Origin of the sequence: Roseburia sp. AM16-25 (assembly GCF_003473825.1) — a bacterium.
Lineage (GTDB): Bacteria > Bacillota > Clostridia > Lachnospirales > Lachnospiraceae > Pararoseburia > Pararoseburia lenta.
This window is the reverse complement of record NZ_QUCW01000001.1, coordinates 194,200-251,870: the sequence shown is the minus strand read 5'-3', so window position 1 is coordinate 251,870 and position 57,671 is coordinate 194,200. Positions and strand designations below refer to the sequence as shown.

Genomic DNA, 57,671 nt, shown 5'->3' with positions numbered 1-57,671 from the left:
CTATTGACAGATAAATGGAATGGTTTTGCCGATTTACTTGCAAATTTAATAGAAAAATATGCGGCGGTTCTGGATATTGATAATCTTCCAGAGCCGCCGTCTTGTTTGGAGGAAGAAAACACATCTGAAGAACCCAGTGACACTATTGAATTGATGGAAAAGCAATGATATAATAGTCGTGGAATAAGTGTCCAAACTCTATGCGAGAGCTACTGTTCTCAACGCATAGAGCTACATAGAATAAAAGCGCAATACCCCGTTGCACAATTAGAAATGAGGTGTTCCGGTGAACAATTATGATGATATGAATCAAAAATCCAATATGATTATTTACACAACAGAAGATGGATTGACAAAAATTGAAACCACATTTGATGAGGATACCGTGTGGTTATCCATTGACCAGATGGCAGAGTTGTTCCAGAGAGATAAATCTACTATTTCAAGACATATAAAAAATGTATTTTCCGAAGGCGAGCTGCAGCGAGAGTCAGTTGTTGCAAATTTTGCAACAACTGCGGCAGATGGAAAAACCTATCAGGTTGACTACTATAATCTTGATGTTATCATTTCTGTCGGCTATCGTGTAAAATCCAAGCGTGGCACACAGTTCAGAATCTGGGCAACTAACATTCTCAAAGAATACATGAAAAAAGGTTTTGCTTTGGATGATGAACGATTGAAAAATCTGGGCGGCGGTGGATATTTCAAGGAACTGCTTGAAAGAATCAGAGACATCCGTGCATCGGAAAAGGTGTTTTATCGTCAGGTGCTTGAAATCTATGCCACCAGCATTGACTACGACCCGAAAGCGGAAATCTCTATCCGTTTTTTCAAAAAGGTTCAGAATAAAATTCATTATGCCATTCACGGACAGACTGCGGCAGAAGTGATTTATACAAGAGCGGATGCGGAAAAAGAGTTCATGGGACTTACCACCTTTGCCGGTAATCAGCCGACACTCAAAGAAGCGATTGTTGCGAAAAACTATCTGAATGAGAAAGAGCTTCGTGCTATGGGACAACTTGTATCCGGGTATCTGGATTTTGCGGAACGTCAGGCAGAGCGTGAACAGGCAATGACGATGCAGGACTGGGCAGAGCATCTGGATCGCATTCTTACCATGAGTGGAGAGCAGCTTTTAATTGGAAATGGAAGCATTACTCATAAGCAGGCTGTTGATAAAGCGACTGGAGAATATCGAAAATATAAGACAAGAACGCTCAGCGACGTGGAAAATGATTATTTAAATTCGATAAAGATGTTGGAACAGAAAACTGACGGCAAAAAATAACAGACGATGAAAGCTGAATTATGCCACAGGCTGTGGCACAAATGAGGATGGCGATATGAAAGAAAAAACAAAAGTATATATTTATACGAGAGTATCTACTGCCGTTCAGGTAGACGGTTACTCCTTGGATGCTCAGAAATCAAGAATGAAAGCCTATGCTGAGTTCAACGATTTTGAAATCGTCGGTGAATATGAGGATGCCGGTAAATCGGGAAAGTCCATTGAGGGCAGATTGGAATTTAACCGCATGATGGAGGATATCAAGTCCGGTAAAGATGGCGTGTCCTATGTGCTGGTGTTCAAGTTATCACGTTTTGGCAGAAATGCGGCAGATGTGCTGTCTACCTTACAGGTGATGCAAGATTTCGATGTCAATCTGATTTGTGTGGAGGATGGCATTGATTCTTCCAAAGATGCCGGTAAGCTGATGATTTCCGTGCTTTCTGCGGTTGCCGAGATTGAGCGTGAGAATATCCGTGTTCAGACGATGGAAGGCAGAATCCAGAAAGCTCGTGAGGGTAAATGGAACGGTGGTTTTGCTCCCTACGGATACAAATTGGAAAAAGGTATGCTGTATATCAACGAGGAAGAAGCCGAGGCAATCCGCATTATCTTTGACCAGTATGTGCATACCGATATAGGAGCTAACGGACTTGCGAAATACCTTGCCAATCACGGTATCAACAAAATTCAGCGGCAGAATGGAAAAAATCCTCTGTTTGATGCAGCCCTGATTCGCAGAATTTTGAAAAATCCCGTTTACTGTGGTAAAATTGCTTACGGCAGGAGAAGAACAGAAAAGGTACATGGAACTCGCAATGATTACCGACTTGTGGAGCAGGAAAATTATCTGTTAGTTGACGGTCTGCATGAAGCCATTGTATCAGAAGGACTCTGGCATGAAGCCCAAGTAAAACTTCTTGCTCAGGCGAAGAAGTATGAAAAGGTCAACAACGGTAAAGACAACAAGGTACACCTGCTGACCGGATTACTTAAATGTCCTATTTGCGGAGCCGGAATGTACGGCAACAAAAGCATCAAGCACAAGCCGGACGGCACGAAATATAAGGATTTCTTCTATTATGGCTGCAAACACCGCACTATGACCCGTGGTCATAAGTGTGAATACAAGAAGCAAATCAATGAGGAATTGCTGGACGGTGCTGTTGCAGAGGTTATTATCAAACTGGTCAGCAATCCGAAGTTTGCGGCGATGATGCAGCAAAAAATCAATATGAAGATAGATACATCCGCCATTGAACAGGAGATTGCCAATTATGAAAAACAGCTTCGTCAGAGCTATGCTACGAAGTCCCGTTTGATTGATGAGATTGATACCCTTGACCCAGATGATAAGCACTACATCAAGCGTAAAGCAGACCTTGATGATCGCCTTTATAAAATGTATGATAAGATAGAGGATACGGAGAATCTGTTGATTGAAGCCAGAGCAAAGAAAATGGCAATAGAAGCAGAAAAACTCACTGCTGACAATATCTACAAAGTGCTGATTTATTTTGAAAAGCTGTACGCTGTCATGGACGAGCAGGAGAAGCGACAGATTATGGAATCGCTGATTTCTGAAATCCATATCTATGAGGAACGACAGCCAAACGGTCAGTGGCTCAAATCCATCAAATTCAAGCTTCCGATTATTGAGGAAGATATGGAAATGAGTTTGGACAGTGATACACATGTCGAGACGGTAGTACTGCTTTCCCACAAAAAGCCAGACGGACATATCAACGTAAAAGTTGAGTTTGGCGAGGGTGAGGGAAAAGTTCCGCTTGATAATATCGCTAAAAGAGCCGAAGAATATAAGCCCAAAGAACGAGTGACCTACAAAATGATAAAGGAGTACATAGAAGCTAAATACGGCTTCAAGGTACATACCGCATATATCGCAGAGGTAAAGAGAGATTTAGGCTTGCCAATGTACGATGCTCCTAATGCGGTAGAGGAATTGAAACAGCCGAGGAAGCATCCGACAGCAGAGAAAGTGGAAGCCATAAAGGATGCGTTGAAGCATTTTGAAGTGATTTAATGAGGATAGGCGTATCATTAGAAATAGTGGTACGCTTATTTTTATCCCTTTTTGCAGATTTGTCCTTTCCCCTGCTTTCCAATATAATGAAGCTAAAGAAGTGGAGGTGTGCTTATGAGAGAGAAATTTAATCATCTGTATTTGGATAGCCACGAAAGAAAACTTTTAATACATAGCCTTGTAGAGTTAAAAAATCAGCTCATTCAGCAAGGCAGATATACGGATTGTGTTGACGAGCTTGTTTTTAAGGTCATAAATGCACCGACCAAGAGAATGAAAATTGAATATGTCTAAGGCAAATTTCAAAGCCGCTTATTCTTATTGATTTTAAGAGTAGGCGGCTTTTTTGCGTTCTCTGGTACTGTTTACATAGCCACCTTGACAAAGTGGCTAGAAATAATGACTTACCACCTTATCTGCGTGAAGGAAGCAAAAGTGAAATCTATGCACCGAAAAATGGAAACAGGTTCAATATCACTACTTCCTCTTTCATTAACGGCGAAGAAGGAGTGAATGAACACGGATTTGCTGTAGCAATGACTTTTGTAATGACCGACCTTGAAAAGATAAAAGCAGGTTTCAATTCTTGCTTTATTGTAAGATATTTGCTTGAAAAGGCAGATAATACCGAACAGGCGGTTTCCCTTCTTATGGGCTTGCCAGTATCTTCTAACTGCAATATTTTACTTGCAGATAAAAAAGGCAATATGGTAGTGGTTGAATGTACGCCAATTCTCAAAAAAGTTCGGGCGGCAGAAATTTTTGAAAATGGCAGTATTGTTTGTACTGTTAATAGTTTTACATCTGATGAGATGAAACCATATGACGATGCAAAAGGAAATGATTATGACTCGCACAGGCGTTACAGGACAGTATTAGACAGCTTTTCTTCGGAACGCATAAAAGATGAATACATTGAAACTACCGAACATCTCTTAAAAGGTGATTATGGGTTTATGTGCCAATATGATGATGAGCCAGATTTTGAAACAGTTTGGAGTTCAATATTTGATTTAGACAGCTTAGTAATCTATCGTGCAGAGGGTGACCCCAGAAAAAAGAAATTTGTTACAGATAATCGGTTACATGACCTTATAAGGCGAGGATAATATGCTGAGTATAAATTCCCAATGGATTTTATGTCCTCTTTGTGGGAACAAAACCCGAAACAAAATCAGAGAAGACACAGTTTTGAAAAACTATCCTCTTTACTGCCCGAAATGTAGACAGGAAACTTTAATTGAAGTCGAGAATTTACAAGTAACCGTCATCAAAGAGCCAGACGCACAGACGCAGAGCCGATGAACTTGAGAAAGCTTTCACAGTTCATCGGCTCTGTTACTACTTTTATGCTTGATTTTATTGCCTGTCACAGGGGATAGAAGCTGTTATCTTCATTTTCTGTTCGGCAACAGCTAAACTTCTATGCAAAGGGATTGCCATAAATACTGTAATAAGTGCAGAGAGAACATCGGCAATCGGCTGTGCATATAAAATACCGTTTAATCCCCATATAAATGGAAAAATTAAGATAACGGGAATGAAGCAGATACCTTGTCGGCAAGCTCCAAGAATAAACCCTTCTTTTCCTTTTCCAAGAGCAAGGAATAAAGAGGAATATACCGTGTAGTATCCAAACAGCATAAATGTAATACCGTTTACTCTTAAAGAGGAAGCTCCAATGTGAATCATTTCTGTGTTTCCAGTTGTAAACTGTGAAACAATAGTCGTAGAAAACAGACTGAATAATAAACCTACGATCACACAAAAAATAGTTGACCATAAGATGGAAATTTTGATTGCAGTACGCAGACGATCAAATTTTTTCGCCCCATAACTGTAACCTGCAATCGGTTGAAAACCTTTGATAAAACCAAATACTGTTAAGTTGCCCATAGATATAAGACGGGTAACAACGCCCATTCCCGCTATGGCTGAATCGCCGTAATTACCAGCGGCATTGTTTATTAGAGAGATAGAAATACTTGTTAATAATTGAAATACAAGTGTCGGAACGCCAATTTTGAAAATTTCAGATAGAATTTCTTTAGAAAAGGTACAGTCCTTTATTCTAAACTGAAAAGCACTTTTTTGTCTGAAAATATAAAACAGATACACAAGAGTAGATACTACCTGAGAAATTGCTGTGGCAATAGCAGCTCCTGCAACACCAAAATTAAAAGTGTATATAAATAATGGATCTAACCCGATATTGAGGACTGCACCTAACAACAAGGCACACATTGTAGTTTTTGCTGCTCCTTCACTTGTCACGATATTGTTCATTGTGACATTAAAAACATTGAAAATGCAAGAAACAATGTAAATACCGGCATAGGTAGCCGCATAAGGAAGGACACTTTCTGTTGCACCTAAAAGTCTTAGAATGGGGTTCAAAAAGAGGATTGATAAAACAATCATAATTGCACCGACAACAAGACTGCTATATAGTGCAGTGCTTGCCACTTTGTTTGCCTGATCCTTATTTCTTTGTCCTAACAGTCGAGAAATGTAGGATGCTGCCCCATTGCCAAAAAGTAATCCTAAGCCGACGACTACTTGACCGAGAGGATACACAACCGAGATGGCAGCCATTTGACTTTCGCCTAAGCCACCTACAAAATAGGCATCAACAAGATTGTACAAGGCGTTGATGAGCATACCAATCATTGTTGGAATACCCATAGCTAAAAGGGCTTTTGGAATTGGAGCATTGCCCAATAACTCCAATTTTCTGTTTTGATTGTCCATAGTGTTCTTTCTCCTTTCACTTGATAAATAGAATAAAATATACTACTATATATTATAGCAGTTGAAACGCAAGTGGTATTCTACTATAATTTATAGTAGTTGTCAAGAGAGTAAAGGAGGAAATTGATATGGCGACCATTGACTTAATTGTTTTGGGAATGTTAAAGAAAGAACCTCTGAGTGCGTATGACCTTCAAAAGTTGGTAGAGTACCGCAATATTTCAAAATGGGTAAAAATTAGTACCCCGTCTATTTATAAAAAGGTTATCCAGTTGGAGGAAAAAGGATATATTTCAAGTCATATAGAAAAAGAGGGTAAAATGCCAGAAAAATCAGTGTATTCTTTAACTGAAAAAGGGAAACAGCAGTTTGAAAAATTGATGCTTGAAATATCCTGTAAGCCGATAAACATTTTTTTGGATTTTAATGCTGTCATTGTAAATCTGGACAGTATGTCCAGAGAAAGACAGCAAGAATGTCTGGATAATATTGAGAGCAGTATGGAGGTATTGAAAAAATATCTGGAAGAAAATATTGCTTTGAAAAAGAGTAAAGAAGATATTCCTGTTACGGGTATGGCAGTTTTACGGCAACAATACACATTGGCAGAGGCAATAGAGGAGTGGATTGCTTCATTAAAAAAAGAAATCAATTCGTAAAAGTGCATGGTAGGAACAAAAGAAATGCTGTTATTTTTAGTTTGGATTGTAATGAGATTGTAAGAAGTGGTTGCTATACTGAACTTACAAAATAAAAACAGAAATTTGGAGGTTTTAATATGGCAATACTTGAAACAAAAGATTTACGAAAGATATACGGAAGCGGAGAAAACGAAGTCCATGCTTTGGATGGGGTATCCATTTCCGTAGAGGAAGGCGAATTTGTTGCTGTTATCGGTACATCGGGCAGCGGTAAATCTACACTACTCAACATGATTGGTGGGTTAGACCGTCCTACTTCTGGTAGTGTTACTATCCGAGGAAAAGAACTGTTGAAAATGAAAGACGAGGAACTGACGATTTTTAGGCGTCGAAACATTGGCTTTGTTTTTCAGAATTATAATCTGCTTCCTGTTCTTAATGTGTATGAGAACATTGTGTACCCTATTGAGATCGATGGTGGCAAGACCGATACAAGATTTGTAAAAGAGATTATCCATACTCTTGGCTTGGAACAAAAGCTTAAGAATATGCCGAATAATCTTTCAGGTGGTCAGCAGCAGAGGGTTGCGATTGCCCGTGCCCTTGCGACAAAGCCTGCCATTATCCTTGCCGATGAGCCGACTGGAAATTTGGACTCAAAAACAAGTATGGATGTTATTTTGCTGATGCAGTCGATTAGCCGTCAGTTCCACCAAACCACCATTATGATCACGCACAATGAGGAAATCGCTCAAATGGCAGACCGCACAATCCGCATTGAGGATGGCAAGGTTGTTTCGGGAGGTGTCAGATATGCACGCTAACCGAAATAAAAAAGCAGTTAAGCGAGTAGAAAAGGGAATGATGAAAGCAAACCGTATTCGTAACCTGTTTGCGGTGTTTGCGATCGTTCTCACTACATTTATGATTACTACCGTGTTTAGTTTGGGCATTAACTATATGGAAAATATGAAGTTAATGCAGGTGCGTACCGCAGGCACGACCGCTAATGCTTCCCTTGCGATGCCGACAGAAAAGCAGGAACAGCAGATTAAGAATTTGGAATATGTTAAAACCGTCGGTACGCAGTATATGGTCGGCTCGGTTGCCGAGAAGAACGATGAGGGGCGTGATCTTTCTATCGCACTTTCGTATTACGACACTACTGAATGGGATAAACACTATAAAGAAACAATCAAAGATATAGAAGGGAAATATCCCTCAAATGAAAATGAAATTATGCTGTCAAAGGATGCTCTTTCACAGCTTGGAATGAAAGAGCCGAAGCTGAATATGGAAATCCCTCTGTCCTATTATGATAAAAACGGTCAGCAGGAAAAAAATTTCACTTTAAGCGGATGGTTTCATTCCTATACAGGCACGGGAATGGGCTTTGTTTCCGAAGCGTATTGCAAAAATGCAGGCTATACAATGGCAGAGGACGGCGTTCTTTCTTTGTCGTTGAATAAAATGCCTGATGATTTTTATCGTATTCAAAAAGATGTGGAGCTTAACGAAAATCAATCTTTCGGCGGTGCGGTTTCCATGAAATCATCAAGCGGTTCAGTGATTGCAATGGTAATCCTATTGGTATTCTTTATTATTGGCAGCGGGTATCTCCTTATTTACAATGTTTTGTATATATCCATTTCAAATGATACCCGTTTTTACGGTTTGATGAAAACGCTTGGAACAACGCAAAAACAGATTAAATCACTGGTAAAAAATCAGGCAGTTAAGTTTGCTTGCATTGGTATCCCGATTGGTATTTTGTTAGCCACCGCTGTTTCCTTTGGAATTGTTCCATTTGTGTTGAACGAGGGTTTTGAACAGGGCAAGTCGATGATGGATGCCGAAGTGTTTTTCCATCCATCTATCTATATTTTGTCCGTAATCTTTTCAGCAGTAACCGTTTGGATTGCCTGCAATGCTCCTGCAAAAGCGGCTGCAAAAATTTCGCCAATAGAAGCATTGAAGTTTCAGAATTTTGCACCGAAGAAAACAAAAAGCAGAAATTCCACCAATGGTGGCAAGCTGCATGTGATGGCATTTCATAATGTATTCCGTGCCAAAAAGCGTGCTGCCCTTGTGTTTATGTCCTTGTTTATGGGAATTACTATGATTTTAGGCGTAAATGGGGTTATAAGCAGTATGTCGGCTGAGAACTTTATTAAGGAATATATGGACTATAACTTTGAATACACTGATATTCAGTTTGAGCAGTATGAACAGCTCAATAAAGAAGTACCGCAGTTTGACGAACACTTTGTAGAACAAATCAAGCAGCTTGACGGTATTAAAAATATAGATGTTCAAAAAACAGTCTGGGCAGGTATTGACTTTAATGAAAACGATTTAGAAGGCTTTATGAAAATCAAATATGAGGACAGCAAATATAAAGCAAAGGGGCAGTCCTATGAACAGACGATAGAAACACTGAAAGGGTACGCTGAATCTGGTGACTATGGCTGCTATATTACAACGCTTCCAGACGACAGGGTACTGGAAGAATACAATGTAGAGCATCCTGATACGCCTATTGACATGGAAGCATTTAAGCGTGGCGAAACAGCGATTGCAGGAAAAGATACCGAATATAACGCTCCTAATACCGCTTTAGTGGGTGAAACATTGACACTAACTGCCGACAGTACAGACGGCAAGGCAACTGATTTCAAAATTGGCGGAGCTTTTTACTATGACGATTATGATAATACTCTTTCAGAAGGTATTGGCAGACGCAAAGAAATAAATATGGTGCCAGATGTTATCTTTGTCAGCGAAGCGGGTATGGAACGCCTGACAAAAGAACCAATAATTTCCGCAATCGGCGTTGACATTAAGAATTTCAACGATTTAGAGCGAATTGACAGCGAATTACAGGCGATCAACAGTACCTTGACCACATCGGAGTGGCAGCTGAAATCTTCCGTGAATCAGAAAGAACTATATAACCAGATGAACTACTCTTTGAGTTTGCTGGGAAACGGTGCTGCAATTCTGCTCATTGTCATCGGCTTGATTAACTTTGTAAATGTTATGTTGACGGGTGTGGTGGCAAGGAAAAATGAATTTGCCATTATGGAAAGTATCGGAACAACGAAAAAGCAGATCAGGAAGATATTGACCTTAGAAGGCGGTATTTATGCTCTGATTTCTACTCTGCTGATTATGACTTTTGGTAATGCGTTCCTAATGTTGGTGGCAGATGCAGTTCCGCATATGGCAAACTATGCAGTATTTAAATACCCTGTTGCACTTGTCATCGGTTTGATCGCAGCAATCTTTGTAATTTGCTTAAGCGTTCCTGCCATTGTTTACAAGGCAACTTCTGATGAAACGGTCATTGAAAGACTGCACAATTTTGATAGTTAAATGAGGTTGTGGGACGGACGCAGCATTGCTGCGTCTGTTCCTGCAATTTTGTATATTGAGGAAGGTGGTGCGTTTTGCGGCTATGGCAAATATTTTTCTACTTGAAGATGACAAAATTCTGAGCAAGGGTATTTCTATCGCCCTAAAAAAAGACGAGCATATGGTCACAGCAGTCTATGGGTATTTGGAAGCATTGAAGCAATACCAAAAACAAAAGTATGATTTGTTTCTGCTTGATATTAACCTGCCTGACGGCAATGGTTTGGAATTTTGTGAAAAAATTCGTGAAACATCGGAAACACCCGTATTATTTCTAACTGCTAATGATACGGAAGAAGATATGTTGGAAGGGTTTGGCGTGGGTTGTGATGATTATATATCAAAGCCTTTTTCTATCGAAGTTTTACGGAAAAAAGTATTGGCAGTTCTAAAACGAAGTGGCGTAGGAAAATTTCGTATGAAATACAGAGATTTAGAGTTAGATAAAGAAAAGTGTCTTGTTTTGATGAAGGGACAGGAAATACATTTGACCTCAACAGAATACAAATTGCTCCTTTATCTAATGGAAAACAGGGGAAGGGTTGTTACAAAGGCAATGCTTTTGGAACAGCTTTGGGATATAGATGGAAACTTTGTTGATGATAATACCGTGCGTGTGAATATTAAGCGGCTAAGGCAGAAACTGAATGATGAAAAGCAGGAATACATTGTAACAGTTTTTGGCATGGGCTACTCTTTTGGAGAATGACGATGAAGCATTTTGTGATTTATAGAAAACTGATTTTAATTATAGGTACTGCTACGGCGGTGGTATCTGTTGGTGTGTTCTTTTTTATGGAGGACATCCTTTTCCGTACGCTTTTTATCTCTTTTGCATTTGTATTTTTTGGGGGTCTGTTGTTCCTGCTGGACTTTCTGCACAACCGCTATAATGATAATCTGTTAGAGGAGATTACGCTGCTCATTGAAGCATTGGTAGAACAGCAGGAACGGACGGTCTTTTCAGAAGCTGAGGATACCCTGACCGCACGGCTGCAGCATCAACTTCTAAAACTCCGCAATATTTTAAAGGCACAGAATCAAATGCTGACACAGGAGAAAGAACAGATTAAAACTTTAATCTCCGATATTTCGCATCAAATTAAAACGCCCGTAGCAGCGGCAAACACCTTTGCACAGTTATTAGGTGATACAGGGTTATCCGATGAGGAGAGAAGGGAATATATTGCCACCTTGCAGATGTCCCTTGAAAAGCTGACTTTTTTGACAAACAGTTTGATTAAAATGTCCCGTTTGGAAAGTGGCATTATCCGATTAAAACCTGAACAAAGCAGTTTAAATGATATTGTTATGCAAGCGGTAAAAACGGTTTATGCCAAAGCAAGGGATAAAAATATTACGATTACCTTTGATTGTGGGCAGACCTTTGAAGCCCTGCTTGATTTTAACTGGACGGCAGAAGCTGTTACCAATGTACTTGACAATGCTGTGAAATATACACCAAGCGGAGGAGTTGTGGACTTGAAAATCACCGAATATCCATCGTATTTGCGATTGGATGTATCCGATAACGGAATTGGCATTCCTGAAGAAGAACAGGCAAAAATCTTCGGCAGATTTTACCGTGGAAAGCAGTCAGCAGGAGTTGACGGTGTAGGGATCGGTTTATATCTTACCCGTGATATTGTGAATAAGCAGAACGGGTATATCAAGGTGGCATCCGATGAAAAAGGTACGATATTTTCTTTATTCTTGAAAAAAGTTTAGAGAATAATAGTAATTCCAGATAAGTGTACGATATGAATTTGTCAAGATAGTAAATATAAAATAGAAAGATTAAATAAAACATGATAAATGGAGATGGATAATTTATGATTTCAGAATGGATAATTTGTCCGATTTGTGGCAACAAAACCCGTGATAGAGTTAGAGAAGATACTGTTTTAAAGAATTATCCTCTTTACTGTCCGAAATGTAAGAAAGAAACTTTAATAAATGCAAAGAAATTACATATAACCGTCATCAAAGAGCCAGACGCATAGACGCAGAGCCGATGAACTTGTGAGATAACCTCATAAGTCATCGGCTCTTTTTTTACATGAATATAGAATTTGACAAGTCCGCCAAATAAAAAAAAACGGTGTTTTGGTGGGCAATTTTGTCATGCTCAGATGGCTATTTTATCCCTCCAGACCTGTTTCAAGTTTGGAGGGATTTCTTATGTGTTGGTCTGATAACACTGTGCTGCTGATTTTAAGCAGCAGTTATTTACATACCGTTCGATAGAGATGAGAATAATCTGTTAAAAAAATTCTTATCTCCATTTGGGGAAATTATGTTCCAAAAGTAGATGTTAAATATCTATATAATAGAATTGTTATTTCTTATAACCGTAAGGGTTTGACAGCCTTTGCGGTTTTTCTTTTGTCGTTTTTTGTTGAATTAAGTCGTAAGCGTATTATGACAAGATGAGAAAAGTGGAAGTTGATGAGTAGATCATTTTCATTGCATAAAATGGATTTTGCGATGGAAGGAGAGAAATAACCTGCCATTCAGTTCACCTCGATAACGATGTTTCTGCTAAGCAAATATTTCCACTTGTTAGTCTAGCCTAACTACGATATAATGGTTAGCATAAACTAACAGGAGGGTATATTTTATATGAAGAAAAATCCACTACGAATCCTATGGCTGATCCTGGGATTTGCAGCGATCGGAATCGGTGCTGTTGGTGTGGTCTTGCCGGTACTGCCAACAACACCCTTTCTATTATTAGCATCATTTTGTCTTGCTAAGGGTTCTGAAAAGTTCCATACATGGTTTACCGGCACAAAACTATACAAAAATCACTTGGACGAGTTTGTGCAAAATCGGAGTATGACCTTAAAGACAAAGTTCAGTCTGCTTCTCCCGGCATCGGGCATGCTGCTCTTAGCCTTTGCAGCAATGCCGAATTGGTATGGGAGGGCATTTATCATATTCCTTATCATCTTTAAATATGTCTATTTTTTTACCAGGATCAAGACAATTCCGGTGGAGAAATCATAAGAGACATAACCTTTAGGTTTATACTGCCTAACAAAGAGAGACTTCTGTTTGGAGACATCTTTTAGTATAGTTATATGAGTAATAAAATATGTGTCAAAGGAAGCAGATGCCGATCATTACCTCCAGATATTGGAATATGATGCATGGCACAAATCCAAAAGAGGTGCAGCAGGATGCCGAGGGCATGCAGGTTATGCAGGTTTTAGGCAATAATATGGCATTTTGGCTGAATTGTAAGAATGTAGCGATGAAGATGGGACTTTCCATGCCGGAAGAACCGGAATTTACCTATACAAATTTTATCCACTAAGATAGATACCCTCCCTCAGGTTCGAGGGGGATTTGTATTTCATAAAGTACCAGAATGCCATTGTATTTGCTCTTTTACAAGCGTAGAATGAGTTGCGAATAAAAGAAGAAAAGAGATGGCATTTTATGAAGATTACATTGATCCATGGACAGAGCCACAAAGGCTCGACTTATCATGTGGCAAGGATTTTAGCAGAAAAAATAGACGGAGAGATCACGGAGATCGTCTTACCGCGCGACTTTGATCAGATGTGTGTCGGTTGTGCCCAGTGCATCAAAAAGGACGAAAAATTGTGTCCGCATTATGAGAAACTGGCACCGATCACAGAGGCGATCGATGCAGCAGACCTTTTGATCTTTGAAAGTCCGGTTTATGTTTACCATGTCACTTCTGCTATGAAGGCATTGTTGGAACATTATGGATGGCGCTGGATCATGCATCGCCCGGAGGAGAGCATGTTCAAAAAGCAGATGGTCTGTATCGCGACCGCGGCAGGTGGCGGACAAAAGAACACCTGTCAGGATATGGCGGACAGTGCTGCTTATTGGGGTGTGGCTAAGACCTACAAGTATGGTATCGCTGTTCGTGCTATGAAGTGGGAAGATGTGACGGCAAAGACCAAGGACAAGATCGAGCGAGATATGGATGCGCTTGCGTCCAAGATCAAAGCCAACCAGGGCAGGGTAAAGCCACCTTTAAAGACCAGGATATTTTTCCCGGTCATGTCTATGGTCTTAAAGAAGCGTCCGGACAGTGTGGATGCAAAATACTGGAAGGAAAAAGGATGGCTGGATGGCAAGCGCCCTTGGAAATAGGGGATTGACGATACGAAAGAGGATTTTTTTGACAAATTCCATCATGGTCTTATTGTCTCTGATGCTGCCTTTACCGGGAGCACAGGGGATCACGGAGCTGACCTCTTTACAGATCTTGCAGGGCGTGTGTGCAGGATATGGCATACAAAGTGGGAGCGTGCTGGAACGGCTGGTATCTTCTTACATTCCCTTATTTGTGTCCGGGAGCCTGGTATGCTATACTTATGAAAAAATGAGAATAAAGGCAGGAGAAAAAAGATGAACATAGTATGCTTGGACTTAGAAGGCGTCTTGGTACCGGAGATCTGGATCGCATTTGCTGAGGAGAGCGGTATCCCGGAATTAAAGAGAACGACCAGAGATGAGCCGGACTATGATAAGTTGATGCATTGGCGGCTTGGTATTTTAAAGGAACATGGACTTGGCTTAAAGGAGATTCAGGAGACAATCGCAAAGATCGATCCGATCCCGGGCGCAAAGGAATTCTTAGATCAGTTGCGGGAAATGACACAGGTCATCATTATCAGTGATACTTTTACCCAGTTTGCAGGACCTCTGATGAAGAAATTGGGCTATCCGACCATCTTTTGTAATTCGCTGGAAGTGGCAGAGGATGGCGAGATTACCGGTTTTAAGATGCGCATTGAAAATTCCAAGTATTCCACGGTCAAGGCATTACAGTCCATCGGTTATGATACGATCGCTTCCGGTGACAGCCACAACGATCTCGGAATGATCAAGGCGAGCAAGGCGGGATTTCTCTTTAAATCCACCGATCAGATCAAGCAGGACAACCCGGATATTCCGGCATATGAGACATATGACGAATTGCTGGCAGCCATCAAGGCAGCCTTATAAGAAGCAAGTGATAGGGCATATCTTCTACAAGAGATATGTCCTTCTTTTTTACTCTATTTCATATAATTCCTATTGCAACAGTATGAAATGTATGATACAATCCAAAACATACACTTTAGAAAAGAATAGGGGACATATACATATGGCACGAGGATTTGAGACAAAATGTTTACACTTAGAAGAGGAGGAAGGAGACTGTAGCCACTTTGGCGCTCTTTCCTATCCCATCTATCAGACGGCAACGTATGCACACCCGGGCGTGGGACAGAGTACAGGCTTTGACTATAGCCGCTTGCAGAATCCGACCAGAGAACATCTGGAAAAGATTGTAGCAAGTCTGGAAAACGGCATTGATGCATTTGCATTTACCACAGGCATGGCGGCTATTACCATGCTGATGGAGTTGTTTGCGCCGGGAGACCATCTGATCGTAGATGAAGACTTATATGGTGGAAGCATCCGTCTGTTTAGCCATGTATCTTCCAAGAATGGGCTGACCTTTTCTTCTGTGCCATGTCATGCGGTCAATGTAGAGGACTATATCCAGCCAAATACCAAGGCGATCTACATTGAGACACCGACCAATCCTATGATGAATGTGACAGATATCGCTGCCTTGGCTCAGGTGGCAAAAAAGCATGACATCCTTTTGATCGTGGATAATACCTTTTTGTCCCCATACTTCCAGAATCCGCTGGATCTGGGAGCAGACATTGTCATCCATAGCGGGACGAAATTCTTAGGCGGTCACAATGATACGCTGGCAGGCTTTCTTGTCACAAATCGGGAGGATATCAGAGAAAGATTTCGTTTCCTGATCAAGACGACCGGGGCGGGTCTGGCGCCATTTGACTGTTTCCTGATCCAGCGTGGGATCAAGACCTTAGGCATCCGCATGGAACGCGCTCAGGCAAACGCTATGGAGATCGCGCATTGGCTGCAAAAGCAGTCCTGTGTTACTGAGGTGATCTATCCGGGCCTCAAAAGCCATCCGGGACATGAGATCATGAAGAAGCAGGCGCGCGGTTTTGGTGCCATGCTTACTTTTCAGGTAAAAAATCAGGCGTATGCATATGCTATTCTTGGAAAAGTCCGCATGATCAAATATGCAGAGAGTCTGGGAGGCGTGGAGACACTTCTGACCTATCCGATGACACAGACCCATGCAGACGTACCGGATGAGATCCGCAGGAAAAACGGCATCACCGAATGTACCCTTCGTATGTCTGTAGGCATTGAGGATGTTAAAGATCTTCTGGCAGAACTTGAAAAAGTCTTTGCCGAGGCAGAGCAGAAAATAGAAGGCTAGGAAATATAGAAGATAGAGATACAAAAGGAGAAATCATGGCAGAGAGAAACTTAGATTTTGACAGACCGATCGACCGAAAAGGAACCAAGTGCTTAAAATATGACTTTGCGGTGGAGCGTGGCATGCCGGCAGATATCCTGCCGCTTTGGGTGGCAGACATGGATTTTCAGACATCTTCCTATATACAGGATGCGATCGTAGAGACCGCTTCGCATGGGATCTTTGGCTACAGTGAGTCGGATGATGCCTATTTTGAGGCACTGCAGGGATGGATGCGCAGACGCCATCAGTTTGAGATCGAAAAGAAATGGGTGGTAAAGACACCGGGCATTGTCTTAGCACTTGCCATGGCGGTCAAGGCATACACCAAATGCGGCGATGGCGTGCTCTTGCAGTCACCGGTCTACTATCCTTTTTCCGAGGTTATCCGCGATAACGGCAGACGTGTGATCAGCAATGATCTGGTTCTGGGCGAGGACAACCGCTACCATATAGACTTTGTGGATTTTGAAGACAAGATCGTGCGTGAGAATATCAAGTTATTTCTTCTCTGCAATCCCCACAATCCGGTGGGGCGTGTATGGACGGAGGAGGAACTTTTGCATATAGGACAGATTTGTCTGCGTCATGGTGTGACGGTGGTCAGTGATGAGATCCATCATGATTTTATTTTTAAGGGGCAACACCATGTTTTTGCCGGACTGAGTGATGCCTTGGCGGATATCACAGTGACCTGTACCTCTCCGAGCAAGACCTTTAATGTTGCAGGCTTGCAGGCATCCAATATCATCATTAAAAACGAAAATCTGCGCAAGGCATTTATCCATCAACTGGATGCAGCAGGTGTCAGCCAGATCGGGCTCATGGGGCTGGTTGCCTGTCAGGCTGCCTATGCACATGGGGACGAGTGGTACGAAGGTATGCTTTCTTATGTGCGTGGAAATATTGACTATGTCAGATCCTTTGTAGAAGAACGATTGCCGGATGTTCGGATGATCGACCTGGAAGGAACCTATCTGGTCTGGCTGGACTTCTGCGGCACAGGTTTGTGTCAAAAGGAACTGGAGGACAAGGTCATCTATGAGGCAGGACTCTGGCTGGACAGTGGAGCCATCTTCGGCAAATCTGGAAAAGGCTTTGAACGTATCAATGTAGCGTGTCCGCGCAGTACCGTGCAAGAGGCAATGGAGCGGATTGAAAAAGCATTTACAAAATAAAAGGAAGTAAGGGCAAAGAGGCAGGAGAGATTTCTGTCTCTTTTTCTATGCCAAAACGCACAGCAGATGTGTTATACTGGGGCTATCAAAAACTTGGAGGACATTATGGATATCAAAGAACAGATTCATGGATTATCAGAAGAAATGATAGAAAATCTGGGCAAACTGGTTGCCATTGATTCGCAGTTGGCAGAGGCAAAGGAAGGCAAGCCATTTGGCGAAGGACCGGCAGAGGCGCTTCGTGTGGGACTTGAGATCGCAGAGGGACTGGGCTTTCGCACCGTCAATCTCGACAATTACTGTGGTTATGCAGAAATGGGCGAGGGGGATGAGATCGTTGGTATCGCAGGACATCTGGATGTGGTCCCGACCGGCGGTGACTGGACATACGATCCTTTTACCCTGACGCGTGATGGCGACTACATCTATGGCCGCGGAACGACAGACGATAAGGGACCGGTCATCGAGGCACTTTACGCTATGAAACTTTTGCGTGATTCCGGTGTCAAGTTGAACAAGCGTGTGCGTCTTATCATGGGATGTAATGAGGAGACCGGATCGAAATGTATGGAGCATTATAATGAAGTTGAAGAAGAACTTTCCTGTGGCTTTACGCCGGATGCAAGTTATCCGTGCATCCATGGGGAAAAAGGACATATGGAGATGATGGCATATTCCAAGCATACCAAGATCCTTTCCATGAATGGTGGGTTCGTCTCAAATGCAGTATGTGATTCCTGTACGACCGTGATTCCGGCAAAGGATGGCTTGAAGGACCGTCTGGAAAAGGTTCTGGCAGAGACCGATCTGCAGGAATATAAAGTAAGCCAGGAAGGCGACAGGATCACGATCTTTGCCAAGGGTGTACCGGCGCACGCGTCTACACCGACACTTGGAGTCAATGCAGCGGCAGTTACCTGTCAGAGTCTGGCAGAAGCAGGCTTTGAGGATGACTTTGTGACCTTCTACAATAGCCATTTAGGCACAGCGTGTGACGGCGCAGGCGTTGGGCTCAAGTTTGCAGATGAGTACGGAGATCTGACCTTCTGCAACGGTATCGTGAAGACTGAGGACGGTGTCATTTCCTGCACCATCGATATCCGTGTGCCTGTGACTTTAAAGGCAGACCGGGTACGTAGTATGTGTCAGGGACATCTGGAAGATGAAAACGGACGCATTGAGATCCTTGAGATCGGGGATCCACTTTTCTTCCCGAGAGAATCTCCACTGGTCGAGGCTCTTTACAAGGCATATGTGGATGTGACCGGGGACAGCGAACACCAGCCTATGGTCATCGGCGGCGGCACTTATGCCAAGTCCTTAAAGAATATTATTGCCTTCGGACCGGAGAAATTGGGTGTGGATTATCGCATCCATGGTGCAGATGAGTATATTCTGGTATCCGGCATGGAAGAAGCCGTATTGATCTACATGGAAGCGATCAAGAATCTTCTGGCAATCTAAATCATAAAATTTGTCAAAAAAATGCATTTTCTAATTGCGAAAGAGCAGACTGCCATATATAATAATATTCGGAAATAAAGTTACATACTTTTAGATAAGAATACATTTATATAGATTGAGATAGCAAATGAGAACAACATATACATACAATGAAGGAATCAACTTCCTTCGGGCAGTTTCCATCTTGGGGATCGTGCTTTATCATATCTTTCCATTCGCCATGAAGGGAGGCTTTCTTGGCGTCTGCTTTTTCTTTTTAATATCGGGGTATCTGGCGGCAAAGAAAGGTCAGATCGACTGGGATAATGAGAGTTTTCACATTCGTAAATATTATATCAAAAAAGGGCTACGCATATATCCGGCACTCTATATCATGGTCATGGCGGTCATTGCCTTTTTTACCGTCTTTCATCAGGAATTATTATTAGGGGCAAGAGAGGAAGCGGCAAGTATCTTTCTGGGTTACAACAACTGGTGGCAGATGCTGACGCAGGCATCCTACTTTATGAAGATCACGGAACACTCGCCATTTACCCACCTGTGGTATCTGGGGGTGGAAATGGAACTCCTGGTCGTATGGCCACTTCTCTTTTTACTTTATAAAAAATGGATCGAGCCGCGTCTGGGCAAAGGGGCGATCTGGCTTTTTGTCCTACTGGCAGTTGCCTCTGTACTTGCCATGGGACTGATGTACCATGCAGACAATGTCAATCGTGTTTACTACGGCACGGATACACGTGCTTTTTCCTTCTTGATCGGCGTGGTCTTAGGCCTCAAGGAAGATGACTGGAATAAAAAAGGCAACATCCTCTTTCAGGGGGACAATGGGCGGGCTCTTTTTTTCGTATCTTTATTGGTGACGATCGCCTTGTTTGTACTTGTCGAAGGTGAGCAGGCATGGCTTTACCGTGGCGGTATGGCGCTGATCAGCCTGTTTTTTGCCTTTATGGTCTATGTGATGAACCAGTGCGATTTTACGACAACAGCACTGAACCGGAATAAGGTCCTGCAATGGATCGGCAGACACAGTTACTGGATCTATCTCTGGCATTATCCGCTTCTCTTTATTATCAACTTACAGCATATCTTTTAGAAATGGGGTGCGTAGCGATGAAAGATAAGAAGTATTACAAAAAGGTAGCCATTGGGATCGTGGTCGGTATCATTTCCGCGATCGCGATCGTGGGCTTTATCAAGGCTCCGTCCAAATCTTCCGATCGTCTGGCGGAAGATCTGCAAAAGGAGTTCAAAGCCAACCAGAAGATGTTAAAGGAGCAGGATGCAGCCAAGCAGACCAGCGCCGATCAGGATACATCCGACAGCAAGGATGCCAAGGAGGAGAGCGGACCAAAGATCACCTGTGTTGGCGATTCGGTTATGTTGGGAGCCGCACCGGAATTGATGCAGGCGATCCCGGATGGTGTGATCGACGCCAAGGAAAGCCGGCAGGCAAGGGACGGCGTGGAGATCTTAGAAGGTCTGAAAGAAGAAAATAAATTGGGCTCTACCGTAGTGATCGAACTGGGCACCAACTGTTATTTCAGTCAGGCGACCGGGCAGGAGATCATTGATTATCTGGGAAAAGATACCAAGATCTACTGGGTCACGGTCTATGGCAAGTATTTGCAGGATCAGGAGCGGACAAACGGTGTGATCCGCCAGTTGGCAAAGGACAACAAAAATGTGGAAGTCATTGCCTGGGATGCCTTAGGGGCAGAGAACCCGGACTGGTTTTATAATGACGGCATCCATTTGAATGGAGCAGGACGCAGTGCATATGCAAAGATGATCTGCAATGCGCTTGGAATCGAGACGACGGATGTCGACTTCTCACAAACGCAGACGACGGACAATGCAGGCGAATAAAAAGCACCATAAGGAGCATGTATGAATTACGAACATGAGGTGGTCGTGCCACGAGCGGGCATGCCGTTTAAAATTGATATTTTTGAAGGAGCGGGCGGCAACTACACCAGAGAGCCGCATTGGCACAATTCGGTGGAGATCTTTGCCATTTATGAGGGCAGCCTGGTCTTTATCCTGCGCGAAAAAAAGATCCGGGTCGAGAGCGGTGAATTTATCATCATCAACACCAACGAACTCCACTCTATCCGTGCGGAGAAAGCCAATCTGGCGGTCTATGTGCAGATCCCGATCAGTGAATTCAAGAATTACTTGACTGCCGATCATTTTATCTCTTTCCACAAAAAGGGAAAGGGGGCTATGGCAGATCTGGATCCGGCGCAGATGGAGGAGAATGAGAAAAAGATGATGACCCTCATCCGTAATATCTACGATCTGACCGGTACGGATGTGCCGGGGCATGAATATGAGATGTTGCGCGATTACTATGCCATGATGCAGTTGCTGGTGACCGTCTATCGCCAGGAGGAGGCAGACGATCTTTTGTACCGGTCTTCCAAGGCTTTGCAGAGATTATCGCCGATCACGGAATATATCAAAAAGCATTATGCGGAGGATATTTCCCTACAGTCTTTGGCGGAGCAATTTGGCTATTCCATCGAACATTTATCCCGTATGTTCCAAAAATACGCCCAGATCAATTATAAGTCCTATCTGTCCGGCATCCGTTTAGAGCATGCCGTGGAGGAGATGGAGAAGGGTGATAAGACCATCAGTGAGATCGCGACCCAGGTCGGATTTTCGGACAGCCGTGCCTTGGCAAAGGCATTTCAGAAAAAGTATGGTATGCTGCCGAGCGAGTACAATCGGAAAAATCGCGGGCAAATGTCAAAAAATTGATATGTACCAATCAAGTATAAAGTCGAGGAAAATCATTTCTTTTGATACAATAAGGATGTAGTTTCAGTGCATGAAATTACATCCTTTTTTGCAAAAAACAATGGTAAAAGTATTAAGAAATATTGGAGGGTGAAACAATGACAAATATTCCAGAAGCAAAAATTGGTGTGGTAGCAGTCAGCAGAGACTGTTTCCCGGAGAGCCTGTCTGTTTCCAGACGAGAAGCTCTGATGAAGGCAGTACATAGTAAGTATCCGGATTTGGATGTTTACGAGTGCCCGATCTGTATCGTTGAGAGCGAGATCCATATGGTACAGGCGCTGGAGGACATCAAGAAGGCAGGATGCAATTCTCTGGTCGTATATCTTGGAAACTTCGGACCGGAGATTTCAGAGACCTTGTTGGCAAAGCATTTTGAAGGACCAAAGATGTTCATTGCAGCAGCAGAAGAACACGGCGATAGCCTTTTGGACGGCAGAGGCGACGCATATTGCGGTATGCTCAACGCAAGTTATAACTTACGCCTGCGCGGCATCAAGGCTTATATCCCGGAGTATCCGGTAGGCGACGCAGAGGACTGTGCAGATATGATCGCAGAATTCGCACCGATCGCAAGAGCCGTTGTAGCACTTTCTGACTTAAAGATCATCAGTTTTGGACCAAGACCACTCAACTTCTTGGCATGTAATGCACCGATCTATCAGTTGTATCAACTGGGTATCGAGATTGAGGAGAACTCAGAACTGGATCTGTTTGAAGCCTTCAATAAGCATGAAGGGGATGAAAGAATCCCTGCTGTTGTAGCAGACATGGAAGCAGAACTTGGCGCAGGCAACAAGAAGCCGGAGATCCTTGCCAAGTTGGCACAGTATGAGATCACCTTAAAAGACTGGATCGAAGAGCACAAGGGCTATCGCAAGTATGTTGCCATCGCAGGCAAGTGCTGGCCGGCATTCCAGACCCAGTTTGGATTTGTACCATGTTATGTAAATAGCCGTCTGACCAAGCAGGGTATTCCGGTTTCCTGCGAAGTAGATATCTACGGAGCACTCAGCGAGTTTATCGGTGCTGTGATCAGTCAGGATGCTGTTACCCTTTTGGATATCAACAATACCGTACCAAAGGATATGTACGAAGAAGATATCAAGGGCAAATTTGACTATACCTTACAGGATACCTTTATGGGATTCCACTGCGGCAATACCGCTTCCAACAAGTTATCCTTCTGCGAGATGAAGTACCAGAAGATCATGGCAAGAAGCCTTCCGATCGAGGTGACCAACGGTACCTTAGAGGGAGATATCGCACCGGGAGACATCACATTCTTCCGTTTGCAGTCAACTTCCGATGCCAAACTCCGTGCCTACATTGCACAGGGCGAAGTTCTTCCGGTAGCAACCAGATCTTTCGGATCCATCGGTATCTTTGCCATTCCTGAAATGGGCAGATTCTATCGTCATGTATTGATCGAGAAGAACTTCCCACATCATGGAGCCGTTGCTTTTGGTAATTACGGTAAGGCTTTATATGAAGTATTCAAATATATCGGTGTTCCGGTAGAGGAGATTGGATACAATCAGCCAGCCGGTGTACGTTATCCTACAGAGAACCCTTTTAAATAGGAGATAAAGATGTTATTTATTGGCGTAGATCTCGGAACATCAGCAGTCAAGTTGCTGCTGATGGACGAGACAGGAAAGATATTAAAGATGGCATCCAAAGAATACGGACTTTCCTTTCCGCATCCGGGATGGTCAGAGCAGGATCCGCAGGACTGGTACAGCCAGTCCATCGCCGGTCTGAAAGAATTATTAGCCGGTTGTGACAAGTCACAGGTGGCAGGAATCAGTTTTGGCGGACAGATGCATGGTCTGGTGGCACTGGATGACAAGGATCAGGTGATCCGTCCGGCGATCCTGTGGAATGACGGCAGGACGGCAAAGCAGGTGGCATATCTGAATGAAGTCATCGGCAAGGACAAATTATCTGCCTACACGGCAAATATTGCTTTTGCGGGATTTACGGCTCCAAAGATCCTCTGGATGAAGGAGGAGGAACCGGAGAACTTTGCTCGCATCGCCAAGATCATGCTGCCAAAAGATTACCTGGCATACCGCCTGAGCGGTAGTTTTTGTACCGATTATTCGGATGCTTCCGGTATGCTGCTTTTAGATGTCAAAAACCGCAAGTGGTCAGAGGAGATGCTTGCGATCTGCGGTATTTCTCAGGAGCAGTTGCCAAGACTTTATGAGAGTTATGAGGTCGTAGGCACCCTGTTTCCTAAGGTGGCAGAAGAACTTGGCTTATCTTCGGAGGTCAAGGTCATTGCGGGAGCAGGAGATAATGCGGCGGCGGCTGTCGGTACCGGCACGGTAGGCGATGGGGCTTGCAATATCTCACTTGGTACTTCCGGTACGATCTTTATTTCCAGCGATCAGTTTGGCGTGGATGAGAAGAATGCCCTGCATTCCTTTGCTCATGCCAATGGCAAGTATCATTTGATGGGCTGTATGCTTTCCGCTGCATCCTGCAATAAATGGTGGATGGATGAGATCTTACAGGAAAAAGATTATGTCGCAGCCCAAAAGGATATTAAGACTCTGGGACAAAATCATGTCTATTTCCTGCCATATTTGATGGGAGAGCGGTCACCGCACAATGACCCGCTTGCCAGAGCATGCTTTATGGGCATGACCATGGATACAGGCAGAGCCGATATGATCCAGGCAGTTTTTGAAGGTGTGGCATTTGCCATGCGTGATTCTTTGGAAGTGGCACGGAGTCAGGGGATTGACATCAAGCGCACCAAAATCTGTGGTGGCGGTGCCAAGAGCCCACTCTGGTGCAAGATCATGGCAAATGTTTTGAATTTACAGGTAGACCTCTTGGAGGTTGAAGAAGGTCCGGCACTGGGCGCTGCCATGCTGGCAGCCGTCGGTTGCGGTGCTTACGGATCCGTAGAAGAAGCGGCAGATGCGATCGTGCGCGTAGCAGATACGATCTCACCGGAGCCGGCATTGGTGGAGGCATACGAGAAACGTTATGCGACCTTCCGCCAGATTTACCCTGCATTAAAGGAGATTTTTCCTCAAGTCTGATTTTGTATAACAATCACTCTCCTTTAAGTTGATAATTGATAAGTAGCAGCGACAGAGCCAGAAATGGCTCTGTTGTTGCGTTTTTTGCTTTGTCTGATATAATGGGAAAATGATGAAAAAAATAGGAAAAGTGGTGGGGCTGGCTCTTGGTGTCCTTGTAGTCCTTTACGGAATGTTCCGTCTGGGCGTACACGTCGTACAATATCCACCGGCACCCCATGTAAAAGAAGGAAAAATACACATTGCCTGTGTCGGTGACAGTATCACCTATGGGGCAGGCGTTTTAGGGCATCGGCGCAGTCAGTCTTATCCGGCATATTTGCAGGAAAATTTAGGCGAAAAATATCAGGTCTTAAATTATGGACTCAGTGGACGGACCCTTATGGATGAGGGGGATGTCCCTTACCGCAGTGAGAAACTATATCAGAAAAGTCTGGATGCTAAAGCAGACATTTATCTGCTCATGCTGGGTACCAATGATGCCAAGGATTACCAGTGGGATGAGGATGCTTATGCCAAAGAGATCAAGGATTTTGTGGAGGCATATCAGACCGTGGCACCGCAGGCAAAGATCTATCTCATGCAACCACCGCAGGCATTTTCTACGCAAAAAGACGGCAGTATCAAGTATGGCATACAGGATGCGGTCATCGGTGGGCAGATGTATGAGATCATCGCGGACACGGCAGAGCAGATGGGCGTCGGCTATATTGATCTTTATCAGTTGACCAAAGACCACAGCGAATGGCTGCCGGATGGGATCCACCCCAATGCCGAGGGCAATAAAGCCATTGCAGATTATATTTATGAGTGTATAGAAAAGCAGTAAAAGAGGAAAACAAATGAAACAGGGAATTATATTTGATATGGATGGAACACTCTGGGATTCTGCCGAACAGGTGGCAGCGTCCTGGACACTGGCTTTGCACCAGTGCGGCTATGCGGATGTCATTGTGACAAAAGAGGATATGTACCGCACCATGGGACGGACCATGGATAAGATCGCTGAGATGCTCTTTCCTTTTACTCAGGGGAAAGAGCGGGAAGACCTGCTTGCGACCTGTTGTGCCGTGGAAAATGATTATCTGCGCCAACACGGTGGAAAACTTTATCCGGGCTTGCGTCAGACTATGGAAACTTTGCAGAAAGCAGGCTATTATCTTTATATTGTAAGCAACTGTCAATCCGGTTATATCGAGGCATTTTTGGACTACTTTTCTTTTCATGACCTCTTTGAGGATATCTTGTGCTTTGGCGATAATGGCAAGCCAAAGGGAGAAAATATCCGTTTATTATGTGAAAAAAATCATCTGGATACTGCGGTTTATGTGGGAGACATCCAGGGAGACTATGATGCGACCATGCAGGCGGGACTGCCTTTTATCCATGCAGCCTATGGATTTGGACAGATCGATCATCCGGTAGAAAAGATCGACGCATTGATGGATCTGCCGGAAGTTATGAAAAAGATGGGATAGGAGCCAATATGGAATTACAGGACAAATATAAAAAATTACAGGACTATCTGCGGGACTTGGGAAGCGTTGCTGTGGCATTTTCCAGCGGTGTGGATTCGACCTTTTTACTTGCCGCAGCCATCGATACTTTAGGAAAAGAAAATGTCATGGCAGTGACTGCATCCTCCTGCTCTTTCCCGGAGAGAGAGTTAAAAGAAGCGCAGGCATTTTGTAAGGAGAGAGGCATTCGCCATGTGATCACAGCTTCTGAGGAATTAGACATTGACGGCTTCCGTCACAACCCAAAGAACCGCTGTTATCTTTGCAAGCATGAATTGTTTGAAAAGATCCTTGCTATTGCCGGGGAAAACCATCTGGCAGCCGTTGTGGAAGGCTCCAATATGGACGATAACGGAGACTATCGTCCGGGATTGCTTGCCGTGGCAGAACTGGGGATCAAGAGCCCACTTCGGGCAGCAGAACTGGATAAAGAGGATATCCGTGCCTTATCCAAGCAGATGGGTCTGCCGACCTGGGACAAGCAGTCATTTGCCTGCTTATCTTCCCGCTTTGTCTATGGGGAGACCATTAGTGAGGAGCGTCTTGGTATGGTAGATAAGGCGGAGCAGTTACTTCTTGATATGGGCTTTCATCAGGTGCGCGTGCGTATCCACGGAGAGGGGCAGGAGACCATGGCACGAATCGAGGTTCTGCCACAGGAGATCGCACTTCTGGTAGAAGATGCCAAGCGTGAAAAAATCTATTCCTATTTCAAGGGGATCGGATTTGCCTACGTGACACTGGATCTGGGCGGCTACCATATGGGCAGCATGAATGTAGGCATTACAGAAAAAGAGAAGCAGATATAATTGTACAATATGCATAAAAATAAAAAATGTAATTTGTGATACATATATAAAAGAGAGAAAAATATTTTGGGTATTACGAAGACAAAAAATTTATGCTACACTAAGCGCAATTAATGGTAGTTGCAGTGGGAACACGAGACGAAAGTTTCATGTTCCCATTTTTTTATGCACTATTATGCACTTATTAGAAAAGAGAAAAAGGAGAATTATTATGCCAAAGAATAAGTTTCAAGATGTAGTATTTACCGCCATTATGGCGACGATCATGGTCTACGGTATGGTTGTTTACAACGTAGCCCTCAATACCGGAGATGTCAGCGGGACAACCTTTGTTGCTGCTTTACATGAACTGCCGATCATGGTACCGATCGCTTTTATTTTAGAGTTTTTTGTTGTCGGAAAGATTGCCAGAGGTCTGGCATTTTCTGTGATGACACCACAGGATCGCCCACAGTTCATCACCTATGCGATCTCCATCTGCATCTGCTGTATCATGTGTCCGACCATGAGTCTGATCGCAACCTTCCTGTTCAAGGAGCCAAGTTTTGGTACCTGGATCAAGACATGGGCAATGAACTTCCCGATGGCGATCTGCTGGCAGATGTTCTACTGCGGACCATTGGTGCGTCTGATCTTCCGTCTGATCTTCGAGCGCAAGCAGGTTGAGGAAAAAGTAGAAGAAGTTATGGTAGAAGGGAATTAGAAAGAATTTCTAAAAAATTGATGTAAAAATAATACAAAAATCGTAGGAATTATACTTTTATCCATGAAAAAAATCGGTTATGATACAAATGGTTGTATATAGCCGATTTTTTGACTTTAAAATACATTAAGGGATAGATTATGGAAGCATTGGAAAAGACATGGCAGGAAGTCCTGTCTATGGAAAAAGATACTTATACTTTGGTTGATACCAGGGACGAACTGTCCTTTGCCTATGGCAATATACCGGGCAGTATCAATCTCTCGGAGGAAGCCCTTTTAGCAGAGGCTGACCAGTGGAAGGACAAGACGCTGGTCTTGTATTGTAAAAAGGGAGAACACAGTTTAGAGGTAGCAGGACATCTGCGCGAGGCGGGATGGCAGGAGGTCTATAGCCTAAAGGGAGGTTATCTTGGCTGGCTCATGCAGCGGATGCAAACGGAGGATGAGACAAGCCAGCCGGAGATCACGACCTTTGACATCGAGCAGAGTCTGCGTAAAAAGTTTAAAAAGACCATCTGGAGCAAGTTTACCAAGGCAGTCCGTGAGTATGAACTGGTGCAGGAGGGCGATAAGATCGCTGTCTGTATTTCCGGCGGTAAGGATTCCATGCTCATGGCAAAGTTGTTTCAGGAATTGCAGCGCCATCACAAGGTAAACTTTGATCTGGTATTTCTGGTCATGGATCCGGGATATAGCAAGGAAAACCGTGCTATTATCGAGAATAATGCTAAGAAACTGGGCATTCCGATCACGGTCTTTGGGTCAGATATTTTTGATGCGGTCTTTGAGATCGAGAAATCGCCATGTTATCTGTGCGCGCGTATGCGCAGAGGGCATCTCTACCACAAGGCACAGGAACTGGGCTGCAACAAGATCGCTCTGGGACATCATTATGATGATGTGATCGAGACTATCCTTATGGGCATGCTTTACGGGGCACAGATGCAGACCATGATGCCAAAACTGCACAGCACGAATTTTGAGGGTATGCAGTTGATACGTCCGCTTTATCTGGTGCGTGAGGATGACATCAAGAAATGGCGTGACTACAACCATCTGTATTTCCTGCAATGTGCCTGCAAATTTACAGAGACATGTTCTTCCTGTCAGGATAACGGACAGAACAATTCCAAGCGTCTGGAAGTCAAAAATCTGATCCGCGAGATGAAAAAGACCAATCCTTATGTGGAGGGTAATATCTTTAAGAGTGTGGAAAATGTAAACTTGAGCACGGTCATCGCCTACAAAAAAGACGGTGTAAAGCATCATTTTCTGGAAACTTATGATGATGCGCCAGTTGTAAAGAGGGAAGATAATGAAAGCGAATAAAAAAGAAGTTGATATGATCCATGGACCGCTTCTTGGCAAGATGATCGCCTTTACGATCCCTGTGATCTTATCGGGTGTGCTGCAGCTCCTATTTAATGCAGCGGATATTATTGTTGTCGGGCGTTTTGCTGGGAATGAGTCACTGGCAGCCGTAGGTTCGACCTCCTCTTTGATCAATCTTTTAGTCAATCTTTTTATGGGGCTGTCTGTCGGTGCCAATGTGACGGTCGCCTTTTACTTTGGCTGTGACCACAGGGAAAAGGTGCGGGATACCATTCATACGAGTATTACACTTAGTCTTGTGTGCGGCGTATTTTTAAGTATCTTTGGTATGCTGACATCCCATCAACTCCTGGTCTGGATGGGATCGCCGGATGATGTTATCGGTCTGGCAACGACCTATCTGCAGATTTATTTCTTAGGTATGCCGGCGCTGCTTACCTACAACTTTGGCGCTGCCATCCTGCGTGCGATCGGCAATACCAGGACGCCACTGTATTTTTTGATGGCATCCGGCATTGTGAATGTGGTATTAAATCTGGTGCTTGTTATTGGATTTTCCATGGACGTTGCAGGCGTTGCAACCGCGACGGTCGTTTCCGAATACATTTCTGCGGCACTGGTGCTTTACTATCTGCATAAGCAGAGCGATGTCATGCATTTTTCTTTCAAATATCTGGGGATCAAGACGGATGTTTTGGGACGAATCATCCGGATCGGACTTCCGGCGGGAATCCAGGGAACGGTATTTTCCCTGTCAAATGTTGTGATCCAGTCTGCCATCAATTCCTTTGGCAGTACGGTCATTGCGGGCAATTCCGCAGCCAGCAACATCGAGGGTTTTGTCTATATGGCAATGAATGCGGTATCGCAGACGGCAGTTACCTTTACCAGTCAGAACTTTGGCGCGGGCGACAAGGGACGTATCAAAAAGGTCATGTTCCTCTGTCTTGGTATCGTGGTTGCCGTAGGGCTTATCACTGGGGAGAGTGCTTATCTTTTCGGCAGACAACTTTTACATATTTATACCGATAGTCAGCCGGTCGTAGAGGCGGGACTGGTGCGTATGTCTTATATCTGTACCACTTATTTTTTGTGTGGTATGATGGATACCATGGTGGGATGTTTACGAGGCATCGGCAAATCCATTTTGCCTATGATCATGTCCATTGTTGGGGCTTGCGGACTGCGTCTGGTCTGGATCGCAACGATCTTTCAGATACGCCATACAGAGGGGATTTTATATATGGCGTATCCGATCACCTGGGCGATCACGCTCAGCGCACATATCATTACTTATGTGATCTGTTTTAAGCGGATGCGGTATAAGAATTTCTAGGGGAAGACAGGCAGATAAGAGATAATTGGGAACGGTTTACAATGAAAAATAAAGCACAAAAGAATGGGTATAAACACACACTGCAAAAGCGGTTTCTGACACTTTTACTGGTCAGCATCATCTTGGCATCCGGCATGATCGGCGGTGCCGGGATCGCCAGTGCGCAGCGGGTCATCAATGAGGATTCTTCACAGATCATGAATCTGCTCTGCGAACAGAAGGCGAGCGAGATCAATCTGATGTTAAAAGAGATCGCCAGTTCGGTCGACATGGATTATTCTTATGTTTCCAGAAGGCTTTCACAGGATAGGTCTATGTGGAACGATACGGAATATATGGAAGATTATATGCAGCATGTGCATGACGAACTGGATAATACGGCACGCAACACCTCTGCCGCAGTTTCTATTTATATGCGACTGAATCCGGATATTTTCCGGACGACGCAGGGTGTATTTCTGGTAAAGAATGCCATCGGAAAGTTTACGGAACGGGCACCGACCGATATCCAGGCATACGATCCGACCGACCGTGAGCATGTGGGCTGGTACTATGAGCCGATCGAGCAGGGACAGGCGATCTGGATGGAGCCGTACTACAACCAGAATACCCGTGTCTATATGACATCCTATGTTATCCCTATTTACCGGGATGATACGCTGATCGGTGTGATCGGTATGGATATCAGCATGGAAAAATTACAGGATTCGGTCAAAAATCTTTCGGCTTATGATACCGGGTATGCCTTTTTGGTTTCCGATGACGGAGATTTGGTCTATCACAAGGACTATGAAAACGGGATCACGGTCGATCAGTTTGACGATAATCTGACGCAGGTTCACGACATCTTAGATACAGAGCGCATAGAGGGAAAGATCTATTCCTATACCTGGAAGGGAGCATCCAAGCGCCTGGTTTACAAAAAACTGACCAATAACATGTATCTGGTCTTATGTGCACCGGCATCGGAGATTGATGTTTCGCGCAATAGCCTTGCCATGCAGTGTCTGGTGATCCTCTTTGTCGTGCTTTTGATCGCGTCGATCGCGGGCATACATATGGTGCACCGCATCACAAAGCCTTTGCGTGGTCTGACAGAGGCTGCCAAACAGGTGGCAGGCGGCGATTGGAATGCCAAGATCGAGGCGGGCGGTCAGGATGAGGTCGGCGTGCTGGCAACGACCTTGCAGAATACTCTGGAGCAGTTGCGTCACAATGTGGAGGTTGCCAATTATATGGCAGATCGTGATACTTTGACGGGACTTTATAACCGCTATTATATGACGCAGTTCTGCGGCAAACATATGATGGAAGGAGAAAAAGAGGCAGGGGTCCTCTACTGTGACCTGAATGGGCTCAAATATATGAATGACCACTACGGACATGCAAGGGGCGATCAGATGATCATGGAGGCGGCAGATCAGATCCGCCAGTGTTTCCCGATCGACATGTGCTGTCGTATGGGCGGGGATGAGTTTGTAGTCTGTGTATTCGGACGCAGTGAAAAGGATTTTCGCAAGCAGGTGGAAGAATTGCGCAGCAAGATGTGCTTGGGTCAACTGGCATCAGCATCTATCGGCTGGTGCTGGTGTGAGGAGATAGAGGATTTTGATGCCATGATGACAGAGGCTGAAAATGCCATGTATCAGGAAAAACAAAAGTTTTATGAGCAGCATCCAAAGCAGAAGCGATAGGAGGAAAAGGAAATGGAAAAATTTGATCTGTTGACATTGGGAGAGGTCTTGCTTCGCCTTTCACCAAAGGAAAATAAAAGAATCGTAAGAAGCACAGAATTTGAAAGTCACGTGGGCGGCGCGGAATTAAATGTCGCATCCGGGGTTTCCCTCTTGGGACTGCATACCGGTATTATTTCTAAACTGCCGGCAAATGCGATCGGGGAACTGGCAAGAAGTAAGGTGCGTTCCATGAATGTCAGCGATGACTATCTGGTATGGGATCACACGGAGGATGCAAGACTTGGTGCTTATTTTTATGAGAGTGCTACCTTCCCTAGAAAACCGCAGGTGGTCTATGACCGAAAGCACAGTTCCATCACCAGGATCTCGATCGACGAGTTCACGGAGGATATGTATAAGTCTACCCGGTGTTTCCATGTATCCGGCATCACCTTAGCACTTTGTCCGGAAGCAAGGACTTGTGCCATCGAAATGATCAAGCGTTTCAAGGAGGCAGGGGCCCTGATCTCCTTTGATGTCAACTTCCGACTCAACTTATGGACAGGAGCCGAGGCAAAGGCATGTATTGAGCAGATCCTGCCATATGTGGATATCTTTTTCTGCTCTGAGGATACGGCGCGCCTGACCTTTTTAAAGGAAGGATCCCTAGAAGACATCATGCGCTCCTTTACCGCTGAGTATCCGATCCAGATCGTGGCATCCACCCAGCGTGTGGTACACAGTCCAAAGCAGCACAGTTTTGGCTCTGTGATCTACGAGGCAAAGAGTGATACCTTCTATACCGAGCAGCCTTATGAGAAGATCGATGTAGTTGACCGCATCGGCAGTGGGGATGCTTATTGTGGCGGTATGCTATATGGCCTGCTTTCTTCCGATATGGATTGCAGGAAGGCACTTGCTTTTGGTAATGCCTGCAGTGCTATCAAAAATACCATTCCGGGAGATCTGCCGTCATCTGATCTGCATGAGGTGGAATATGTCATTGCAGACCACAACGCAAAAGGTCCTGTTTCGGAAATGAACAGATAAGAATATTTGAACAGACAAGGCTTTCGTACATGGGTGCGGAAGCCTTTTTCTTTCGCAAAAAATAAATAGTGTCCTCTTGACATATACCCCATAGGGGTATATAATCCAGACCGTAGGGACGTTCCTTTTGCCACATGGAGTGTCCCTACGGTCTGCTACAATCCGAAGAAAGGAGAAAGAGATGGAAGAAAAGATGGAAAATACCTGTCCGCACTGCAGTTCTTGTAATAAAAAAGTGCGCGATGAGAAAGAATATAAAGATATGATGAACCGTTTGAGCCGTATTGAAGGTCAGGTGCGAGGGGTCAAAGGCATGGTGGAAAACGATGCCTATTGCGTGGATATTTTGACCCAGGTCAGCGCGATCACATCTGCTCTCAATAGTTTTAATAAAGTTTTGCTTGCCAACCATATCAAGACCTGTGTGGCAAATGATATCCGGGAAGGCAAGAATGAAAAGGTGGACGAACTGGTCGTTACCTTACAGAAATTGATGAAATAAGGAGGACAGACATGCAAAAATATGACGTAACGGGAATGTCCTGCGCGGCATGTTCGGCGCGCGTAGAAAAGGTCGTGCGAAATGTGGACGGCGTGACGGATGTAGCGGTCAACCTGTTGACCAATTCCATGAATGTGGAAGGACATGCGGATAGCGGAGCCATTATCGCAGCAGTCATAGAAGCCGGTTATGGTGCATCCTTAAAAGAAGATGGACAGGGAGGACAGGCGCAGGCTAAGAGTGGAGCAAGTGAAGCCGACCAGTTGGCGAGCACACAAAAGAAAGCCTTTCGTACTTTGCGCAACCGCCTGATCGCATCCCTTTGCTTTTTATTGCCGCTCATGTATGTTTCTATGGGACATATGATGTGGGGCTGGCCTTTGCCATCTTTTATGGCAGGCAATCATGTGGCAATGGGCTTGTATCAGTTGCTTTTGACGGTGGCGGTCATGGTCATCAATCAAAAGTTCTTTATCAGCGGCTTTACCAGCGCATGGCACAAGTCTCCCAATATGGATACCCTGGTAGCCATGGGAGCGGGCGCATCGTTTGGCTATAGTGTCTACGCCCTTTTCGCTATGACCGGGGCACAGATGGCAGGCGATATGGACGGCGTTATGAAGTATCTGGATTCTTTCTATTTTGAATCTGCAGCCATGATCCTGACCTTGATCACGGTCGGAAAGATGCTGGAGGCATATTCCAAGGGAAGGACGACCGATGCTCTGCGTGGGCTGATGGAACTGGCACCAAAACAGGCAACGATCCTTGTGGATGGTGCAGAGAAAAAGGTGCCGATCGATCAGGTCAAGGTGGATGATGTCTTTGTGGTACGTCCGGGCGAGAGCATTCCGGTGGATGGCGTGATCCTTTCGGGACAAAGCGCCATTGATGAATCCGCGATCTCCGGTGAGAGTATCCCGGTAGACAAAGAGGTGGGCGATGAAGTGACGGCTGCGACCATCAATGCTTCCGGTTTTATTACCGCAAAGGCTACGCGTGTCGGCTCGGATACCACACTTGCCAAGATCATTCACATGGTCAGTGATGCATCGGCAACCAAGGCACCGATCGCCAAGGTGGCAGACAAGATATCCGGTATTTTTGTCCCGGCAGTCTTAGGTATCGCTCTGGTGGCATTTTTGATCTGGCTTGCTGTCGGACAGACCTTTGGTTTTGCACTTTCCCGTGCCATTGCCGTACTGGTGATCTCCTGCCCGTGTGCGCTTGGACTGGCAACGCCGGTAGCGATCATGGTCGGCAACGGTGTCGGTGCCAAGAAGGGCATCCTCTTTAAGAATGCAACTTCTCTGGAACAGGCAGGTAAGACGACAACAGTTGTCTTAGATAAGACAGGTACGATCACTAAGGGTCAACCAAAGGTGACTGATATCGTACCGCAGGAAGGCATTTCGGCAGAGGAATTACTGGCACTGGCGGCATCCTTGGAAAGCAAGAGCGAACATCCGCTTGCCAAAGCAGTGATCGCCTACGGAGAGGCACAAAACATTGTCTCGGATCCGGTAGAGGGATTTGAGAGCATGGCAGGCAATGGTTTGTCGGGGCTGTGGCGTGGCAAACGCATTTACGGTGGCAAGGAAGAATTTATCGCACCGCTTGCCAAGGACTCTTTTTCTGCTTTTGCAAAGAGCCATGAGATCGAACTTTTGGCAAAGCAGGGAAAGACACCGCTCTTTTTCTCCAGCCAGGATCAATTTTACGGTATGATCTGTGTGGCAGATGAGATGAAAGAGGACAGTCCGCAGGCGATCGCAGAACTGAAAAATATGGGCGTGCATGTCGTCATGCTGACGGGTGACAGGGTAGAGACAGCCCAGGCGATCGGAGCGCGTGCAGGCGTAGACGAGGTCATCGCGGGGGTTCTGCCGGATGGCAAAGAAGAAGTGGTCCGCCGCTTCTCTCAAGATGGTCACGTCATGATGGTAGGCGATGGTATCAATGATGCCCCTGCTCTGATGCGAGCGGATGTTGGTGTTGCCATTGGCGCAGGTACGGATATTGCCATAGATGCCGCTGATGTGGTGCTGGTCAACAGCCGTCTTACGGATGTGGCAGCCGCCATCCGCTTGAGCCGTAGAACGCTTCGGAATATCCACGAAAACCTCTTTTGGGCATTTTTCTACAATGCCATTGGTATTCCGTTGGCAGCCGGACTCTGGTATCCGTTTACCGGATGGGAGTTAAACCCGATGTTTGGTGCGGCGGCAATGAGCCTTTCCAGTTTCTGCGTCGTGACCAACGCCCTGCGTTTGAATTTTGTCGATATTTACAGTACCGAGCGGGATAAAAAAGTCAAAGGACAAAAAGCAAAATCGCACGTTACAGAAGCGCAAGATACTGTTATAATAGAAGACAAGACAAAGGCGGATCAAAAAGAAAAGATAGATAAGGAGAATTCTGACATGGAAGAAACATTAAAAGTTAAGGGAATGATGTGTGCACATTGCGAGGCACACGTAAAGGAAGCACTGGAGAAGATCGACGGTGTGACCGAGGCAAAGGCAGATCATGAGGCATGCGAGGTCGTGGTCAAGATGAGCGCACCGGTAGCCGAGGATGTGCTTGCTGCCGCAGTAAAAGATGCCGGATATGAATTTGAAGGAATAAAATAAAAAAATGCCGCAGTCTTTGATCGGACTGCGGTTTTTTCATAATTTTTTACCGGAAAATATAGAAAGGAAAGATGTAAAAGATGATAAACGAAACTTACAAGGCGATGTTGGGCGGCAAATCCATCATCCGTGAATTGAGTGAATACGCGACAAAAAGGGGAGAGAAGATCGGGTATGACAATGTTTTTGACTACAGTCTGGGCAATCCCAGCGTGCCTTGTGCCGAGGATTATACCAAGGCGATCATTGACATGCATGAGACCATGAATCCCATGGAATTGCACGGTTACAGCCCATCTACCACCATTCCTTCGGTGCGCAAAGCGGTCGCAGAGAGCCTGAACCGGCGCTTTGGCATGCAGTACGGCATGGAACATATCTTTATGACGAGTGGTGCAGCAGGCGCATTGGCGCATGCCCTGCGTGCGGTTACCAAACCGGGCGACACGGTGCTGACCTTTGCACCATTTTTCCCGGAATATACACCTTACGTTGAAGGAACCGGGGCAAAGTTAGAGGTTGTGCCGGCACATACCAAGGATTTCCAGATCAATTTTGAGGCTTTTGAGGAAATGCTGACAGGGGACGTGATGGCGGTGCTCATCAATACACCAAACAATCCGTCCGGTATCGTCTATTCGGAGGAGACCATAGAGCATTTGGCAGATCTTTTGCGTCAAAAGGAAAAGGCATTCGGACATGAGATCTTTTTGGTCAGCGATGAACCATACCGCGAGATTGCCTTTGATGGAAAAAGCGTGCCGTATCCGAGCCGCTATTATGACAACACGCTCTCCTGCTATTCTTTTTCCAAGAGTCTGAGTCTTCCGGGCGAGCGTATTGGTTATGTGGCAGTCAATCCAAAGGCGGTGGATGCAGATCTTTTAGTGCCAATCATGGCGCAGATCAGCCGTGGAACCGGACACAACTGTCCGTCATCTTCGGTGCAACTGGCTGTGGCACGCGTGTTGGATGAGACAAGTGATCTTTCCGTTTATGAGACCAATATGAATCTTTTGTATGATACCTTGGTAGACCTGGGCTTTACGGTGGTGCGTCCGGGAGGTACCTTTTATATTTTCCCAAAGGCACTCGAGGAAGATGCTAATGTCTTTTGCCAGAAGGCAAAGGAATACGATCTGATCCTGGTGCCGTCTGATAATTTTGGTGTGCCGGGGTATTTCCGTATGGCTTACTGCATTGATACGGAAAAGGTCAAGAGGAGCATTCCGGTATTGCGCAGATTTGTAGAGGAGCAATATCCGGATCGTTAGAAGGAATTTTGCAATTATATGGTTTATGGTGGATAGACAAAAGATAGGAGCAGGCAGATGCAGGATACGACAATCAGTTTGTGCATGATCGTAAAAAATGAAGAAAGGGTGCTGGCAAGGTGTCTGGATTCCGTCGCAGATCTTGTGGATGAGATCATTATTGTAGACACAGGATCGACGGATGCGACAAAGGAGATCGCCGCACGCTATACCGAGCAGATCTACGATTTTGTCTGGCAGGATGATTTTGCGGCAGCCCGTAATTTTTCCTTTTCTAAGGCAAGCATGGATTACATCTATGCGCCGGATGCGGACGAGGTCTTAGACGAGGAAAACCGGCAGGCTTTTCTGAAACTGAAAGCGGCACTCCTGCCGGAAGTTGAGATCGTGCAGATGAAGTATCATACGGTGACGGACTATAATACAGTCTTGAATGCCAAGATGGAATACCGTCCGAAACTCTTCAAACGCCTGCGGACATTTACATGGATCGATCCGGTGCATGAGACGGTGCGTCTGGATCCGGTCATTTTTGACAGTGATATCGTGATCAGTCATATGCCGGAAAATCTACACAGTAAGCGGGATTTTTCTATTTTTACCAAGGCAATCGCAGGGGATGGCGGGCTGTCGGATAAGTTGCAGCGGATGTATGCCATGGAATTGTATAAGACCGGGGATATTCTTGATCTTATGGATGCATGTCCTTATTTTTTAAGGATCTATGAGACAGAGAGTCAGACAGATAAACGCTCGCGCGCTGCTGCTATCCTGCTTCGGACATATCGCAGGCTGGGAGGGGAGCGGGACTTTTTCAAGATCGCCATCAAAGAGATGACAGATAAGCCATCCAGTGAGATCTGCGCAGAATTGGGTGATTACTATAGCGATGCCGGTGATGCGAAAGAGGCGGCTCTCTGGTACTACAATGCAGCCTATGAATCCGAGGCAATCCTGGATGTGCATGCGGGCAGTGACCGTGCACTGGAGGGACTGGTAGCGTCATACGAGGAAGTGCTTGCGCAGGAACTTTCCGAGGAGGAGCGGGACTATTTCATGGAATCCCTCTTGCAGGCGAAGCGGGCGCTGGAAGAAATAGAGGAATAAATGGACACCGGAGATGATCCGGTGTCTTTTCTTATACAAAAATATTGTAATTCGTGGCATAAGGTGGTAGTATAAAAGTATGGTAAATTTTTAACAATCTTGTGAGGAGGTTACGGAAATGGATTTTTCGCAGGAGTATCAGAGCAAACTAAAAACGGCAGATGAGGCTGTTAAAGTTGTGCAGTCGGGGGACTGGGTAGATTATGGTTGGTGTACGGGAACACCGGATGCCCTGGATCGGGCATTGGCAAGACGTACGGATGAATTGCGTGATGTCAAGGTGCGCGGTGGTATCTTATTAAAGCCACTGGCTATCTTTGAACGAGAGGATGCAGGGGAGCATTTTTGCTGGAACTCATGGCATATGGGAGGTTTGGAGAGAAAACTCATTGCCAGAGGCTGCGCATACTATAGCCCGCTTCGCTATTCTGAACTGCCACGTTATTATAGAGAGAACATTCAGCCGGATGACGTTGCTATGTTTGTTGTTGCACCAATGGATAAGCATGGTTACTTCAATTTCGGACCGAATGCATCCCATTTGATGGCGATTTGCGAAACGGCAAAACATATCATCGTTGAGGTCAATGAGAACATGCCTCGTTGTCTTGGCGGCATGGAAGAAGGCATACATATTTCCCAGGTGGATGCGATCGTGGAAGGAGAAAACCCTGCAATCGGTGAACTCGGCGGTGGTGGTCCTGCAACCGATATTGATAAGGCAGTGGCAAAATTGATCGTGGATGAGATCCCGAACGGCGCTTGTCTACAACTTGGTATCGGTGGTATGCCGAACGCGGTTGGATCCCTGATCGCCGAATCGGATCTGAAGGATCTGGGCGTGCATACAGAAATGTATGTGGATGCTTTTGTCGATATTGCGCGTGCGGGCAAGATCAATGGATCCAAGAAGAATATTGACCGCTTCCGTCAGACATACGCATTTGGTGCCGGCACGAAAAAAATGTATGATTATCTGGACGAAAATCCGGAATTGATGAGCGCACCGGTAGATTATACGAACGATGTGAGAAACATTGCTAAACTGGATAATTTTATTTCAATCAACAATGCAGTTGATTTTGATCTGTTTGGACAGATCAACGCAGAGTCTGCGGGAACCAAGCATATCAGCGGTGCAGGCGGACAACTGGATTTCGTTATGGGTGCATATATGTCACATGGTGGTAAGAGTATCGTATGCTGTTCTTCCACCTTTACCAGAAAGGACGGCACCGTGGAATCCCGTATTCAGCCGACATTGGCACCGGGATCCATCGTTACAGATACCAGAGCCAACACGCACTATCTGGTAACCGAATATGGCAAGGTCTGCCTCAAGGGATTGTCGACATGGGAACGAACGGAGAAGATCATTTCCATTGCACATCCGGATTTCAGAGACTGGTTGATCGAAGAAGCCGACAAGATGCATATCTGGAGAAGAAGTAACAAGTAGAGACAATAATGGGACACCTCTTTTGCTAAGATGGAATCACAGGAAATGGATGACATCTGGTGAAAGGGGTGTTTTTTATGCAGAAAAATTTTATGATCGGCATATCCAGCCGTGCCTTGTTCGATTTGGAAGAGGAAAATGCGATCTTTGAAAGTCAGGGGGTGGAGGCTTATGTGGATTATCAGATCGCACATGAAAAAGAAGTTTTAGCACCGGGAGCGGCGTTTTCCTTAATTCAGGCTTTTCTTGCCTTGAACCGGGAGAGGGACAGCCGGCAGATCGAAGTAGTCATTATGTCTAAAAATAGTGCGGACGCGGCACTCCGCATTTTTCACTCGATCGAATATTATGGGCTGGATATCACGCGGGCAGCCTTGACCGGTGGGGGTGCCATTGCGCCCTATCTGCGTGCCTATGGCGTGGATTTGTATTTATCCTTTAATGCAGAGGAGGTCAAGAACGCCCTGCAATCAGGGATAGCCGCCGGTGTCTTACTGCCCAGAGGAGCGATGGAAAATGGGGGGCATGCTGTTTCGACAAGGACTTTCCCGGGAACCTATCGGCAAGCCTATATGCGGGGGCAGATCAGGCAGCCCTTGGAAATCCGCATAGCTTTTGATGGGGACGCGGTCTTATTTTCCGGGGAAGCAGAGCGTACGTTTCAAGAACAGGGAGTGGAGGCTTTTTGTGCACAGGAGAGAGAACTGGCAGATGTCCCGCTGCGTCCGGGACCTTTTGCCCATGTTTTGCAGTTGATCTCAGAATTGCAGCAGAGGACAGAAGAAATGCGGGAAGGCTGGAAAGAGGATGCCGGAATACCGCGGATCTGCACAGCCCTTGTCACGGCGCGGAGTGCTCCGGCACATGAACGCGTGATCCGTACCTTACGGGCATGGGGGCTTCGGATCGACCAGGCCTTTTTTCTGGGAGGGATGGATAAGAGCCGGGTCTTGGAGGCATTTGGGGCACACATCTTTTTTGATGATAATGAGGAGAATGTGGAGAATGCTTCCGCGGTCGTGCTTTCCGCCAGAGTTCCCTGGGTGGAGGAGACGATGGAGCAGCAGGTAGGATAAAAGATGTGAAAGAAAAACAGCAGATCGACCCCGGCATATGCTATACTGTTAGGGTATGAGATCTTGGAATGAGAGAAGAGGGAGAGATATGATCTGGAATTGTTTTATGGTTGGTCTTGGAGGATTTGTAGGAAGTATTTTGCGCTATCTGGTTGGTCTGCTGCCGCTGGATACAGGAAATGGCTTTCCGATAAAGACATTTTTGATCAATCTTATCGGTGCTTTTCTGCTGGGCTTTCTTTCGGTATGCTTGGGAAAGCGTGTCGATCTGCCACCCCAGGTAGCATTGTTTTTAAAGGTAGGTTTGTGTGGTGGATTTACGACGTTTTCCACCTTTGCTTATGAGTCATCCTCTTTGGTACAGGATGGGCATATGGGCGTGGCGCTTATTTATATGATAGGTAGTTTAGTATTAGGAGTTTTGGCTGCATTGCTGGGACAGTGGATCGCGGGGTAAAAAGATGACAGAGAAAAAACAGGCAGGCTACAACAGGAAAATGCAAAAGAATGATACGAGAGAGAGACAGGAGTGCCCTTATCATAAGAAATGTGGCGGTTGTGAGTATAGCGGCATACCATATGAGGAACAATTACAAAAAAAGGAAAAACGCGTAGCAAAGTTACTGCGGGAATTTGGTAAGGTCGAACCGATCGTCGGCATGTCTTATCCATATTATTATCGCAATAAAGTGCATGCGGTGTATGCGCAAAAGAAAAATGGCGAGGTTATCTGTGGTACATATGAAAAAGATAGTCATCGCGTTGTAGATATCGAATCCTGTTTGTTAGAGAATAAGGGATCAACTGCTATTATTCGTGATATTCGAGGACTTTTGCGGTCGTTTAAGATAAAGCCATATAATGAAGATACTGGTTATGGCTTATTACGTCACGTACTGGTACGTCATGCACATGCGACCGGGGAAGTGATGGTGGTTTTAGTATTGGCATCACCAGTTATGCCATCAAAGAACAACTTTGTTAAGGCTTTACGAAAAATGCATCCGGAAATTACGACGGTTGTTTTAAATATCAATGGGCGTAATACAAGTATGGTGCTTGGCGAACAGGAGAAGGTGCTTTATGGTAAGGGGTATATTGTAGATGAACTTATGGGGATGCGTTTCCGTATTTCTGCAAAGTCTTTTTATCAGGTAAATCCAATACAGACCAAGCATCTGTATCAGGGAGCCCTTGACATGGCTGCCCTGACCGGAAAAGAGAGAGTTTTGGATGCCTATTGTGGGACAGGGACGATCGGCATGATCGCATCAAGGGATGCCAAAGAGGTGACCGGCGTGGAATTGAACCGCGATGCCGTGCGGGATGCCATTACCAATGCCAAGACCAATCAGGTAAAGAATATCTGCTTTGTCTGTCAGGATGCCACGGAATATATCTGTAAGGCGGCAGCCAAGAAGGAACATTTTGACGTGGTTCTGATGGATCCGCCGCGTGCAGGAAGTACAAAAGAATTTGTAGATGCCGTGATTTCTCTGGCACCAGAGCGTGTGGTTTACGTTTCATGCAACCCAGAGACGTTGGCAAGAGACTTGAAATGGTTTTGTAGAGCATATCGGGTGGAGACGATACGCCCATATGACATGTTCCCGTTGACTGGACATTGTGAGACAGTCTGCCTTCTGTCGAAAAAAGCCCAATAAATCAAAGGATTTCGCCATTTTGGGAATAAAATAGATGTGTGTTTCTGTTTCCGTAGAGTGATGATATAATCGGAGATTCACCCCAGGGGATAGGCTTTGGAGAACGGGAAATATACATTTTGGCGAAAGGATACTTTTTCGCAAAAAGGGGGAATATTTACGAGTAAAAAAGTATATCCTAATGATCCATGTCCTTGTGGGAGTGGAAAAAAATATAAGCTTTGTTGTAAAGGAAAACAAGATGATGCAGATTTTGTAAACCCGCTAAATTTATTAGACAATTACAAACTGATTCGAAAAGAGTCCAGAATAAAACAATGTTTACATCCAAATAATGAAGAGTGTTCAGAGAAGATTATAGGAGCCCATTCAATCCAAAATAATAAAATACTAAAAAGGATATCTAGTAACGGAATGGTTTTTATGCCATGTCCGAAACCTGATAATCCCTTTGCACCAATGACGAGTTATGGAAGAAAAGAAGCGACAGTATTCACTGGATTTTGTGGTCATCATGATAAAACTTTATTTCAACCAATTGAGGATAGAGATTTTGAGAAAACTGAAGAACAAGTTTTCTTGTATACATATAGATGTTTTGCTTTAGAATATCATAAAAAGCAGGAAGTTAAAAAAATGGAACAGATTATTTTTGCAAAGAGGCCATCTCTGGTTAATATGCCGGATGCAGAGGATCCTTTTAAAGGGAATAAAATGGCGATTGAGGATTTTATTGAGGACAAAAAAATCTTTGATAAAGCTATTTTGGAAAAAGATTATTCTGTTTTAACAAGTATTATTTGGGAATTTGACAAAGCGGTAAAATTTGCCTGTACAGGGTTTGAAGCATTGCAGTATGATTTGAATAATAGGAGAGTGCAGGATTTGCTGGATTTCAGTAAGCCAGCACAACATGTATATGTCTGCGTTTTTCCTGAAAACGAGAAAACATATTGTATTATTTCGTGGTTTAAGAAAAATGATGGAATGTTTTCGTCATATTATGAACAATTAAATGGCTTGGACGAAGTAAAGAAAAGAAATTTTATTAATAATCTCTTACCAGTGATAAGTGAAAACTTGGTTGTTAATCCGGAGGCATGGGAAAAACTCAGTCAGTCACAGAAGAACGAGTTTGGCTCATATGTTTGGGGGATGGAAACAATAGCTCAAGAAATGGGGATTAAAGTTGATAGAACAGAAGCGCCTTCCTATGATATGTTCGAGTTATAATCATAAATGGTGTTAAGAGGAGTTGGAGGTGTAATAATATGGATGGTAAAAGAATCCAGAATTATTGGTCAAATGAGATGCAAGCCATGTTGGATACTTATAAACAATTTCAAATATTAATTCCAGCAGAAAATAGAAATGGAGCTGCCCATAACGGAGAAGATGGAAGATATGTAGAAACATTAATACGAGAATATCTGAAGAGATATTTACCAAAAGATTTGGAAGTTTTAACGGGATTTATTTTGAGACCAGCAGTAAAAACAGGATTGAAAAATAGAAGCAGGAAAAATGAAGTGGACAGCCATTCCACACAGTTAGATATATTAATTTATGATAGTGCTAAATATCCTATTTTTCAGAGATTTGGAGAAAATGTTATAGTTCCACCAGAGGGCGTTGTAGGTATTATTTCTGTGAAAAAGAATTTACATGAAAATGACATAGTACATGAAGCTCAAGCATTGAAGGCCGCATCAAAATTATGTCGTTGTGTCGATGATAATGGTCAACATTTAAGAGGTCCATTTTTGGCTTTGGTGTCAATGGATGCATTTGAGAAAAAAGAGAAAACTACGGAACAATGGATTTTTGAAAAATTAGAAGGAGTTTATTCTAAGGAAGATGATTATTTTGATGATTTAATAGGATATATTGGTTCGTTTAATAAATGGAGCATTTTTAAAAGACGTCCTCAGGATGGAGAAGTTGGAGAATATATATTTTTTAATCACAGTGAGGAAGAAGTACACATGGGATTTCAGTTTTTGTTAACAGGAATTCTGAGTGTTTATTATGACAAGACTCGTAACTATATCTCAAGACCAGGATTTACAGCGTTTCCTTCACATAGGGCATGTGACAAAAAATTGGGTGATATAGAAGTTAGGGCGATTAGATGATTATTTGGTGGGGAGTATTTCAAACGGGCTAAATATATTACCCCACTTTGAAACCTATTGAATACTTTCGCTATGCAGTATAAAATCAAAGTTCAGGGGAATATTGAAACCGTCTGTCTGCTTTCAAGGAAACCTTGATTTTCTGCGGTTTGTGGGATATTAAGGAGCAAAAATGGATGTGTGTTTTGTAGCCTTATGAATGAATCATTTGAATATCGTAGCAGAGGGGTGTTTTGAGACTCTGCTGAATAATAGGCTTTTGCTAAAAGGTATCACTTTTGTGAAAATGTATGATACCTCCCGGCAGGAGCCTTTTTATATAAAGATAACTTGACTTCCAAATCTTACTGATGTAATATTTACACAAGTGCAGAAGGATTGCGGACGAAATTTTTTTACCACGAAATCTTACGCATGTAATAAAAAGGGTTGAGGAATGCATAGTACGATATACCAAGCAAAGTGAAATTTTTTTGCCTAAAAATCTTACGAATGTAATATTTTGAAGATATAGTGTACATTGAAAATAGAATATGACCATATCAGCAAAGCAAAATGAATGGAGGTCAATATGAAGAAAGGAAGAAGCAGAAACAAGCGAAAGAAAACAAGAAGCAGGCTCCTATGGATTGCGATTGCTGTTATAGGAATAGCTGCGGTAATTTCTGCAGTATGCGTGGCAGGAATGTTGGCAACAAAGGAAAATGCCTGGAGGACACCGGAAGAACTTCTGGTGGAGTACATGGATCATATTCCAAAACAGGAGTATGAAGAAATGTATGCGATGCTACATATTGAGGCATCGGGAAATGTCAGTCAGGAGGATTTTGTAACTCGAAATTCAGCTATTTATGAGGGCATTGAGGTGCAGAATATGACGGTTGAAATTCTGACATATGACGAGGAGCAAATGACGGTAACCTACCAGACTTCTTTCGATACAGTTGCAGGGAATATCAGCTTTGAGAACGAGGCACTTTTCTTGGAGGGCGAAGAAGGCTATAAGTTGGTTTGGGATGATTCCATGATTTTTCCAAATCTGACTTCTACAGATAAAGTAAGAGTTTCCACTACACAGGCAGAACGGGGAGAAATTCTGGATAGGAACGGACGTGTCCTTGCAGGAAAAGGTATAGCTTCTTCGGTTGGAATCGTTCCGGGCAAGGTGGAAAACAGAGAGGAAGCAATTGCACAGATTGCAGAACTGTTGGAAACAACTCCGGAAGCGATAGAAAAGATGCTGTCGGCACAGTGGGTAAAGGATGACTCCTTTGTGCCGATAAAAACCATTCCGAGGGTTGAAAAAATCGAGTTGATGAAGATTGAACCGGACGAAGAGGTGGTGAAAGAAAAGGAAAGACATGAAAAACTACTGGAAATTCCCGGAGTGATGATATCTGATGTTGAAGTGCGTGAATACCCATTAGGAGAAGCGGCTGCACATTTGGTCGGGTATGTTCAAAGCGTTACTGCTGAAGATTTAGAGGAACATGCAGGAGAAGGCTATACAGCCAATAGTGTAATCGGCAGAGGCGGAATGGAGGGTTTGTTTGAGAGTGAGTTGAAAGGACAGAACGGTTGCAGAATTTGCATTGTAAACTCGGAAGGCAAAGAGAAGGAGGAACTTGCTTGGATGCTGGTGCAACATGGGCAGGACATCCAGCTTACGATAGATGCTGATTTGCAGGTTTCCTTGTATGAACAGTTTAAGGAAGATAAAAGCTGCTCGGTAGCCATGAATCCTTATACCGGAGAAGTATTGGCTTTGGTCAGCACGCCGTCATATGACAATAACGATTTTATTATGGGATTGTCCAGTGAACAGTGGACTGCGCTTAACGAGGATGAGAATAAGCCAATGTATAATCGGTTCCGGCAAGTGTGGTGTCCGGGGTCTACATTCAAGCCAATTACCGCTGCGGTCGGTTTGGAATCAGGGGCAATCGATCCAATGGAAGATTTCGGGAACGTAGGCTTAAGCTGGCAAAAGGATGCATCGTGGGGTTCTTATCATGTAACAACACTCCATGCATATGAACCAGTCATTTTAGAGAATGCATTGATTTATTCCGATAATATTTATTTCGCAAAGGCAGCATTAAAGATTGGCTCAGAAGAAATGGAGAGTTCTTTGACTGGACTTGGTTTTAATGAGGAACTGCCATTTGAGATTAAGATGGCAGAGTCGCAGTATTCCAATACAGAGGGAATTGAAACTGAAATACAGTTAGCTGACAGCGGTTACGGACAAGGACAGGTTTTAGTGAATCCGTTACATATGGCTTGTATCTATTCTGCTTTCTGTAATGAGGGAAATGTCATAAAACCGTATTTGGTATATCAGAAAGACGCAGTAGTTGAGTATTGGATTCCAGGAGCCTTTTCTAATGAGACAGCAAGTCGTGTATTGGAAGGAATAAAGAAGGTTGTGAATGATTCTAATGGAACTGGATATGCGGCCCATCGGGATGACATTCTTTTAGCAGGAAAAACAGGTACGGCAGAAATCAAGGCATTGAAGGATGATACTTCGGGTACGGAATTAGGATGGTTTGCAATTTTTACAGCAGAAGATACGGTAGAACATCCTATATTGATTATTAGCATGGTAGAAGATGTGAAAGGAAGAGGAGGAAGTGGACATGTTGTTAAGAAAGACAAGCTGGTTCTGGAAGAGTGGTTTGGCAGCAATTAGCTTTGTATTAATACTTAGTATTTCGGGGTGCAGTGATGCACCTCCGGAAGAAAATACAGTTTTGGAAACGGTAATAGATGTTCAGGATATTCAGGAAAAATCGGAGGAGGATGCAGATGAAATTATAAGCGTCTGCATTGATCTTTATGAGAAAGCAGAAGAAGAAAATAAATTAGCGGATTTGGAAACAATCCGTAGTATTGTAAATCGTCTTGGAGAAAATGGTTATACGGCAGTTGACAATAAGAATCAAATTGATATGACACATGCAGAACAGGTAAAACGATTCTGCAAAATGGTGGATGCAAAGGAAAAGGCAGAAATAACAATTATAGATATTGATGATTTGGGTGGTTTTATCAAATACGATTTGCAAACTAAGGATGGAAATGTAGATGTAATCAGAAGTTATTATGAGTATAAGGATGGGGCAATACAAAGAAATCATATAGGAACTTACCAAGCGGAAGATTGGAATTACACGGAAGAAGGGTATTTGATGTTTTCTGGAATTTATTTTTCGGAAGAACTGTATGCACTTACTTTGAGTGGAATGGAAGAGCACACAGCATTGCGAGTGGAGCCTTTAGATGAGAGATGCAGGGAACTGTCTCGGAAATATCTTCTTCCAATAAGCTTTGAACGGAATAATATGTTTATTGTTGATTGGAGCGAAGATGATTTTGGAGAATTAAATTTTTATGATATGTATGACATTCTTTATCGAAAAGAAAATGGCGAATATGTTCCTTGTGCTGCAGATGACAACCTAGGAGTCGGCGCAGTTTATCGGATTCCAAAGGATGAATTTGAAAGTGTTATTATGAAATATTTTAATATTGATAGTGAAACGTTACAATCAAAAACAGTTTATTATTCTAAAGATTCGACTTATGAATATAAGCCGAGAGGGTTTGAAGAGGTGGAGTACCCGGAATATCCATATTCAGAAGTAGTCGGGTTCACGGAGAACAGTGATGGAACAATTACACTTACTGCCAATGTGGTATTTCCTTATTCAGGCAATTCAAAGGTATATGTTCACGAGGTTGTGGTCCGTGCTTTAGAGGATGGAGGGGTACAATATGTATCCAATCGAATCATACCCTCTGAAGAAAATTGTGAAGAAACATGGCACATGCCTCGCTTGACAGCGGAGGAATGGGAAGAACTGTATGGAGGCGAATGATGGAAGATGTAAAATGGTTGTCGGAAAAATGGGGACTCCCGATTTTGATATTGCTAGTTACAGTAATAGCAGGAATAATCTGTTTGGGAAAGCTGCATACGGAAGAAAAGAAAGTGGCAGAGGAAGTATGGGAGCCTCCGGTGGAAATCGAGGACAGTGAAACGGTAACTTCCATAGATTCAGCATATTGGTTTATTTCACAATCCAGTGATTGTCTTATCTCGGAAGAGGAAAAGGAGCAGCAGAATCGGTCAAGAAACTGGGACAGCAGTAATGTAGAGGATATTCTGATGCCTTGTATGTATGAAGATATTTTTCGGATTTCTACGGGCGAAAATCTGAAAACTGGGGATTGGAAGAATCTGGCAGAGGAATATGAAAGGATAATGACCACTTACTTTCCGGTATCAGTAGAACAGTTGAGAGAGTATTGTGGGTATGATGAGGGCAGCAACAGCTATGAATATGAGATGATTTCTGACAGTCCATATCCACCGTTTGGAGAAGTAGTTGATTATACGGAAAACTCTGATGGAACGATTACTCTGATTGTAGATGGAGTATGGGCAGATTATAATTCCGACTGCGCATTTACAAATCGAATTGTGGTTCAGCCATTTGAAGATGGAACTTTTAGATATTTAGCCAATTCTATTGAACAAAAAGAATTGGAATTGCCAGTCATAGCAAGAATGAATCCTTAATGTGGCTGGAAGAAAAGGACGATATTTATGAAAAAGCGTATTTGGTTCATTGTACTGATCAGTTGCCTGTTATGTGTATGCATAAGGAAAGATATGACATCAGATAGTCAGTTGATGGATAGTAGAGATGTTGATTCTACGGAAGAAAACGAGAATGCAAAAGAAGATGTTGCAGAACAGTGGGAAAAAGGTTATGACCTTCCAATAGATGAGCCGGAAAGAAAAGAAGCAGAGGATGAGTGTAAAATGATTCTGGAGCTTATTTCTGATATTTATACTCAGGCAGATAAAGGGGAGGCAGTTAATACGGTTCTGGATGATAAGACAATCTATAAAATGCAGGATCGGATAAAAGAAAAAGGGTATCCGGTTACAACGATGAAAGCATATGCAGCAATGGAAAATTATAAAAAAGTCGAAGATTTTCTTAAAAACTGTCAGGAAGAGAAAGCTGGTTCGGTTGTGCTTTACGAGTTGCATTCAGATGGTGGCATTGGCAGAGATAAATTTATTTTTGATGGAAAGGACATGTATTTAATAGGTGCGTGTGCTACATGGAACACCAATGATACATATGGATTGTCCTATATTTCTTATGCAAGGATAAAGGAGTGGAAATATACGGATAAAGGATGGTTTTGTTATGAATTATGTGTTCCGGAACCGCCGGAGGTTACAGAGATTGTTGACGGAAGCTGTCTGGTAAGAATAAAGCCATTATCTAAGGAACAACGGGAAATGTCAGAACGATGCGTACAAGGTCTGGGGTATCAGGGAAATAATCTTTTATGCTCGAATTGGGATGCTGACCATATGGAAAAACTGGATTATAACGGGATATATGAATATCTGTATGCAATGAAATACCAGGAAAAGTTTAATTCTGAGAATTATCCAAATGGAATACCAAAAGAGGAATTTGAAAATTTAATTATGGAGTATCTTCCGGTGACGTCAGAGCAGATACGGGAATATGCAGTATTTGATGAGGAAAACCAAACGTATTATTGGGCGCGACTTGGATGCTTTAATTATGCACCGACTTTCTTTGGAACTTCTCTGCCGGAGGTTATCGACATCAAAGAAAATGAAGATGGGACAATCACATTAACAGTTGAGGCGGTTTGCGACATGGTCATTTGTGATGATGCAGTCATAACCCATGAACTTACGGTAAAGTTTGCAGAGGACGGCAGCTTTCAGTATTTAGGGAATGAAATTCTGAATGACGGAATTATGCACATACCAGACTACCAATACCGAATTAAAGAATGATTTGATAATAGTTGTGTTTTGTGGTAATCTTACAGATGTAAGAAAAGGAAGGAGGACACATGAAGAAATTAAAACTAGTTGGAATATTGGCAGCAGTTGTATTAATAGGCGGTGTGATTTCAATTCCGCTTATAAATAACCACACTGCTTATAAAGTGGAAAAGGAATTATGTGAAACACCACTGCCAGAGAAAACGGAATTGATAGAGTCAATATCACGGGCAGGGAAGCTGACAGGTAACGGAAATGGAATGCAGTATTTCGGAGCAATTTTAATTCGAAGTGATTTGTCTTTGGAAGAATTGGATGCTTACTATTCAGGGTACAGAAGTAATGAGTGGGAATATCTTGTAGATATCCAAGAAGGACAAGAGATTGAAGTGGTCGATCATAGTACATTGCAATTTGCGGAGCAGATAGAGAGTAAAGGATATTACATTGTGTATTCGTGGGGAGATGGGAATTCTTTGCTGAAAGAGATAGATATTCGTGGACACTAAAAAGGAGCAAGATGAATTATGAAATATATTTCCAAAATCAGTAAAATCAGTAGCTTCATATTTTACATATTTCTATTGTGCCAATATGGAAGGATGGTGTAAAAATGATTATAAAGTCTATTATGACCGATGAAGATAGAAAAGCATTAGAGTATATGCTTTCGTTAGAATATGCTATGCCATATCAATTACTTAAGACAAAAAATAATAGAAGGAAAATTATTTATATAATGACACCAGTATTATTTTTGTTATCAATCGGCTGCTATTTTGTAAAGAGTTATCCGATGTTTTATGTGGACATGGGGATTTCTATTATTGCATTGATTTGGATTATTTGGTTTCAATCTAAGGGAAAAAAATTTGAAAATAATGTCCATGAATTTGTATGGAATAAATCAAGATATAACAAAGTGGAAATTGATGTTCAGGGAATAAAATTAGAAGATAAAAAGATCTGTGAACTTAAAGAAATAGATAGAGTCTTTTTATACAAAGATTTTTTCTTACTCATAACGAATGAAAAGAAGTTACTTGTACTAAAAACAGTAGGTGTAGAGACAGAAGAACTTATTAAGATTATTAAAGAAGCTGATATCTTATTTGAAAAAAGAGAAGAACCATTTAATATTTATGAATATTGCAAAAAGCAGTAATTAAAAAAAAGAAAAAACGAGTAAAAGTTAATTCTACAGTTAACCTTTACTCGTTTTTGTTATTTCTGTGATACCCAGATATTCATGTCTGACAAGATAGACATGGTTATTTCAGTTGCTTTGCCTCCGGTAGCATCGCTGTTTGCACCAATGTTGGTAGCAAAAAAGTATGTATTATCTGCGGTTTCTACAAAACCAACAAACCATCCATTCACATCCTGGCCATCCACACGGCCAGTTCCTGTCTTTCCATAGAGTGTTCCGGCATCAGAAGAGGAAAGGAGGATGGCGTCTTTTACAGCATTGATGTTTTCAGGAGAGAACTCAAAGCTGTTGTTATGTAGTTTCGTTAAAAGTTCGACCTGCTCTATTGGAGAAATTTTTAAGGATGATTCCATCCAATAAGTGGAGAAATCACCATTCATGTTTTCATTTCCATATCCAATTTCCTGAATATAGTTATAGACGGAAGAACTCCCAAGCTGTTCATCCACTGTCTGGAAGTACCAGTTAACGGAGGAGTTCATCGCAGACTGTAAGGTCTGATCCGCATTCCATGCTTCAAATGGATAGCTTTCTCCATTCCATGCAATAAATGAGTTTTCTGGTGTAATGACACCTTCTTCCAAGCCGAACAAGGCATCATATATTTTGTAGGTGGAGTTTGGTGCTACTCGCAGGGTAGCATGCTCTTTGTCATATATGCTCCATGCATCATTTCCCAAATCGTATAAAACAAAACTGCCTTCGTATTCTCCGAAGTATGTGGAGCGGTCTACATAGGAAACATTCTCAGAAGAGGAGTCCCATTGGTAGTAGTTTTCGTCGGCTGCGTATGTAGAAATAAAAGGAGCAAAACCTAACAGGAGAACAGCAGTCAGTACAAATGCCGTCATACCTTTTAGCCTTTTTGTAAATGTTGGCTTCTCATAAGATGCAATATTGATGATTCTTCGTTTCATCTGTTTCATGTTTCCACCAAGGCCGGCAGCAAATGGAAAAGGAGTAAGCGATACTTTTTCCGCAAAGTTAATCAGTGTATTGCCATATTCCTCGTAAGCATCCTCTTCAAGCATCTTTAAAACAGAGGTGTCACAGGCAACCTCTCTGTCATTACGCATTTCTTTCAAAGCGTACCAAACGAGAGGATTGAACCAATATACCACTCCAGCAAGGTTCATCAGATAACTGGCAATAGCATCTTTGTGCTTATAGTGCTGCAGTTCGTGCAACAGCATATACCGCATATCGGATTCGTTATAATCAGAGATCAGATGAATCGGAAGATAAATACGCGGTTTCAAAAGTCCAACAATAATCGGAGATTTCAAAAATGCGGTACTGTAGACAGGAATATCTCTGTGAATCCCCATCTCTTCTAAGCAGTGATGATATAGTATGCGGACTTCCTTGTTCTGAAGGGGAAGTGCAGATTTCTCCAAGTTGCGTAAACGGAGAGAGGATTTGATTACCAAAATAATCATTGCAAGAATACCTACAATCCATATCCCTAATAATATGTATCCGGCAATGGATGGTGTCTCGCTTTTTACAGAAAGTGCGAAGTCATTCATCCAGTCTGTATTTCCGGTCGGATGAATTCCCATAGCTTCTCCTATAGCGGTTGCGGTACCAGAAGCAGGAGAGCTTCTTAAGTTACCAAGCCAGGAGAAGATTTGCGGAAATCCGATGAGACGGAACGGTATAAAGGGAACTACCAACAACCCAAGCAGCAGGAACCACAGATTATACTGCATCCGGCTGGAAAGGTTGTTTTTGAATATCCGCTTGGCTATCAAAAGAATTCCGATGATACCGCTGATAAATACATTGCATATGAAAAAGCGTATCATAAAATTAGCCACGTTAATTTCCTCCTTTTTTTGACCTCTTGGAAAGAAGAGAGCGGAGTGTGTCTATTTCTGTTTCAGACAGTCTGTCATTCTCGATGTATGCAGACAGCATGGCAGTGATATCTCCATCATAGTAGCGTTCCAGAAAAGAATTGCTTTCCTGGCCGATGTATTCGCTTTCTTTCACGACTGGGGTGTAAACAAACACTCGGCTCTGTTTTTCATAAGTCAGAGCGCCTTTGGTCACAAGGCGTTTGATTAAAGTCTGTATCGTTTTCGGACTCCAGCTTGTGGTCTGTAATAATTTATCTGTTATTTCATTTGTACTGATCGGCGCATGTTTCCATACGATTTTCATAACTTCAAATTCAGCTTCAGAAATCTGTGGTAAATCACTCATTTCAAATTCCTCCTTAAATCTTACAGATGTAATAAATACATTATAGACGTTATTTATGTGGTTGTCAATTTAAGAAAAAGATTTAAAAATGGCATTGAAAGAAAAGTTGCAGCATGATACTATAACCGTATAGACGGATGGATAAATTTATAAATACGGATATGTACGGAATGTTGATGGAGGAAAAAGTCATGATTATCAGTGAAAGAATTTTTTGTGTGATGGAGCAGAAGAATATAACGCAGTTGGAACTCTCAAGAAGAACCGGGATTGCAACGAGCAACATCAGTGACTGGAAGAAGAAAAAGACAAATCCCAAAGCGGACTGCTTGTTGGCTATATGTGATGCATTGGAGATTACTCCCGAACAGCTTTTGACAGGAAAAGGCATTGATCCGGAAAATAAGGATGAAGATGCGAATTATGAAGTAACCAGGTCGGATATTAAGATTTTAAAGCAGATTCACAGCCTTGGAGATGAGCAATATAAAAGACTTATGGCGTATATGAAAGCCTTGCAGAAGTTGGAACAGATGGAGAACATGGTGGAGGAATAGAGATGGCAAATAAAATAGTTAGGGAAATTATTCACGCAAAAGGAATTGATATTGGGATTTACACGAAAGATTTTGAAAATGAATATATTTCGTTGACAGATATCGCAAAATACAGAAATGATAATGATCCCAGATTTGTCATTCAGAACTGGATGCGAAACAGAAATACAGTTGAGTTTTTGGCTGTTTGGGAAGAACTTCATAATCCAGATTTTAACCGTGTGCAATTCGAGGCGGTTAGAAGTGAGGCAGGATTAAACAGGTTTGTTATGACGCCAATCAAATGGATTGAACAGACCAATGCTATTGGAATAGTGTCAAAAGCAGGCAGATATGGTGGAGGATCTTGAACAGGGCTTTATCAAAGGCGAACTACCGTATTCACACGGATGCGGTGAAGGAAAATTTGATTCCACCAGAGCTGACACCAGAACAGATTGCTTATACATATGCCAGTGAAGCAGATCTTTTAAATGTTGCTTTATTTGGTCAGACTGCAAAGCAATGGAAAAATAATAATCCGGGTAAAAAAGGGAATGTGCGTGATGATGCAAATTTAAATCAGTTATTGGTATTGGCAAATATGGAAAGTTATAATGCTATTTTAATTGAGCAAGGGAAAACTCAATCAGAAAGACTTATATTGCTTAGAAATTTGGCAATCAGGCAGATGGATACATTAGCCAGTATCAATCTGTCGGCAGTTTCGACACTTCCTGGAGGTGATATGTAAATTGAAGAAAGAGAAAATCAAAGTATATTTATACACCCGTGTCTCGACAACCATGCAGATAGATGGCTAGAGGTCATAAGTGTGATTATAAAAAACAGGTGCATGAATAAATATGGATTTTCTTGATTATGAGGATAAGCATTATCAGCGAAGAAAAACAGATTTAGAGAACTATTTGTACAAGACTTATGATAAAGTAGATGAAGTAGAAATATTTTAGTAAATATGAAAGATGTTGTGGCTGAAGGGGAAAATAAAAATAGAAAATATCATTTGTTTGATGAAAGTGGGCTGGTGCGCAAGTGATACAAATAACCAAAGTGAGGAACTTATAGCATGAATGAAACTAGAGATATATTAACGCTGGCAGTGGAAATCGGCGACGCCATGCTTCAAAATGGTGGTGAGATCTACCGCGTGGAAGATACCGTTATGAAGATCATGGCGGCTTATCAGTTAGAGGATTATGATGTATACGTGCTATCCAATGGTATCTTTGCCAGTGCCAATGAGGGAAAGGAAGATGCCTGTAGCATGATTCGGCATGTGCCTTTAGGCAGTGTGAATCTGCTCAAGATATCAAAACTCAACCAGTTAGCTAGAGACATTTGTGATAAGAAATGTACGATATCTGAGGCTTGGGATCGTATGGATGCCATCATACATCACAAGAAGGATCCACTCTGGATTCGTGTCCTATGTACCGGTATTGGATCCGGTGGTTTTGCCATTTTGTTCGGAGCAAATTTTTTGGATGGATCCATTGCATTTGGCATTGGTCTTTTATTACAACTTTTGATGTTATGGTTTGAAAAACACCATGTTGGGCGCTTTGCCAATCTGCTAATCTGTAGTATGTTTGTAACAGCCCTGAGCCTGCTTCCTATGTGTATGGGACTTCCGGTTTCGCAGGACAAGATAGTGATCGGCTGTATCATGCCACTTGTACCGGGCATTGCCTTTACGACCTCCATCCGTGATTTCTATAATAGTGATTATCTGTCAGGTGTGATCCATCTCTTGGACGCGCTTTTGACTGCACTCTTTATTTCGGTTGGCGTTGGCCTGACAATCTATATTTTTCAGAGTTTGGGAGGTGCTATGTCATGATTGGGACGATTTTTTTGCATTTTATCATTGCTATGATTGCGACGTTAGCCTTTGCTGTTCTGTTTCAAGCACCTAAATCAGAATGGGGTTTATGTGGGTTGACAGGTGGTGTGGGCTGGTTTGTCTATGAATATCTGCATTCACAGCAGGGCTGGCATCTGATGTTGGCAACGATTGTGGCAACACTGGCCTTGACCTTGCTTTCACGCTTTTTCGCGGTACTTCGCAAGCATCCGGCAACGGTATATCTGTTGTCAGGGATATTCCCGCTGGTGCCGGGAGCCGGGATTTACTATGCAGCCTTTTATCTAATCAGCGGTAATATGGAAATGTTTTCGATCAAAGGAACTGAGACAGTTGAGACGGCAGGGGCGATTGTTATCGGTATCATCCTTGCGATGGGACTTCCGCAGGCATGGCTCAACCATCTGAAAAAGAAGGAAAAGAAAGCAATATAAAGCATAAGAAAAGCGCTGGAGACTAAAAGTCTCCAGCCTTGTTCCATGTTGCGCCACCATCAGTAGAAACATATTTTATACCGGTGGTATCACCAGCTTCGGATCTTGCTAAAACGACTAACTGGTCTTTATCTTTTCTTGGCATATCAAAGTAGAATTCGCCGGTTGCGGCACCTGGAAATTCTATTTTTGTAAAAGTTTTCCCTCCATCTGTTGTTCGATAAAGGTTGGACCAATTCTGCCCTGCACATGTCAGACCAATGATGCCATTATTCTCAT

General features: G+C 43.4%; 55 protein-coding genes and 3 pseudogenes (2 of these 58 only partly in view). 54 read left to right on the top strand and 4 right to left on the bottom strand.

Annotated elements, in window-relative coordinates:
• The 7 genes from DW183_RS01210 to DW183_RS01185 form a co-directional block, all read left to right on the top strand.
• On the top strand, positions 1–14 hold the 3' end of the coding sequence (locus DW183_RS01210) for a plasmid recombination protein (protein ID WP_015538077.1). Its footprint begins 1,255 nt before the window's first position; only the last 14 of its 1,269 coding nucleotides appear in the window; the start codon falls outside the window, past its left edge; it ends in the stop codon at positions 12–14.
• On the top strand, positions 4–168 hold the full coding sequence (locus DW183_RS12490; protein ID WP_165852585.1) for a hypothetical protein: 165 nt from the start codon (positions 4–6) through the stop codon (positions 166–168). The genes DW183_RS01210 and DW183_RS12490 overlap by 11 nt, the downstream gene beginning before the upstream one ends.
• Before the next feature lie 136 nt (positions 169–304).
• Complete coding sequence (locus DW183_RS01205) at positions 305–1,294, top strand: virulence RhuM family protein (RefSeq protein ID WP_155220044.1); 990 nt, start codon at positions 305–307, stop codon at positions 1,292–1,294.
• Positions 1,295–1,349: 55 nt separating this feature from the next.
• Positions 1,350–3,338 carry a recombinase family protein gene (locus DW183_RS01200; RefSeq protein ID WP_118280265.1) on the top strand — a complete coding sequence of 663 codons (1,989 nt, stop codon included), beginning with the start codon at positions 1,350–1,352 and terminating at the stop codon, positions 3,336–3,338.
• A 114-nt stretch (positions 3,339–3,452) separates the two neighbouring features.
• Positions 3,453–3,632 carry a hypothetical protein gene (locus DW183_RS01195; protein ID WP_118280264.1) on the top strand — a complete coding sequence of 60 codons (180 nt, stop codon included), beginning with the start codon at positions 3,453–3,455 and terminating at the stop codon, positions 3,630–3,632.
• Between the two features lie 92 nt (positions 3,633–3,724).
• Positions 3,725–4,447 carry a C45 family autoproteolytic acyltransferase/hydolase gene (locus tag DW183_RS01190; protein WP_118280263.1) on the top strand — a complete coding sequence of 241 codons (723 nt, stop codon included), beginning with the start codon at positions 3,725–3,727 and terminating at the stop codon, positions 4,445–4,447.
• 1 nt (position 4,448) lies between these two features.
• Positions 4,449–4,643: a cysteine-rich KTR domain-containing protein gene (locus DW183_RS01185; RefSeq protein ID WP_081703188.1), complete on the top strand. Its 195-nt coding sequence runs from the start codon at positions 4,449–4,451 to the stop codon at positions 4,641–4,643.
• Positions 4,644–4,697: 54 nt separating this feature from the next.
• Here the strand turns inward: DW183_RS01185 and DW183_RS01180 are convergent, their stop codons facing one another.
• Complete coding sequence (locus DW183_RS01180) at positions 4,698–6,089, bottom strand: MATE family efflux transporter (protein WP_118280262.1); 1,392 nt, start codon at positions 6,087–6,089, stop codon at positions 4,698–4,700.
• A gap of 128 nt (positions 6,090–6,217) precedes the next feature.
• Here DW183_RS01180 and DW183_RS01175 point away from each other — a divergent pair, with 128 nt between their 5' ends.
• From DW183_RS01175 to DW183_RS00965, 43 genes and pseudogenes are all read left to right on the top strand, one after another.
• Positions 6,218–6,748, top strand: coding sequence for a PadR family transcriptional regulator (locus DW183_RS01175; protein WP_009320282.1), 531 nt, complete (start codon positions 6,218–6,220; stop codon positions 6,746–6,748).
• Positions 6,749–6,867: 119 nt separating this feature from the next.
• The gene (locus tag DW183_RS01170; RefSeq protein WP_009243486.1) at positions 6,868–7,554 is read left to right on the top strand and encodes an ABC transporter ATP-binding protein; all 687 of its coding nucleotides are present in this window, start codon (positions 6,868–6,870) and stop codon (positions 7,552–7,554) included.
• Complete coding sequence (locus DW183_RS01165; RefSeq protein WP_118280261.1) at positions 7,544–10,105, top strand: ABC transporter permease; 2,562 nt, start codon at positions 7,544–7,546, stop codon at positions 10,103–10,105. The genes DW183_RS01170 and DW183_RS01165 overlap by 11 nt, the downstream gene beginning before the upstream one ends.
• A gap of 82 nt (positions 10,106–10,187) precedes the next feature.
• Positions 10,188–10,853: a response regulator transcription factor gene (locus tag DW183_RS01160; RefSeq protein WP_025577695.1), complete on the top strand. Its 666-nt coding sequence runs from the start codon at positions 10,188–10,190 to the stop codon at positions 10,851–10,853.
• 2 nt (positions 10,854–10,855) lie between these two features.
• Positions 10,856–11,872, top strand: a complete 1,017-nt coding sequence (locus DW183_RS01155; RefSeq protein ID WP_025577697.1) for a sensor histidine kinase — start codon at positions 10,856–10,858, stop codon at positions 11,870–11,872.
• 104 nt (positions 11,873–11,976) lie between these two features.
• Positions 11,977–12,147: a cysteine-rich KTR domain-containing protein gene (locus DW183_RS01150; protein WP_011527997.1), complete on the top strand. Its 171-nt coding sequence runs from the start codon at positions 11,977–11,979 to the stop codon at positions 12,145–12,147.
• Between the two features lie 619 nt (positions 12,148–12,766).
• Positions 12,767–13,153 carry a YbaN family protein gene (locus DW183_RS01145; RefSeq protein ID WP_118280260.1) on the top strand — a complete coding sequence of 129 codons (387 nt, stop codon included), beginning with the start codon at positions 12,767–12,769 and terminating at the stop codon, positions 13,151–13,153.
• Between the two features lie 88 nt (positions 13,154–13,241).
• A complete protein-coding gene (locus tag DW183_RS01140) occupies positions 13,242–13,463 on the top strand; it encodes a hypothetical protein (protein ID WP_243069485.1) in 222 nt (73 codons plus the stop codon).
• A gap of 125 nt (positions 13,464–13,588) precedes the next feature.
• Positions 13,589–14,278, top strand: coding sequence for a flavodoxin family protein (locus tag DW183_RS01135; RefSeq protein WP_118280259.1), 690 nt, complete (start codon positions 13,589–13,591; stop codon positions 14,276–14,278).
• A gap of 28 nt (positions 14,279–14,306) precedes the next feature.
• Positions 14,307–14,540, top strand: coding sequence for a hypothetical protein (locus DW183_RS01130; protein ID WP_118280258.1), 234 nt, complete (start codon positions 14,307–14,309; stop codon positions 14,538–14,540).
• Positions 14,537–15,136, top strand: coding sequence for a bifunctional phosphoserine phosphatase/homoserine phosphotransferase ThrH (gene thrH, locus DW183_RS01125; RefSeq protein WP_118280257.1), 600 nt, complete (start codon positions 14,537–14,539; stop codon positions 15,134–15,136). The genes DW183_RS01130 and thrH overlap by 4 nt, the downstream gene beginning before the upstream one ends.
• A gap of 142 nt (positions 15,137–15,278) precedes the next feature.
• Positions 15,279–16,445, top strand: a complete 1,167-nt coding sequence (locus DW183_RS01120) for a trans-sulfuration enzyme family protein (protein WP_118280256.1) — start codon at positions 15,279–15,281, stop codon at positions 16,443–16,445.
• Positions 16,446–16,480: 35 nt separating this feature from the next.
• Positions 16,481–17,662 (top strand): MalY/PatB family protein, encoded by a 1,182-nt coding sequence (locus DW183_RS01115; protein WP_118280255.1) that lies wholly within the window; start codon positions 16,481–16,483, stop codon positions 17,660–17,662.
• Positions 17,663–17,767: 105 nt separating this feature from the next.
• The gene (locus DW183_RS01110; protein ID WP_199649391.1) at positions 17,768–19,126 is read left to right on the top strand and encodes a M20 family metallopeptidase; all 1,359 of its coding nucleotides are present in this window, start codon (positions 17,768–17,770) and stop codon (positions 19,124–19,126) included.
• A 127-nt stretch (positions 19,127–19,253) separates the two neighbouring features.
• Positions 19,254–20,219 carry an acyltransferase family protein gene (locus tag DW183_RS01105; protein WP_118280254.1) on the top strand — a complete coding sequence of 322 codons (966 nt, stop codon included), beginning with the start codon at positions 19,254–19,256 and terminating at the stop codon, positions 20,217–20,219.
• 17 nt (positions 20,220–20,236) lie between these two features.
• Positions 20,237–20,992 (top strand): hypothetical protein, encoded by a 756-nt coding sequence (locus DW183_RS01100; protein ID WP_118280253.1) that lies wholly within the window; start codon positions 20,237–20,239, stop codon positions 20,990–20,992.
• A gap of 21 nt (positions 20,993–21,013) precedes the next feature.
• The gene (locus tag DW183_RS01095) at positions 21,014–21,889 is read left to right on the top strand and encodes a helix-turn-helix domain-containing protein (protein WP_118280252.1); all 876 of its coding nucleotides are present in this window, start codon (positions 21,014–21,016) and stop codon (positions 21,887–21,889) included.
• Between the two features lie 137 nt (positions 21,890–22,026).
• Positions 22,027–23,511 (top strand): L-fucose/L-arabinose isomerase family protein, encoded by a 1,485-nt coding sequence (locus tag DW183_RS01090; RefSeq protein ID WP_118280251.1) that lies wholly within the window; start codon positions 22,027–22,029, stop codon positions 23,509–23,511.
• 9 nt (positions 23,512–23,520) lie between these two features.
• On the top strand, positions 23,521–24,987 hold the full coding sequence (xylB, locus tag DW183_RS01085) for a xylulokinase (protein ID WP_118280250.1): 1,467 nt from the start codon (positions 23,521–23,523) through the stop codon (positions 24,985–24,987).
• A gap of 109 nt (positions 24,988–25,096) precedes the next feature.
• Positions 25,097–25,732: pseudogene (locus tag DW183_RS01080) on the top strand (GDSL-type esterase/lipase family protein); the annotation flags it as partial.
• A 97-nt stretch (positions 25,733–25,829) separates the two neighbouring features.
• Entirely contained in the window at positions 25,830–26,465 is a 636-nt protein-coding gene (locus tag DW183_RS01075; protein ID WP_118280248.1) for an HAD family hydrolase, read from the top strand.
• 8 nt (positions 26,466–26,473) lie between these two features.
• Positions 26,474–27,313: an ATP-dependent sacrificial sulfur transferase LarE gene (gene larE, locus DW183_RS01070; RefSeq protein WP_118280247.1), complete on the top strand. Its 840-nt coding sequence runs from the start codon at positions 26,474–26,476 to the stop codon at positions 27,311–27,313.
• Between the two features lie 211 nt (positions 27,314–27,524).
• On the top strand, positions 27,525–28,016 hold the full coding sequence (locus tag DW183_RS01065) for a DUF2798 domain-containing protein (RefSeq protein WP_118280246.1): 492 nt from the start codon (positions 27,525–27,527) through the stop codon (positions 28,014–28,016).
• A 140-nt stretch (positions 28,017–28,156) separates the two neighbouring features.
• The gene (locus DW183_RS01060) at positions 28,157–29,347 is read left to right on the top strand and encodes an ATP-binding protein (protein ID WP_118280245.1); all 1,191 of its coding nucleotides are present in this window, start codon (positions 28,157–28,159) and stop codon (positions 29,345–29,347) included.
• Positions 29,334–30,686, top strand: coding sequence for an MATE family efflux transporter (locus DW183_RS01055; protein WP_118280244.1), 1,353 nt, complete (start codon positions 29,334–29,336; stop codon positions 30,684–30,686). Before DW183_RS01060 ends, DW183_RS01055 begins: the two co-directional genes overlap by 14 nt.
• Positions 30,687–30,727: 41 nt before the next feature.
• Positions 30,728–32,380, top strand: coding sequence for a diguanylate cyclase domain-containing protein (locus DW183_RS01050; protein WP_118280243.1), 1,653 nt, complete (start codon positions 30,728–30,730; stop codon positions 32,378–32,380).
• Positions 32,381–32,392: 12 nt separating this feature from the next.
• Entirely contained in the window at positions 32,393–33,412 is a 1,020-nt protein-coding gene (locus tag DW183_RS01045) for a sugar kinase (RefSeq protein ID WP_118280242.1), read from the top strand.
• A gap of 181 nt (positions 33,413–33,593) precedes the next feature.
• Entirely contained in the window at positions 33,594–33,914 is a 321-nt protein-coding gene (locus tag DW183_RS01040; RefSeq protein ID WP_118280241.1) for a metal-sensing transcriptional repressor, read from the top strand.
• A gap of 11 nt (positions 33,915–33,925) precedes the next feature.
• The gene (locus DW183_RS01035) at positions 33,926–36,547 is read left to right on the top strand and encodes a heavy metal translocating P-type ATPase (protein ID WP_118280240.1); all 2,622 of its coding nucleotides are present in this window, start codon (positions 33,926–33,928) and stop codon (positions 36,545–36,547) included.
• Positions 36,548–36,627: 80 nt separating this feature from the next.
• A complete protein-coding gene (locus DW183_RS01030) occupies positions 36,628–37,821 on the top strand; it encodes a pyridoxal phosphate-dependent aminotransferase (RefSeq protein ID WP_118280239.1) in 1,194 nt (397 codons plus the stop codon).
• Positions 37,822–37,878: 57 nt separating this feature from the next.
• Entirely contained in the window at positions 37,879–38,928 is a 1,050-nt protein-coding gene (locus DW183_RS01025; protein ID WP_243069484.1) for a glycosyltransferase family 2 protein, read from the top strand.
• A gap of 118 nt (positions 38,929–39,046) precedes the next feature.
• Complete coding sequence (locus DW183_RS01020; protein ID WP_118280238.1) at positions 39,047–40,387, top strand: butyryl-CoA:acetate CoA-transferase; 1,341 nt, start codon at positions 39,047–39,049, stop codon at positions 40,385–40,387.
• Between the two features lie 77 nt (positions 40,388–40,464).
• Positions 40,465–41,463 (top strand): 5'-nucleotidase, encoded by a 999-nt coding sequence (locus DW183_RS01015; protein ID WP_118280237.1) that lies wholly within the window; start codon positions 40,465–40,467, stop codon positions 41,461–41,463.
• An 88-nt stretch (positions 41,464–41,551) separates the two neighbouring features.
• Positions 41,552–41,920, top strand: a complete 369-nt coding sequence (gene crcB / locus DW183_RS01010) for a fluoride efflux transporter CrcB (RefSeq protein ID WP_207722455.1) — start codon at positions 41,552–41,554, stop codon at positions 41,918–41,920.
• A gap of 4 nt (positions 41,921–41,924) precedes the next feature.
• Entirely contained in the window at positions 41,925–43,127 is a 1,203-nt protein-coding gene (gene rlmD, locus DW183_RS01005) for a 23S rRNA (uracil(1939)-C(5))-methyltransferase RlmD (protein ID WP_118280236.1), read from the top strand.
• A 165-nt stretch (positions 43,128–43,292) separates the two neighbouring features.
• Positions 43,293–43,364: pseudogene (locus DW183_RS12905) on the top strand (SEC-C metal-binding domain-containing protein); the annotation flags it as partial.
• Between the two features lie 1,034 nt (positions 43,365–44,398).
• A complete protein-coding gene (locus DW183_RS00995; protein WP_055232099.1) occupies positions 44,399–45,262 on the top strand; it encodes a DUF6602 domain-containing protein in 864 nt (287 codons plus the stop codon).
• 571 nt (positions 45,263–45,833) lie between these two features.
• A complete protein-coding gene (locus DW183_RS00990) occupies positions 45,834–47,957 on the top strand; it encodes a penicillin-binding transpeptidase domain-containing protein (RefSeq protein WP_118280234.1) in 2,124 nt (707 codons plus the stop codon).
• Positions 47,905–49,146, top strand: coding sequence for a DUF6070 family protein (locus DW183_RS00985; protein ID WP_118280233.1), 1,242 nt, complete (start codon positions 47,905–47,907; stop codon positions 49,144–49,146). The genes DW183_RS00990 and DW183_RS00985 overlap by 53 nt, the downstream gene beginning before the upstream one ends.
• Entirely contained in the window at positions 49,146–49,850 is a 705-nt protein-coding gene (locus DW183_RS00980) for a DUF6070 family protein (RefSeq protein WP_118280232.1), read from the top strand. Before DW183_RS00985 ends, DW183_RS00980 begins: the two co-directional genes overlap by 1 nt.
• A gap of 27 nt (positions 49,851–49,877) precedes the next feature.
• Positions 49,878–51,125 (top strand): DUF6070 family protein, encoded by a 1,248-nt coding sequence (locus DW183_RS00975; RefSeq protein WP_118280231.1) that lies wholly within the window; start codon positions 49,878–49,880, stop codon positions 51,123–51,125.
• Between the two features lie 59 nt (positions 51,126–51,184).
• Complete coding sequence (locus DW183_RS00970; RefSeq protein WP_117482135.1) at positions 51,185–51,625, top strand: hypothetical protein; 441 nt, start codon at positions 51,185–51,187, stop codon at positions 51,623–51,625.
• A 104-nt stretch (positions 51,626–51,729) separates the two neighbouring features.
• The gene (locus DW183_RS00965; RefSeq protein ID WP_118280230.1) at positions 51,730–52,281 is read left to right on the top strand and encodes a hypothetical protein; all 552 of its coding nucleotides are present in this window, start codon (positions 51,730–51,732) and stop codon (positions 52,279–52,281) included.
• 59 nt (positions 52,282–52,340) lie between these two features.
• On the opposite strand, the gene DW183_RS00960 is transcribed toward DW183_RS00965, so the two are convergent.
• A complete protein-coding gene (locus DW183_RS00960) occupies positions 52,341–54,146 on the bottom strand; it encodes a BlaR1 family beta-lactam sensor/signal transducer (protein ID WP_118280229.1) in 1,806 nt (601 codons plus the stop codon).
• A 1-nt stretch (position 54,147) separates the two neighbouring features.
• Positions 54,148–54,534, bottom strand: coding sequence for a BlaI/MecI/CopY family transcriptional regulator (locus DW183_RS00955; protein ID WP_107001152.1), 387 nt, complete (start codon positions 54,532–54,534; stop codon positions 54,148–54,150).
• Between the two features lie 191 nt (positions 54,535–54,725).
• Here DW183_RS00955 and DW183_RS00950 point away from each other — a divergent pair, with 191 nt between their 5' ends.
• The 4 genes and pseudogenes from DW183_RS00950 to DW183_RS00935 all read left to right on the top strand — a co-directional run bounded on the left by DW183_RS00950 (position 54,726) and on the right by DW183_RS00935 (position 57,392).
• The gene (locus tag DW183_RS00950) at positions 54,726–55,091 is read left to right on the top strand and encodes a helix-turn-helix domain-containing protein (protein WP_118280687.1); all 366 of its coding nucleotides are present in this window, start codon (positions 54,726–54,728) and stop codon (positions 55,089–55,091) included.
• Positions 55,092–55,093: 2 nt separating this feature from the next.
• Positions 55,094–55,824: pseudogene (locus DW183_RS12825) on the top strand (KilA-N domain-containing protein).
• A gap of 336 nt (positions 55,825–56,160) precedes the next feature.
• Entirely contained in the window at positions 56,161–56,934 is a 774-nt protein-coding gene (locus DW183_RS00940) for a threonine/serine ThrE exporter family protein (RefSeq protein WP_118280228.1), read from the top strand.
• Positions 56,931–57,392 (top strand): threonine/serine exporter family protein, encoded by a 462-nt coding sequence (locus DW183_RS00935; protein ID WP_178009836.1) that lies wholly within the window; start codon positions 56,931–56,933, stop codon positions 57,390–57,392. Before DW183_RS00940 ends, DW183_RS00935 begins: the two co-directional genes overlap by 4 nt.
• A 22-nt stretch (positions 57,393–57,414) precedes the next feature.
• On the opposite strand, the gene DW183_RS00930 is transcribed toward DW183_RS00935, so the two are convergent.
• On the bottom strand, positions 57,415–57,671 hold the 3' portion of the coding sequence (locus tag DW183_RS00930; RefSeq protein ID WP_118280227.1) for a WD40/YVTN/BNR-like repeat-containing protein. 1,147 nt of this gene lie beyond the right edge of the window; 257 of the gene's 1,404 nt are visible here — the last part of the coding sequence; the start codon falls outside the window, past its right edge; it ends in the stop codon at positions 57,415–57,417.

Coding starts and splice junctions, on each gene's coding strand:
- DW183_RS01110 (WP_199649391.1), top strand. CDS start 17,768: ATGGATATCAAAGAACAGATTCATGGATTATCAGAAGAAATGATAGAA.
- DW183_RS01045 (WP_118280242.1), top strand. CDS start 32,393: ATGGAAAAATTTGATCTGTTGACATTGGGAGAGGTCTTGCTTCGCCTT.
- DW183_RS01150 (WP_011527997.1), top strand. CDS start 11,977: ATGATTTCAGAATGGATAATTTGTCCGATTTGTGGCAACAAAACCCGT.
- DW183_RS00935 (WP_178009836.1), top strand. CDS start 56,931: ATGATTGGGACGATTTTTTTGCATTTTATCATTGCTATGATTGCGACG.
- DW183_RS00985 (WP_118280233.1), top strand. CDS start 47,905: ATGTTGTTAAGAAAGACAAGCTGGTTCTGGAAGAGTGGTTTGGCAGCA.
- DW183_RS00940 (WP_118280228.1), top strand. CDS start 56,161: ATGAATGAAACTAGAGATATATTAACGCTGGCAGTGGAAATCGGCGAC.
- DW183_RS01065 (WP_118280246.1), top strand. CDS start 27,525: ATGCCAAAGAATAAGTTTCAAGATGTAGTATTTACCGCCATTATGGCG.
- DW183_RS01055 (WP_118280244.1), top strand. CDS start 29,334: ATGAAAGCGAATAAAAAAGAAGTTGATATGATCCATGGACCGCTTCTT.
- DW183_RS01030 (WP_118280239.1), top strand. CDS start 36,628: ATGATAAACGAAACTTACAAGGCGATGTTGGGCGGCAAATCCATCATC.
- DW183_RS01015 (WP_118280237.1), top strand. CDS start 40,465: ATGCAGAAAAATTTTATGATCGGCATATCCAGCCGTGCCTTGTTCGAT.
- DW183_RS00955 (WP_107001152.1), bottom strand. CDS start 54,534: ATGAGTGATTTACCACAGATTTCTGAAGCTGAATTTGAAGTTATGAAA.
- DW183_RS01145 (WP_118280260.1), top strand. CDS start 12,767: ATGAAGAAAAATCCACTACGAATCCTATGGCTGATCCTGGGATTTGCA.
- DW183_RS01095 (WP_118280252.1), top strand. CDS start 21,014: ATGAATTACGAACATGAGGTGGTCGTGCCACGAGCGGGCATGCCGTTT.
- DW183_RS01165 (WP_118280261.1), top strand. CDS start 7,544: ATGCACGCTAACCGAAATAAAAAAGCAGTTAAGCGAGTAGAAAAGGGA.
- DW183_RS01135 (WP_118280259.1), top strand. CDS start 13,589: ATGAAGATTACATTGATCCATGGACAGAGCCACAAAGGCTCGACTTAT.
- DW183_RS01115 (WP_118280255.1), top strand. CDS start 16,481: ATGGCAGAGAGAAACTTAGATTTTGACAGACCGATCGACCGAAAAGGA.
- DW183_RS01105 (WP_118280254.1), top strand. CDS start 19,254: ATGAGAACAACATATACATACAATGAAGGAATCAACTTCCTTCGGGCA.
- DW183_RS00975 (WP_118280231.1), top strand. CDS start 49,878: ATGAAAAAGCGTATTTGGTTCATTGTACTGATCAGTTGCCTGTTATGT.
- larE (WP_118280247.1), top strand. CDS start 26,474: ATGGAATTACAGGACAAATATAAAAAATTACAGGACTATCTGCGGGAC.
- DW183_RS01060 (WP_118280245.1), top strand. CDS start 28,157: ATGGAAGCATTGGAAAAGACATGGCAGGAAGTCCTGTCTATGGAAAAA.
- DW183_RS01185 (WP_081703188.1), top strand. CDS start 4,449: ATGCTGAGTATAAATTCCCAATGGATTTTATGTCCTCTTTGTGGGAAC.
- DW183_RS01050 (WP_118280243.1), top strand. CDS start 30,728: ATGAAAAATAAAGCACAAAAGAATGGGTATAAACACACACTGCAAAAG.
- DW183_RS00995 (WP_055232099.1), top strand. CDS start 44,399: ATGGATGGTAAAAGAATCCAGAATTATTGGTCAAATGAGATGCAAGCC.
- DW183_RS01160 (WP_025577695.1), top strand. CDS start 10,188: ATGGCAAATATTTTTCTACTTGAAGATGACAAAATTCTGAGCAAGGGT.
- xylB (WP_118280250.1), top strand. CDS start 23,521: ATGTTATTTATTGGCGTAGATCTCGGAACATCAGCAGTCAAGTTGCTG.
- DW183_RS01205 (WP_155220044.1), top strand. CDS start 305: ATGAATCAAAAATCCAATATGATTATTTACACAACAGAAGATGGATTG.
- DW183_RS00970 (WP_117482135.1), top strand. CDS start 51,185: ATGAAGAAATTAAAACTAGTTGGAATATTGGCAGCAGTTGTATTAATA.
- DW183_RS01155 (WP_025577697.1), top strand. CDS start 10,856: ATGAAGCATTTTGTGATTTATAGAAAACTGATTTTAATTATAGGTACT.
- rlmD (WP_118280236.1), top strand. CDS start 41,925: ATGACAGAGAAAAAACAGGCAGGCTACAACAGGAAAATGCAAAAGAAT.
- DW183_RS01140 (WP_243069485.1), top strand. CDS start 13,242: ATGTGTCAAAGGAAGCAGATGCCGATCATTACCTCCAGATATTGGAAT.
- DW183_RS01075 (WP_118280248.1), top strand. CDS start 25,830: ATGAAACAGGGAATTATATTTGATATGGATGGAACACTCTGGGATTCT.
- DW183_RS01090 (WP_118280251.1), top strand. CDS start 22,027: ATGACAAATATTCCAGAAGCAAAAATTGGTGTGGTAGCAGTCAGCAGA.
- DW183_RS01195 (WP_118280264.1), top strand. CDS start 3,453: ATGAGAGAGAAATTTAATCATCTGTATTTGGATAGCCACGAAAGAAAA.
- DW183_RS01035 (WP_118280240.1), top strand. CDS start 33,926: ATGCAAAAATATGACGTAACGGGAATGTCCTGCGCGGCATGTTCGGCG.
- DW183_RS01025 (WP_243069484.1), top strand. CDS start 37,879: ATGCAGGATACGACAATCAGTTTGTGCATGATCGTAAAAAATGAAGAA.
- DW183_RS00990 (WP_118280234.1), top strand. CDS start 45,834: ATGAAGAAAGGAAGAAGCAGAAACAAGCGAAAGAAAACAAGAAGCAGG.
- thrH (WP_118280257.1), top strand. CDS start 14,537: ATGAACATAGTATGCTTGGACTTAGAAGGCGTCTTGGTACCGGAGATC.
- DW183_RS01040 (WP_118280241.1), top strand. CDS start 33,594: ATGGAAGAAAAGATGGAAAATACCTGTCCGCACTGCAGTTCTTGTAAT.
- crcB (WP_207722455.1), top strand. CDS start 41,552: ATGATCTGGAATTGTTTTATGGTTGGTCTTGGAGGATTTGTAGGAAGT.
- DW183_RS01120 (WP_118280256.1), top strand. CDS start 15,279: ATGGCACGAGGATTTGAGACAAAATGTTTACACTTAGAAGAGGAGGAA.
- DW183_RS01200 (WP_118280265.1), top strand. CDS start 1,350: ATGAAAGAAAAAACAAAAGTATATATTTATACGAGAGTATCTACTGCC.
- DW183_RS01180 (WP_118280262.1), bottom strand. CDS start 6,089: ATGGACAATCAAAACAGAAAATTGGAGTTATTGGGCAATGCTCCAATT.
- DW183_RS00980 (WP_118280232.1), top strand. CDS start 49,146: ATGGAAGATGTAAAATGGTTGTCGGAAAAATGGGGACTCCCGATTTTG.
- DW183_RS01175 (WP_009320282.1), top strand. CDS start 6,218: ATGGCGACCATTGACTTAATTGTTTTGGGAATGTTAAAGAAAGAACCT.
- DW183_RS00950 (WP_118280687.1), top strand. CDS start 54,726: ATGATTATCAGTGAAAGAATTTTTTGTGTGATGGAGCAGAAGAATATA.
- DW183_RS00965 (WP_118280230.1), top strand. CDS start 51,730: ATGATTATAAAGTCTATTATGACCGATGAAGATAGAAAAGCATTAGAG.
- DW183_RS01020 (WP_118280238.1), top strand. CDS start 39,047: ATGGATTTTTCGCAGGAGTATCAGAGCAAACTAAAAACGGCAGATGAG.
- DW183_RS01170 (WP_009243486.1), top strand. CDS start 6,868: ATGGCAATACTTGAAACAAAAGATTTACGAAAGATATACGGAAGCGGA.
- DW183_RS01100 (WP_118280253.1), top strand. CDS start 20,237: ATGAAAGATAAGAAGTATTACAAAAAGGTAGCCATTGGGATCGTGGTC.